The following is a 55,288-nucleotide window of genomic DNA, read 5'->3' on the forward strand; positions in this document are numbered from 1 at the left end:
GCAAGAAGGACGCTGAAGAGCTTAGTTGCGGATTTGAGGAAAACGAGAAATCTTCTTGCGAAGAATCAGTTTTTTGAAAAATTAACACGCAAAATTTTCAGAACATATCCATTTCATTGTATTTGTCTTCCTTATAAACGAAATGTGACTGCAAAATCTGGTATTTGTCAAACGAGCGGAGGGCCGCCAGCCTGATGGTCATGACCACCGACAGCAGAGACGATGCCAGGGTGATGACTACAATCATGATCTGATATTTGATGGCCACATCCGGGTCGCTTCCTCCCAGAATCTGACCGATCATGGTTCCGGGCATCGACACGATGCCCAGCACGGTCATATTGGCAATGCAAGGCGAAAACGATTTCTCAATGGCTTCGCACAGAAAAGAACGTGTAGACTCAAAATGTGTGGCCCCGTTGCCCAGCAGGTAGTAATAAAGTTGCTGTTCACGCTGCAAACTGCGGTAATAAGTGCTCAGAGCCACCACATTGACGGTGAGCATATTGCCCAGCAGCAGTCCCATTATCGGAATGAAATAGCGGGCATCAAACGGATTGTCCATGCCCAGCACCAGCACCAGAAAATAGAAACCGATGGAGAATGCCGAAACGGCCAGCGCCACAAACATGGGCAAGAGCAGCACCTTGCGGCGCAATCCGGTGCGCTCGATAAAGGTATAGGCGGCAACAAGAATCATGACGAGTACCCACAGGGTGTTGACCCAGGGATTGTTCCACTGGAACAGATAGCGGAAATAGACTCCCATGAGGAAGAGTTGCACGCACATCCTCACCGTGGCCCATAAGGTGGGCTTGAAGAGGCGGCTCTTGATATACCACAAATAGCAAAAAGGAATCAACATGAGGAGCATGCCTATGGCCATCCCCTCCCATCCTATATTTAATGTCTGCATCTTTCAGAGAATAATAGTTCGATCACAATGCGAAAAGAAATTCGGGTCGTGCGACACCACAACCAGCGTGCTTCCGCGTTCCTGAAGCTGTTTCATGAGCTTTACCACTCTTTCCGAAGCTTCTGCATCCAGTCCGGATGCCGGCTCGTCGACCAGACAAACCGGCTTATGGAGCATGGCCATAACGGCCAGCATGATGCGCTGACGCTGTCCGCCCGAAATCTTATGCACCTTGCGGTGGTATAGCTGACGGTCCAGCCCCAGCAGATCCCACCAGGAAAAGAGTTCGTCTTCTGTAAACGGCAAATGACGGTTGGCGTGCAGTTCAAAGGGCAGACGAATCAGGTCGCGCACGCTCTCTACCGGGAAATTCAGATCCTGAGGCAGATAAGCCATCTTTTTACGGATGTCCATCACGGTGGCCGGCTCCAGTAGCACCCCGTCAATCCGGATGCTTCCCTGAGACAGGGGGACAAACCCCAGCAGTGCCTTCAGCAGAGAGCTTTTGCCACAACCGGACTTTCCGGAAATGCCAACCAGTTCCCGGGGATGGATGTGTTCTGTGATGTCATTCAGTATGAGCTGTTTCCTGAAACTTAAACTTACGTGATCCAATTGAATCATACCTTTGATTTTTATTCGGTCATTTGGATAAACTGCGGAAAACTATCCGTAGCAGAATACAAAGATACGACATATTCTTGAAATGCACCGGATTTCCGGCGTATGAATTGCACGATTTCTGTTTTAAATTCCTGCCGGAGCCGTCTCTCCTTCCCGGTCCCTTCCGTTCTTGTTTCGGTTCATCGCCGGAAAAGCCCCCTTCATCCATCTATCATGCGGTCTGGTCGGCTTTCCCCTTTTCTTTTATCCTGCACCGCTGTATTTTTGCCTCAGAATATTCCTAAGGAATGTTCTCTGTTACCCGTCTTTCATAGTTCCTCCGCCTGTCTGCAGTCAGGCGGAGGTTTTCAGCGGGACAGCATCTTTTTCGACCGAAAACATATAACAGTATTATAATGAACAGAGTAATTATTTTATCATTTGGACTTCTGGCACTGACGGCATGCCGTTCCGAACAAGAGAAACCGGCAGAACCTCTTGCCGTTCATGTGGTTCGACCGGAACAGTTTACCCAACACGGACTTCAAGGTTTTGATTTCATTTCTGAGCCTTACCGCACCACCGAACTCTCTTTCCGCGTGGGAGGGCCCGTCCGCAAGCTGGATCTCGAATGCGGACAGTTTCTGTCCAAGGGTAGCCTGATTGCGGAAATTGACCCGCGTGACTATCAGACTGCACTTCAGAAAGCCGAAGCGAACAGGAACCAGAAAAGTGCTGAATTCAAACGCATGACCAACCTTTATCACAAGAACAACGTATCAGCTTCGAGCTACGAACAGGCCAAAGCCGATCTGGAAACCGCAGAGGCCAACTACCGCGAAGCCCTGCATAATCTGCAGGACACCCGGATGACAGCACCGACAGACGGTTATGTGCAGGAAATCATGGTGGAGCGTTTTGCCGACGTGGCTCCCACACAGCCCGTGCTGACTTTCATCGACCTGTCACAGATAAAGATGAGCGTCAGCATTTCCGAAGAAATGGCTCTGGCACTCCGCAACCAGAAGGAACCACGCTGCCGCATCGTTTTTTCCGCGAACCCCACGGATACGCTACAAGCCGACCAGATTTATGTCACACACACCACTTCATCGGCCAATATCTCTTATACCTGCACAGCCTTACTGCGCAATGAAAACCGGCGTTTTCTGGGTGGTATGAGCGGAACGCTCTTTTTTGACATGCCCGCTCAAAAAAGCAGCAGTCTGAGTCTGCCTCTGAACGTGGTGTGTCATGACCCGATCAAAGGAAGTTATGTTTGGACCGTGGGACCCGACCAATGTGCCCGAAAAACATGGATCACCACAAGAGAGCTGACCACCGGTAACCGTATTGAAGTCATCAGCGGACTGCAACCGGGGCAACAGGTCATCACCGGCAATTTCAACAATCTTTCACCCAACCGTCGGATAACCATCAAATAAACCAAAGACATGAAGAATTTAACCAAATATTTTCTGAACAACAAGGCTTTCAGCTGGCTGATTCTTTGTCTGTTCCTGATTGGAGGAGTTCTGTCGTATGTGCAAATGGGCAAACTGGAAGACGCTCCTTTCACCATCAAGCAGGCAGTGGTGACCACGCCTTATCCCGGAGCCTCGGCCCAGGAAGTGCAGGAACAGGTCACGGACAAGCTGGAGGAATCCATACAGTCGCTCGGCGAACTGTATTATCTGAAAAGCGACAACCGGGCCGGAATGTCCAAAATTACGGTTTACGTAAAGAAAGAAATCCGCGCCAACGAGATGCAACAGCTGTGGGACAAGCTGCGTCGCAAGGTGAACGATGTGCAGAATCAGCTGCCCGAAGGAGCCGGTCCGTCGGTTGTGAATGATGATTTCGGAGACGTGCTGGGCGTGTTCTACGGACTGAGCAGTCCCACCCATTCTTACCGTGACATGGACAAAGAAGCCAAAAAGCTTAAAGACAAACTGCTCAGCGTGCAGGATGTGGCACGGGTCGAAATCTTCGGTCTGCCCACTCCGGTCATCGAACTTGAGGTGAATCCTTCTGTTCTGTCGCAGTCCGGCATCACACTGACTCAAATAGCTCAGGCCTTTGAACAGCAAAACAAGATAGTGGATGCCGGCGGCATAGAGACCTCGACCAACCGGATCCGTATCGACACGCGGGGCGTGTTCAGCAATCTGGAAGAAATCCGTCAGCTGACCATTACCGGAAAAGACGGTTCCACCTACCGGTTGGCAGACATTGCCCAGATTCATGAATCTTACAGCCGAACACCCCGAAACGCCATGTATCTCAACAACCAACCCGCCATCGGTCTGGCTATTTCCACAGTTTCCGACGGTAATGTCGTGGATATGGCCATACGCGTAAAGGAAGTGTTGGAGGAAGCCCAGAAACAACTGCCCGAAGGATATCTCATCAGTCCGATTTACGACCAGGGACACGAGTCAGACGTGGCCAACCAAGGGTTTATCATCAATCTGATTCTCTCGGTCATTACCGTGGTGGCCGTACTGCTGTTCTTTATCGGCATCAAAAACGGCTTCCTGATCGGCAGCGGACTAATCTTCTCCATCTTCGGTACTTTGATCTATATGAATGCCACCGGCATTGCCTTGCAACGTATGTCGCTGGCTGCCATCATCATTGCCATGGGAATGCTTGTAGACAACGCCATTGTGGTTTACGACTCGGCCCTGATCAACATGGAGCGCGGCATGCGCAAGCGCCCTGCCATTCTGAAAGCAGTGTCAACGGGAGCCATGCCTTTGCTCGGAGCAACGCTGATTGCGATTCTTACCTTCCTGCCGGTATATCTGTCGCCTCACATTACGGGCGAGATCCTCTCCTCTCTGTTTCTGGTCATCGCCGTATCGCTTTTCCTGAGCTGGGTTCTGGCCATCACACAGAATGTGTTCTTCATTCAGGAGTTTGTGCGCCGCCCCAAACAGGGAAGACAGAATGCCGAACTGTTCTCCGGAAAGTATTATGACGGTTTCCGAAAGCTGCTGCGTGGATGCATCCGTCACCGCTATCCGCTCATCGCCGTTCTGGTCGGACTGCTGTACCTCTCTTATATCGGCTTTCAGACCGTGCCCAAACAGTTCATGCCTCTGCTCAACAAACAGTATTTCACCATGGAAATCTGGCTGCCCGAAGGAACTTCCTTCGACCGTACCCGGGCATTCACCTATGAGCTGACCGATTCGTTAAGCCGGTACCCCCATGTGCGCCAGCTGTCTTCCTTCATCGGACAGACCCCTCCCCGCTTCTACCTGGCCAATACGGCTTATGGTCCGCAAAGCAATTACGCACAGATATTGGTGGAGACAGACACTCCGGAAGAAGCCACTGCCCTGCGCCAACATCTGGAACAGAAAATGCCTGCGGCCTATCCCGAAGCTCTGATCAAGGTGAACAGCTTTGAAATCAACTCCATCCCGCAGGCTCTGATCGAAGCACGCTTCTGCGGTCCGGACCCGGCAGTGCTGGATTCGCTGACACAGGTGGCTCTGGAAGTGATGCGAAAAAATCCGCATGTAGTGCGCGCCCGCAATGAATGGGGCAATATGGCTCCCAAACTTTGTGCAGACTATAACCCGGTCAAGGGCGGAAAGATTCAGGTGCAACGGCAGCACATGATGCAGTCGGTCAAGAGCATACACGACGGAGTAACTGTCGGCGTATTCCGCGACGAAAACGATCAGGTGCCGGTCATGCTGTATTGCAGTTCCGATACGGAACCTACGCTCGCAGAATTGCGCAACTGGCCCGTTTGGAACGGAAAGCAGTCTGCTCCACTGGCACAGGTAACCGACAGCATCCACATTCAGTGGGAATACCCGCTGATGCGTACCTACAACCGACAGTTGAGCATGGCAGCCCAATGTGATGTTGCTCCGGGACACACCATGAGCGAGGTTCATTCGGAAATCCGTGACGAAATCGAAAAGATCCGTCTGCCCGAAGGATATTCCTTCTTCTGGGATTCACAGTTCAAGGATCAGGGCGAAGCCATGGAAGCGCTCTTCAAATACTTCCCGCTGGCTCTTGTAGCCCTCATTGTGATTCTCGTGGCTCTGTTCCGCAATTTCCGACAGCCGTTGATCATCTTCCTGGTACTTCCGTTATCAGTCATCGGTGTCGTATTCGGCCTTTGCGTGACCGGTTTCCAGTTCGGATTCTTCTGCATTGCAGGATGGTTGGGTCTGCTGGGTATGATCATCAAGAATGTGATCGTACTACTCGACGAAACCAACAGTCTGAAAGGCAGCGGACTGAGCGACTATCAGGCCATTATCGAAGCTACGGTGTCGCGTGCCCGTCCTGTACTCATGGCAGCACTGACCACAGTCTTCGGCAGCATTCCCCTACTGTTTGACGTAGCCTTCGGCGGCATGGCAGCCACCATCGTGTTCGGACTGACCTTTGCCACCCTGCTTACACTTGTTGTCACTCCGGTGCTTTACTGCATCTTTTACCGGGTATCTCCCGCTGGTGGAAAATAGTCCCGGTCCTATATAATATATAATAAGGTGTGATATGATGAAAACAAAATATTTCTGCACTCTGCTGTCTTTAACAGCGTGCATCCCTCTTTTTGCACAAGATTTCTTATCTTTGCAACAATGCCGCCAGATGGCGTTGGACTACAATCAGGACCTGAAGGCTGCCTCTCATGAGATTGCTGCCACAAAGGCACTGCACCAGTCGGCCAAGGCAGATCTGTATCCGAAACTTTCTGCCAGCGGCAATGCGTCCTATACGGGAAATCCCCGGGAATTTACCTGGACGAAAAGTGAAACGCCCTGGACCATCCGCGGGAAACACGGTCAGTATGGAGTGGGCGTCACGGTAGAGCAACCTCTTTATCAGGGAGGAAAGCTGAAGGCACAAGTCCGCAAGTCTGCCGTAGAACAGGAAAAGGCCCAGCTTTATGCAGAACTGACCAGCAGTGAAGTCCTGCTGGAAACAGACCGGGTTTATTGGAATTTTATAGCCAGCCAGGAACTTCTTCAGGTGGCCGAACAATATTTCCACACCGCGGATTCTCTGACACAGACCATAGAGGAACGTGTTCAGGAACGGCTGATAGACCGCAGCGACTTGCTGATGGCTGAGGTAAAACGAAACGATGCCGCCTATCAGTTGAGAGAGGCCCGGCGCAACTGGGAAGTGGCCCGCATGACGCTGGCGTCCTTTATCGGACGAACAGACCGCGAGTCGGTACGTACGGATTCAGTAGTGACTCCTCTGTATCGCTTTATGCCGGAACCCATGCACACCGACAGTATGGTGCTCGCCCGTCCGGAATACAATCTGGCGACACGGCAGATAGATCTGCAAACCCACCAGACAAAAATCAACCGGTCACAGTTCCTCCCCCAGTTCTCTGTAGGTGCTACCGGACAATACAGTTCGCCGGGCTATAATTTCCGGCCGGACATGGATCCCAACTATCAGGTTTATGCCAAACTGAGCGTACCGGTTTTTGAATGGGGCAAGCGCAAGCATCAGCATACCGCCGACCAATGGCGCACGGAAACGGCACGCGAACAGGCGAGCAAGGTGCGCGATCAGGTATTACTAGAGATGCAGGTCACGGCACACAATCAGGAGGAAGCCGTCAAGCAGGTGGCTCTCACGGAAAATTCTCTGGACAAGGCTCGTGAAAACAGTCTGCTGGCTCTGGATCAGTATCAGGAAGGTCTGGTTTCCATCACTGAGGTGCTCGATGCGCAGATTTACTATCTGGAAGCGCGTAAAAACTTTGTCAAATCCAAATACAATGCCCAAATAGCCCGAAGCGAATATCTGAAGGCTTGCGGCAATTTCAGTATGTAATCATTCTATGGAACTCTTTTCAGCACAAAAGCACAAGTATCTGGGCGATCTTCTGCTTTACTCATTCTTAGGATGCATATCCTACTTTATTCTGGTCAAATTCAGTAATATCTCCTTGCGACTGCAGGAAGGAATCATACAGGTGCAGGTCTTTGCAGCGTTCCTCTTCCTGTTCAACGGGGTCGGTATGAGTATCCGTTACACGACGGAACGGCTGAAAGCGCGGAGTTCCTATCGTCAGAAAAACCGCCGCTGGTTTGCATGGTCGGTTGTTGTGGCTGCCCTCTGCATGTTGCTCATCAACTACGGGCTGATGGTTACCGCCAAACTGATGATCGGACTGCCGCATCCCTTCCGCACCCAGCGCGGCGGATTGAACATGCTGTTGCTGGTGTGGCTCATCGAGATGGTCATCATTGCTCTTTCCATGAGTAACCATTTCTACAAGGATCTGGCGGGCCTTTACAAAAAGGCCAAGGATCTGGAGCAGGCCAATCTGCAGGCACGCTACACGGCGTTGCAAAAGCAGCTCAATCCCCATTTCCTGTTCAACAGTCTGAATGTGCTGATTTCCGAGATTGAATATAATCCGGCAAATGCTGTGGTCTTTACGCGTAATCTGTCCGACACCTACCGCTACATCCTGCTCTCGCAGGACAAGAAACTGGTACCGCTGGAGGAAGAGCTTCGCTTTCTGGACACCTACATCAATCTGCACCGGACCCGCTTGGGAGAATGCATCAACGTACAGTCGTCCTTACCCGAAGACGTGTTGGACGAGCGGGTACCGCCGCTCACCTTGCAGCTGCTGGTGGAGAATGTCATCAAGCACAACATCATCAGCATGGGGCGTCCGATGACCATCACCCTCGGCACCGAACGGCAGGAGGAGCAGGACTGGCTCATCATTTCAAATCCGATACGGCCCAAGCAAGGAGTAACCGGAACCGGTAAAGGTCTGGAAAATCTGTCCGTCCGCTATCATCTGCTGTGCCACAAGGATGTGGAAATCCATAAAACCGGTGATTCCTTCACCGTTAAAGTACCTCTAATTCCCTAATCTCTATCATCATGACAACAAATATCACCGCAGCTATTATCGAAGACGAGTTTCCGGCAGCCCGCCTGCTCAAGAATATGATCCAAGAGTTGCGTCCCAACTGGGAAGTGCTGCTTTTGCCGGGGACCATCGAGGAGTCCTGTGTCTGGTTCCAGAATAATCCCCAGCCCGACATTCTGTTTCTCGACATACAGCTCACCGACGGCAACTCCTTTCTTTTCATAGAAAAGGCACGTCCTCAGTGCGCCATCGTCTTTACGACGGCATTCGACGAATATGCCGTACAGGCCTTTTCGGTAAACAGTATCGACTATCTGCTCAAGCCCATTCACAAAGAACGGCTGGAAGAGAGCATCACCCGATTTGAGAAATATCATGCGCGCCGCCTGTTCTCTCCCGAGGACAATCAGGCCTATCTGGAAAATATTCTGTCGGCTATCGGTCAGACCGGAGCGTTCCGCAAATACCGCCAGCGTTTTCTGATAACCTCGCCCCGCCGCATGTATACCATCTCCATTCCGGAGATTGCCTATTTCTATTCGGAAGACAAGATTTCGTTTGCCGTAACTTTCGACGGGAAAACCCATATCCTTGATCTCACCTTAAATAAACTGGAAGAACAACTCGACCCGGAACTCTTTTTCCGGGCCAACCGGCAGGTTTTGTTATCGGCCAACTGCATTGAACTGATTGAGCCGCACTTTAACGGCAAGATGCTCTTGCAGCTCCGTCCCAAAGCCAAAGAACAGATTCTGGTAAGCCGGGAAAAAGTCGGCGCATTGAAGATGTGGTTAAATAAATAAAAGTCCTATTGTTCGTGAATTTCTGTTTCAATGCGTCCGCGCCATGTATGTATATATCTTTCGGATATGTCGTACATGGCGTTTTTCATTTTTACAGAATAATAAATTGGGTATGACATAGAAGCTTCTGAACCTGAATAACGGCCTTTTGCGGACTCATGTATGAAAAGAGAGGCTTTTCAGGTGCTTTTTTCAATTTTGCAATACTCAAAAACGAGTATTTGTCCGTCCTGAATATTACCTTTTTTTGGCGATTGCGCCCTATATCTTATCTGTGTAATTTTGCAGTGTTTTTAGGAGACACACCACAAGGGTGTATAAATACATTACTAACTTTTTAGATAAGATTTTGAGAACAAAGGTTATTACACTGCTCTGCCTCTTATTAACAATCGGGGCAACTGACACAATGCAGGCACAAAAAAAGGGAATCATCAGCGGTAAGATTCTTTCAGTAACAAAAGAGATTATGGACTTTGCCACCGTACAGCTGGAGGGAACGTCCTACGGCGGAACGACCAACGACAAAGGAATCTATCATCTGGAAGCGCCGGCCGGAGAATACACACTCACGGTCAAGGCGATGGGTTACCAGACCGTAAACAAAAAAGTAACCGTTCGTTCCGGTGAGCATCAGAAAATTAATCTGAAGATTGCTCCCGCCGAAATGGCACTGGACGAGGTGCAGGTACAAGCCCGTCATACGGACCGCATCAAGAAATCGGCCTTCAATGCCATTGCGGTTGATCTGAAAGATATTGCCGGACTGAACAAGAATCTGGGCGATGCCATTGCTTCGGTTCCGGGCATCAAACTGCGCGAATCGGGTGGTGTCGGCTCGGACATGCAAGTCACACTCGACGGTTTCAGCGGCAAGCACGTCAAGGTCTTTATCGACGGAGTGCCTCAGGAAGGTGTGGGCAGTTCGTTCGGACTGAACAACATCCCCGTGAACTTTGCCGACCGCATTGAGGTGTATCGTGGTGTGGTACCGGTAGGATTCGGAGCAGACGCCATCGGTGGCATCATCAACATTGTGACCAAGCAACAACGCCAAAGCTGGTTTGCCGATGCAGCCTATACTTTCGGTTCGTTCAACACACACAAATCCTATATAAACTTCGGACAGACCTTTCGCAACGGTCTTACTTACGAAATCAATGCCTTTCAAAACTATTCTGACAACAATTACTGGGTAGATGCTCCGGTGCTGGATTTCGAAACCGGTGCCATGAACGTAAAAAAGCTGGTGCGTGTAAAACGCTTTCACGACACCTATCACAACGAAGCCATTTCCGGTAAGGTAGGTGTGAAAGGAAAGAGCTGGGCCGACCGGATGCTCTTCGGTTTCACCTTCTCAAATATGTATCAGGATGTGCAGAATGGAGTGAAACAGAAAATCGTCTATGGCGAGAAGCACCGCAAGGGGCATTCCTTCATGCCGTCGTTTGAATATGCCAAGCGCAACCTGTTTACCAAAGGGCTGGATGTGGTGTTCACGGCAAACTACAACCGCAATGCCACTACACAGGTAGACACCTCGCAGTATGAATACAACTGGCTGGGCGAAAAGCATCTGATGAACTCGCGCGGAGAACAATCCTACCAGCACATGCGTTCCGACAACGACAACTGGAACAGCACCCTCACCGCAAATTACCGGTTGCACGATATGCATACCTTCACCTTGAGCCATGTCTTCAATGCTTTCCACCGCAGCAACACTTCGCTGCTGGCCAAAGAAGAACAAAGCGATCCCATCGCCAAGGAAACCCGCAAGAACATCACCGGATTGTCTTACCGACTCATGCCTTCCGATAAATGGAACCTGACAGCCTTCGGAAAGTATTACCGTCAGTATGTGACCGGACCCGTTGCCGAAGACGCAACGCAAAGCAATTATGTACGCACGGAAGGAACGAATGACTTCTACGGCTTCGGTGCTGCGGGAACTTATTTCATTCTTCCGGAACTGCAGGCAAAACTATCTTACGAACGTGCCTGCCGTCTGCCAACCATTGAGGAGACTTTCGGCGACGAAGATCTGGAAACCGGAGACATCGGCATCAAACCGGAACGGAGCGACAACATCAACCTGAATCTGCTTTTCAGCAAACAGATACGCAAACACGGGCTGTTCCTAGAAGGAGGCTTCGTGTACCGCAACACAAAAGACTATATCCAGCGCCAGCTGGTTTCCCTGAGTGGAGGCAAGGAAGCGGCGGCCTATATGAACTACGGCAAGGTGCTGACTCTGGGATATAACCTGTCGGCCAAATACAATTTCAGCAAATGGCTGAGTGTAGGTGTGAACTTCACGGAGATGAATGTACGTGATAACGAAAAGATGTCCGGCACCAGTTCGGTAGCCAATCCGGGTTATAAAAGCCGGATGCCGAATCTGCCCTATCGCTTTGCCGACTCCTTTGTCACTTTCTACTGGCGTGATCTGTTCCAGAAGGGAAACACCCTTACGGTAAACTACGACAACCAGTATCTGCACCAGTTCTGCTATGTGTCGGAACTCTATGGCACAAACAACAGCGACTACATGGTACCCAACCAGTTTTCACACAATCTGAGTCTGTCCTACAGCCTGCGCAACGGACGTTACACTCTGACCTTCGAGTGCAAGAATCTGACCGACGAGAAGCTTTACGACAACTTCAGTCTTCAGAAAGCCGGACGCGCCTTCTATGGAAAAGTACGTGTATTTTTTGGAAACTAAGCACAAACAGATATTATAGAATAAACAACAGAAACAATTAAAAGCATGAAAAAGAACATCCTTTTTGCCAGCATGCTGGCTTTGACTTTGGGCGGCGCGCTGACAGCCTGCTCCAGTGAAGACATAAACAATGGAACAAACGATGGTAACGGAGATGGCTCCGGCAATGGAAGCACCGGAAAATATGTCCTGGCCACTTCAATCGTAGCCTCAAACAGCACAACCAACATCCTGCTGACCACAGACTCTCTGAATCAGGGAACAGTGACGGCAAACGGTCTGGTGAACGACGGGGCCACTTACTGGATTTTCCAGAACAACAAATATCTCTATGCACTGAACTACAATCAGGGGGAAGCAGGAACCACACAGTCATTCATCCTGAATGCCAACGGCCAGTTGCAGAAACGCGACAACGAATATAAGGTAAAAAGATTCACTTCGTACGGCCAGTACGACCAGTATATCATCACCTCGTCTACCGGCGACGGTCCGTCGGAGTGGCAGGATGCCAACGGCTATATTCCCAAGAGTTTCCTGCTCTCTTATCTGGATACCGAACAGGAAACCCACGTAACCAACAACACCAAGGATAGTGTTTATCTCTCGGAAAACTTTCTGGGTAATGGAGAATACGTCACTCTGGCCGGATTGTTGCAGCATGGAGAAAAGATTTACAGTGCCGCCATTCCGATGGGACTCAGCCAGTACGGAACCATGCAGAAAAATGCCGACGGAAGTTATAAGTGGGTATTGCCGGGCAATGAAGATCTGATCAAGACCGAAGCCGGAGGAAGCGGAAGCAGTTCCTATAAGGAAAACGAGTTGCAATGGACCCAATATCCTAATGAATGCTGGGTGGCCATTTTCTCGGATAAGAGCCTGACCGACAAGAAGCTGATTCGCACAGACAAGATCAGTTATGCCTGCGGTCGCTACAAATCGCAGTATTACCAGACCATCTGGAGTGCCGACAACGGAGATGTATATGTATTCTCCCCCAGTTATGCCAAGACGATGAGCGATACACGTCAGAAAACCACGCTTCCAGCCGGAGTGGTACGTATTCCGAACGGCTCTGAAGCTTTCGATGATTACTATTGCAACATCGAAGCGCTCTCGGGCGGCAAGTCTTTCCTGAGCTGCTGGCACATGAGCGGCAACTACTTCCTGCTGCGCATGTACGACCGTCCGTTGACAGAAACAGGCTACGTAGCCAACCAACTCGCCGTGTTCGATGCTGATGCCAAGACACTGACCTATGTAACCGGCCTTCCGTCTACCGATGTCATCACCGACTTCAGCCGCAATCCCTATAAAGAAAACGGAGCATTTTATATGACCATCTCCACCTCCGACGGCCATCCGGGTGTGTACCGCATTGACGCAGCTACCGCTAAAGCCACACGAGTGCTGACCGTTGAAAACGCGGCAACCGTAAACGGTTTGGGACGCCTGACCCCTGTAAAATAATCATTCTCTCTCATCTTTAACTACCAAAAGCCTGGAGCGCTTCATGCTCCGGGCTTTTTACAAAAATGCAAAAAAACAGGACACAGCATTCCAGACTGTGATAAATTATCGTATCTTTGTTATGAATCTAAATCCTTTACAACAATGAGAAAAATATTTCACGACATTCACTTATGGCTTTCCGTTCCATTCGGAATCATCATTGCCTTGATTTGCTTTTCCGGCGCCATGCTGGTATTTGAGCAGGAAATCACACAGAAAGTACAAAAAGAAATCTATTTCGTGGAGGCACAAGACCGGCAGCCGCTTCCGGCCGACAGTCTGATGCTGTGCGCCACCCGGCAGTTGCCCGATAGTGTTTCCATTACGGGCCTGACCATTTACCCAGAACCGGACCGTGCCTGGCAGCTTTCCCTTTCGAAACCCAAGAAAGCGGCGGCTTATATCAATCCCTACACCGGTGAGCTGACGGGCAAGACCAAACGTCTGCCTTTCTTCTCCACCATGTTCCGCCTGCACCGCTGGTTGCTCGACAGCGCCAATCCGCAGGGCGGCATCTTCTGGGGAAAGGTTATTGTCGGCATCAGTACCTTAGCTTTTGTCTTCGTGCTGATTTCGGGAATCTTCATCTGGTGGCCACGCACCCGCAAGGCACTCAAAACCCGCCTGCAGATCTGTTGCACCCGGGGCATGAAGCGCTTCTGGTATGATCTGCATGTAGCCGGCGGCATGTATGCCCTGATCCTGTTATTGGCTATGGCACTGACCGGACTCACCTGGTCGTTCAAATGGTATAACAATGCTTTCTATGCCGTTTTCGGAGTGAAAACCTCACAGCAGAGCCGGGCCAAACAACCGGAAACAGAAAAAGGTAAACCGAACTCTTCTCAGAACGGCAAAGGACAAGGCCCGCAGGAAAATGCCCGTCTGGCCAAAGTGCGGCAGAGTACTTGCAGCTGGCAGCGTGTATATGAACAGCTGGCCGCCGAGAATCCGGAATACCGCCAGATCCAACTGTCCCAAAATACCGCTTCGGTATATTTCCACCGCTGGGGCAATCAGCGTGCTGCCGACCGCTATACCTTTGATGTGAAAAGCGGACGGATTACCGAAGAAGCACCTTACGCTTCGCTGGATAAGTCCGGAAAGATCCGCGGATGGATTTACAGCATGCATGTAGGCGAATGGGGCGGTATGCTGACCCGCGTCCTCACCGTGCTGGTGGCATTGCTGGGCACTTCTCTCCCACTCACAGGATATTATCTGTGGATTGCGCGTCTGCTGCGCAAGAAACAGCGCCGGAGTTAAACAAATCCAAACAAAAAGGCTGCAAAAGGCGGAAATCCACCATCTTTTGCAGCCTTTTTCTTTTAAAAAACACAATTCTTCAAAGGAGCATATCTCTACCGTATTATCCTATTTCAGTTTAAAAGAAATTTCCATTTCCTTTTGTGAACGGAAGACGGTTAAAGAAACAGTTTCGCCCTGTTTGCAGTCTTTCAAAGCCTGAAAGAACTCCTCCAAATTATCAACAGCCACCTGATTCGCCTTTAAAAGCACATCATTAGTCCGCAAATGGGTATGCAGTCCTTCAAGAGGGCTGACAGAAAGCACATATACTCCACGTTCCGAATCCATACCCGTAGCCGAACGTTCTCCCAGTGTTGTCAGGTCTTTCAGAACAACTCCCTGCCATTGTTTGGTCACCGCCGTATGCCCGGTATCCACGTTCCTGATCTGTGGCATTTCCGGCTGACGCGCGATCTTTTTCAGTCTGGGAGAAACAACGCCAAACTCATCCATCGGGAAATTATGGAAACCGGCCTCGACAATAACCTCCGCATCGTCCGGGAAAGAGAAGTCCCCTGCTTGCGGATTCCGGAACGGTAACGCACAGGCTCTGGAATGCAAGTCCGTCCGGTTCTTCCGGGCATTGCCCAAAGCTGTCTCTGTGGCAAAGATATTATAATCGACCATCAATCCCCAGCTGCGGATCTGAATGGGCTGATAGTCCGTCATGACAATATTCCGGGTAAACACATCCCCGCTATTCAGGAACCATACATGCGGATGGAAGGAATTATTTACCATGATATTGTTCTCGACAACACGGTAGAATCCTTCGCGCAACTTGATTCCACCATTCAGACACAGGTTGTTATAGATATGATAATTCGAAGAACCGTCGTCCAGATCAATGTCCCATCCCCGGTCACAACGGAAACGGTTATTGCGTATTGTCGTGGTCTTTACGGCATCCAGCAGAATCATTTCGGGGTGTCCGGTTGTCAGTTCCTCCATCTCTTTATAGTTCGGATGCCAGAAGCGGTCGCGTCCCCAGGAATTGAAAGAACCGTGGTCGCCGGTTTCCTTTACCGTTTCGAATACATCGTTATACTCAATGCAGTGCCCACCCCACGTGCCTTCACTCACATTGATTCCCGCACGGGGGGTGTCGTAAATACTGTTATGAGATACGACGATGGACTGACACATGGACAGTTCCACACCGGTAGTCTGCTTCTCAAAAAGACCGATGCGATGAATCAGATTGTCCCGAACAGTACATTGCGCCGGAAAATTCACTCCCTTAGGCCCCTTCTGCAAATCCATCTTTTCATACGGTACAAACTGACTGTATTCAAAGCTCGGAGAGCGGACGCAGGCCGTATCCCCTACAAAACAGATGGCACTGGCACCTATGTTTGTGAAATGAGAAGAAGACACTTCTCCCTGCCGGTTATATTTGGAAAAGAACACGGCATTGCCTCCTAAATTGTATAAATCACATTGCGTCAGCGTACAGTTTTCCGTACCTTCAAAGAACACAGCCGCCCCACGATAAACCGTCCAGTCAGAACGCAGCAACGGCTCATATTTTTCCATAAAGGTACGCTGTGTCTGCGTCAGATTCAGATTCCTAATGACAATATTTTCAGCCGGAGCAGCCTGAGTTCCCCGCACCTCAATCAGATGTTTGAGTTGGGGTGTCTCAAAGACCGCGGTTGCGGGTTGCTCTCCCTCCAGAGGATAGTAATATAGTATTTTCTCATCCCGGTCGAAGAACCATTCTCCCGGCGCATCCAGTTCCTCAAAGATGTTCTCCACCATCCGGTTTTCCGGATGCAGTCCCGACTGCCGGTTGTTCTGCCAACCACCTTCCAGTATCAGTTCGCCATTCTCTTTTCTTCCTTTGATGCGATAATGAAAATCCCCCCAATCACTGTTGTGCATGGCATGCAGAAATCCGGTTTCCGGATGCTTCCAGCCCTTCACCCGCTCGGGTGCTGTGGCCTGAGAGGACGTTCCGTGGAATCGGACCGCCTGTTCGTCATAATTCGGATAGCGGGCCATGTGGCGAATCTCTCCATTAACCAGCAACATATCTATCTCAACGTCCTGATTTACCTTCGCCTGCCAAATACCTCTTTCATAAGGTTGCCAGTCCAGATTCAGAAGAACACCGCCACTGATTGTTGCCTTCTCATTTGGGAAAGACGTCAGTGTAAGCTTCTTTTCCGAATTTCCGTCGGATGCGGTCAGAGTCAAAGGCGCAGACAAACGGTAAACGCCTTCACGCAAGTACAGCGTAATCTCTCCTTTTTCCTTTCGAGCCGCCTCCAGTGCCTTTTCTATGGTCCGGAAGGGGCGCTTTATCGTACCCTTATTCGAATCCTTTCCGTCTGCGGATACGAAAAAAGCCGTCTGTGCCTGTAACAAGGCCGCGCTGAAGCAAAAGCATGCCAGCATTAAGTTCTCATCGGATTCATGGTATATTTACTGATTTATATTTAGTATTAGACTTCATTAAAAATCATAGGAAAGCAAATGAGTTCCGTCTTCCCTATTCCATCCGACCGTATTTCATTTCCTCGCCGTTCCGGTCATACTGCTTGCGTTTGCCTGTCGGCAGGTCATCCAACGTGATGCGCACAACAGCCGTGCGATGCAGACTGCGCGCAATGGCATCGTCGAAAGCATCCATGTGCAGTGGCAAGAAACGCTCACTGATAGCCCGGAGCGCCCGGATTTTCTCTTCATCATCAGTCACCAGTTCCGCCTTTCCGAAAGCGATAGCCGAACGGTACTGCAAAGTAAACGAACCGTCTTTCGGACCGACTGTCGGAGCACATTTTGTCACTGCCGACAGACAAACCTGCGGATGTGCGGCAAGGGCATCCAACTTATCTCCTTCGGGGGCACAATGAAAATACCAGATACGATCATCGGTACAAGCCAAGGACAGCGGAACCCCGTATGCCGTTCCGTCGGCACGTATAAAACTGACTGTAATATAAGGAGCCTTGCGCATCACCTTCAAAGCCCACTGTGAATCCATTTCTCTACTTACTTTTCTCATTTTTTTCGATCATTAGGCTACGCTTCCATATAGAACCGAAGCGTATGTTCCCTCAAAGATACACTTTTTGGTTCTTTTTCTCAAAGAGATTTTTCTCAAAACACATGATTTTCTTTTTCTCTTTTCTTTGTATTTCTCTGATTTTTTGCGAATATTGTGATTCTCATTGAAAAACCAAAAGAAATCCATCATGAAAAGAATGATCCTCCTTTTAAGTCTAGGCTGCTTACTGACTTTAAGTTGTGCCAAAAGAAATACCACCATCATCGGCGGATCAGATCAGCCGACCGCCATATTCGTTGCCGATCATCTTACTCTGCAAGAAAAAGGACTGGAATTAACCCGCCAGATACACCGCTTGGCAAACAACGAGGCCTACATCAAATATTGCAGCCATTCGGATGAAATCAATAAACTGGCAGCGCATATCGCCCGAACGGACTATTCCGTGCCGAGAAAAATATTCGCCATCAGCCATTTGAAGTCCATTCAGGACTTTGAGACCGACAGCACTATCCGGACATTACTGGCTGACAAGATGGTGCGTACCATCCCTTCCTTAATCAATGCGCAAAGCGGAAGCAATACGCTGGCCGTAACTTCCCTGTTCGTAACCGAAGATGTATTTCTTCATAACAGTCTGAAGGAAAGCACCATTTATCTGTATATCTATGAAAGCGATTGCAGCAGTATGGTTCTTTTCCAACCGCACAAGGATCATATTGTGCAAGCCTATGCCTGCTTTGTGATTCATCCACTTTTAAAGACAATCCACTCCACCGACGATGTAAAGCGCTTTTTCAAAGAAACAATTCAACTGGAAGGAATCATGGTTCAAGAACTTACAACAACAAGCAAATCTTGAATCCTCTACAAAATCATAATGTCCGCTTGCACTCTCCAAAAATGCAAGCGGACATTATGATTACAAACTTTGCCCTTACCCTTAATTCCTTTATTCTAGTACCCAAGGCTGGAGCTGCTTACCGTAGCTTCCAGATGGAAGCAATACTATTCCATTAATATTTAAACTCGGAGATAATTCGCGGTCGTTATTCTCCGGAATAGCGTAGACACTTTTAATATCTGTACTGGTCAGATAATAAGCGGCGTTTACTTATTTTACAGCATCAAATCTTTTATTCTCTTCTTTCGCATAATCAATAAAGAAGGAAATCACACGTGGATAGTAATCCTCAAAAGTCTTATATCTGTTCTGTTTCTTTTCATAAACTCTCAGTAATCTTACCAGCTCCGGCATCCATCTGAAATTTCGTTGCATCTGTTCCGCCAGTTCGTTTTTAATTTCCTCCGGCTTATATTCTTTATCCAACATATAGCAGATGACAGCCGCGCGCACAAGTGACTCATTGATCATGGTCTTCCAATTACCATAGGCCTGTTTCGACATACTCCACTGTGAAGACCGATACAAATCTGTTGCGGCAGGTTCAAGTAGTCTTACATGATCCGGGTATCTGTTTTCATCCAGAAAATGATTTATAAACGAATGATTGAATTCATGGATCAGAGTTGGCAGATACTCCTTATTATACATAGGTGTATCCTCTTTATCCACATAGTAGCCCACAATTGCAAAAACCTCCTTTTTGTTTCCTTTTACCTGTCGGTTTACTCCATAATTACCGCCTCCGTTACAGAATCCGATGATCACAGAAAAAGTTTCCTGAGGCTCATTGCCGTAGAAATCGGAATACCAATCTATATCCAGATAATTGATTACATGATCCTGATAGGCCTTTATCCCCTTCTCATAAAGATCTTCATGAGCCTTGAAAAACTCATGGAATCTGGTATCCTTATAAAAGCTGTTGAGATGTGACAGAAATTCCGCCTTATCAACTTTCTTCCATCTTTTTTCCAAAGTAGAACTGTCTTCTTCAATCAGTGAAAGAGAACCGTTTTGATTATCCAGATGTACGGCCATTGACATGACTGCGTCGAAAGAAATGCCATACTTATTTCTAAGTTCTTTCATATACTTCACAGCCGGATGATCCGTATTGTCCTTAAAGTAGCTATCCATATCCTTTATATATTGCCCTGCCATATCCATGTGATATTCAGGGAAACCGGCCATTCGGGACAAAATACTCATAAGTTCCACGTTCTCATTTACCTGTGGTACAATAGACTGCGCTTTTGCATAAAGACAGCTAATGAACAGAACTAAAATGACCATATATTTTTTCATAACGCAAACTGTTTTTATTCATAATACTTCAACAATTCTTTTCTCGTTTTGCAAATATATAAAACATTCTATCATGTTATAATAATCAGTTAAAACAATGCATCAGACTCACAAAATAAAAGTCTTCGGCTTGTATTTTAACTGATTCAAATTATCAAGCAGCGCCGCATTGGAGAAAACAATCCCCTGTAGTTTCTCTGTGCCATAAGCTTCATGGGCATGACCCAAAAAGTGAAAGCGAGGCTTCACTTCAAAAACTCTGTTTCTCAACGGAGCATTTCCCCAATGAATATGATTACTTTCATCCAAAATCATGAGTGGAGGCTCGTGACTAACCAACACATCCACCTCTGAAGGAATAAGTTGTTCGGAATGGTTGTATGCCAGTCCAAAAAATTTTATCCCTTCAATTTCACATTCACGATCCTGAAGAAAGTGAACATTTTCCGGCAGATCCTCTATACCCGTAGCATCCCAAAGGCATAAGTCATGATTGCCCGTAACGAATATCTTATGCTTATAAGGCAACGTGATAAACCAGTTCAGGAAATCAAGAACTTCCTCTTCTGTGCCGTTCTCGGTAATATCCCCACAATGCACGACAACATCGGCAGGAGGAAGATCTGTCAGCAAATGATGCTTGCTATGCGTATCTGATATTTGTATGATTCTCATGATTCAACTAATTTTTCAAACACTATAATTGGGCATCTGCTTCCTTATGAATGCAGATAACCTCCTTGGGATTAACCGTTTTGATAACCTTCTCTATTGTGCTACGGTCAGCATGACCGGATGTGTGCAGATCCACCACATTATGAAACATTTCACGAATTTCCTTATAGAAAGGATTTGCCTTTACCTGTTCCGGATTTCTATAATATCCGTCCCATGACGAGTAAATAAGAAGCGTTTCTTCCTGAGGCAATTCCTGGATAACTTCCTGAAGTCGGTCTTTTTGCGATACTCCGGCAATCATAACCATGCCATTCCGTTTTATGCCGTTCAAAAAGCGCTTATTATAGAATTTAGGCCGAAATGCAAACAGTCCGTGAGAGATTTCTCCCTCCTGCTCCGTGAAGAAACTCATAGCCTGTTTCATAAACTTTGAGCACACATACATACGCTTGCCTGCTGCATTTGCTGCTTCCTTGATTGCGGCAAGTCGTTCTATGTCTGTTGCAGAAGCAAGCACAAATACATATTTGAAAGCCTGCATCACATGAGCCATCTTGTCGGAAACATCACGTTCGTGAATACATTTGTCTTCACGTTTCAGCATGGTTCCTTCTGTAATCAGCGTATCAATATGGGTGGCATACCTTTTTAAGGTCGGAATAAGTCCTTTGCCCATATATCCATGCTCCCGATAGTCACCAGTATGCCAGCTCCGTTTGCCGTCTGCCTCTATCAGAAACATGTGCGAATCATAAATGGAATGACAATTGAAAAAAGGAGTTACCTTTATATCGCCGACTGTAATACTTTTCGGAACCTTACGTGGAGCAGTCCTTTTCCAGATACACATACGTTTGAGAAGCTTACATTTGTTTTCAGCCTTTTTCAGGCTACTGACCGCATCATCATATTCCTCTGAAGTACAATTCTGTTTCCGTAATTCGTTCACTTTAAGTGACGCACCTTCAGATAAGAGTCCATATTTAATGGAAAGCAACTTCATCGTTCCTTCGCTCATATATTGAGGAACTTTGTCTGGAATATACTCAAACAGCCCCACATGATCCTCGTGACCATGTGTATAGAATACAGCCTCATGTTGCTTCTTGTTCTGAGAAAAGATAGCCAGAACCATTTGCTCGTCATCCTCTGGTGTCGTCGGTTCTCCACATCCAGGAAGATTCTGACCAAAGTCAATGAATACCCTGGAAGTATCTGTAGAAATCTCTGTAATACAGCCACCAATCTGATCAAGGCCTCTGTGTATCTTGATATTCATATTTCAATCATTCTGGTTAGAAAGTCAATTCTTTTTTTGTCTTGATCAGATCCTTATATAATCCATATCCACAGAAAGAGGCATTGATAAACTTGCAATCTTCTAGTTGTTTCTCACATTCAATCTGAAGATTTGAGCTGTAATGATGATAGTTAGCAAGCAGGAACAGAAAATCCGGTTCAGCTTCTATCTTAGGTTCAACTTCTACTTGTCGCTGCACCTTGTTACCCCAAGCATCTTTTTCTGTAATCTTTTTCTCAAATAGATTATCCAATCCTTTCACAAGACCTAATTCTTTCTTCTGCTTTAGAACAAGAAGCATGTCCTTAGCCACACGGTTCACAGATTCCGGCTTTTCTTTAAATTTAAGATAGTCGTTATAATGTTTCTTTAATCCAGGCGAATTTTCACCGTTTGTCCTAATAGCATCCTCACCTTGCTTTACTTCTATCAGAGTCAGCTGTACAATACGATTACAGTGTTCCATATGATTCCAACGGAAAGCCACGATATCTGCCCGACCACACAAAACATCGTTGTCAGCCCATTCTACATCGGCAATGAAATAATCCGTATTGTCAGCATTCACAGACAGATTGTTTTCGTATACCACCCTTTGTTGAATTTCCTTCTCTCCTAATTTACTGTTTTTGGTAGATTCATGAATATCTACAATATGTTTTGCATGAGCCAAGTAGTCATGCAAACCGTCAATAGAAGGTAGGATTCTCTCCGTACCAGGCGACAGATAGTATTCATCAACCAGCCCTGTAAGAACTCCCTTTTCATCGACTGTAAGAACTTTCCCACCTCTATAATATATCATAACGCTATCACCTCTCAGTTCCAAATCCAAATAAGGATCAACTCTTACATAATCTGTGATGGATTTCAAGCTACCGGTCTTTAACTGTTCCAAAAAACTGTTTGAGATACTTCTCTTTTTCATATCTATTATGTCTTTAGATCCCATTTTTTCTTTCATTTATTGTAGGAAGTAAATTTTATTAGCGTCCCATGAACAGTTATTCTCAAAATTCAGAAATATCATTTTTTCATCATGGAGCACGTTGCAGAATATAACTACCATCTTTTGCAGAATAATCTATCTGCTTAATAATATGTTTTTAACATACAAAAATCCGTGATAACGAAAAGGTAAAATTCTTCATCTAAATATCCCTACATATCGTACAACTTCAGTAATTCATAACAGTGACAATCAACAAACTGACCATTCTTGAAACAAGCTTTTCTAAAGATACCGCATTTATGGAAACCGGCTTTTTCGAGAACTCTCATTGATGCCAGATTGTTTTCGTATACATTGGCATGAATTCGCACCGTGTCTGTATGACTTAGATAATCTTCTATGGCTTGTTTGATAGCTTCGGTCATGATACCTTGGTTCCAATACGGCTCGGCAAGCCAGTAACCCAGTTCTGCGCTATACCGCTCCACATCCGTACCTTTAATGAAACTGATATTTCCTGCCGCTTCATGATTAATCTCGATGCAGTAATTATTCTGTTCGCTTTGCTTTTCAACGAAACTGATGAATTGCTCAGCATCTTTTTCCGTATATGGATATGGAAGGGAATCACGACAGTTGTCCCAAATCTTTTTATTATTCAAATATTTTGCCAATACCGGTATGTCCGCTTTGGCCCAGAGGCGCAGTTTGAATGATTCCATAAATTAACTTAGATTACTTATAATTCAACAGCTTACGCATTACAAAATTAGTCAGTTTCAGTCTATTCGCCTGACACTTTTGTATTTTAACTACTTCGTATCCCTTCTTTTCAAAGAAGGGTCTGGCTGTCAAACTTACTTCAGATGTAATATGTATAACTCCATACTGTCTGGCTATTCGTTCAACCTCCAAAAGAAGCTGCGTTGCAATACCCTTATGTTGAAAATCCTTATGCACAAACATGGAATGCAGATACCCGTCTTTGTTCATTGACGCAAAACCGACCAAGCAATCGTGTTCATCAAATGCTCCGACATACTGATTATAGGCCAAAAGTTCTTTCCATCGCTCCGTTCTTTCTCCACAAGAAGCCCAGTCCTTCGCTTCCTCTTCGGTATAATCTTGTGTATTTACATTCAGTACGGTTGAGCAAAACAAGTCCCTCATTTGCAATATGTCCTTTTCATCAAGTGTCCTTATCTTATAATCAAATTTCAGATAGCGGATCACTCTACATGGATTTCCCACAGCTACACAGTTTGCCGGAATTGATTTTGTCACAACACTCCCGGCACCGATCACACTTCCTGTTCCTATAGTTACACCGGCAAGGATGATACTTCCACCGCCAATCCAGACATTGTCCTCGATAGTAATCGGAAGAGCCCTTGTACGAAAAAAGAGTTCACCCGAACTTTCATCCCAGTCTTCAACAAACCTTTCGTTATATTCTATCGGATGTGTAGCCGTATAGAACTGTACATTGGGAGCAATCAGAACCTGATTCCCAATATGGATATGGTTTTCATCCATCAATGTGCAATTATCATTAATGATGGTCTTTTCACCAATGAAAATATGTTTTCCGCATTGGCAGGCAAAGTTGTTGCCGATGGTAGAATATTTCCCGATTTTACCAAGCATCTGAAATAGAATCTCATTCCTTTTTTCAGCAGGAGTCTTTACGTCATTGATTATTGACAGAACCCCCTTTGTTTTCATAATCATGTCCAAGACTTCTTTATCCAACCGGTTACAATATTCTCCTGACAGGAAACGTTGGAAATTGCTCTTTTCCTCATTAAGTTCCTTTACCATAATAAATTCCTCGTCTGTCTCTTTTATTGTTTTAAACCCAAGTTTAAGGTACATATTGACTGCATAATTTGCCTTCTGTACGGAGAGCGAAACATGTTTATAGCCTTTACTGACAAGCAATTTAATTATCTCCTGCATTAAACGGCTACCAATACCTTTGTTCCTGTATTCCTTGTACAAGGATATGGAAAGAGAAGGAGTTTCATCATCTACATGGCCGTAATCATTCATGATGCGTACCCATGCAGCTCCTACAATCTTACCATCAGTTTCGGCAACCAGACAATAATCATCTTTTTTCTTACCGAAATTTTCAATATAAACTTTCAATTCCGGCAATTCAACAACATCTTTCGATGGTGGCTCTATACCTTCAGGAATATAGATAGCTTCGTAAAGAAAATCTCTTAGCAAATGGGGTTCATCAGCTTGCAAGGGGCGTATTATATAATTTGTTGATTCGTTCATGCTTGTTCACATTTTCTTTTCAGGTCTGCTATATACCGTTTCTGCTGTATTCTCAAATAAAAACATGCAAAAGGATATAACCACCATTTTTTCAGTTTTATTGACTCTGTAAAAATTATTTCTGTCCCATTCCCTGCTTGCCTGAAATGTCCTGTCCACTCCCCGGAAAAGTTCTCATTATCCATAAGAAATGAATATTTCAAGAAAGGCTTTAAAACGGTAATAGTAAAACAGGTTACATAGCCTTCGTGACTTATCTCCTTGAAATGACGCTCATCTGAAACTTCTATATCTTTTATATCACTTCGCCATGAATAGTCATAAAGAGAAGTGACTGAATGCCAGACTGATGCTAAATCAGCCTGTATAAATGATTTTATCGTTGTGCTTATCATGGGACACCTTTATATTTGTCTTACCTTTTTTCCCAATCCTCTTTAGTCAGCAAAGTAAAATGCTCCGTACGGATATCTCCTAAAGGAGAGGTCTTTCCTTCTTCCGTATGATGAAAACGGAAACCACATTTGTCCATTACTCTGCGGGACTTAATATTTCCGTCATAATATCCGCACCACACTCTTTTGATGTCCAATTCATTAAAACAACGTAAGAGCAGACACTCAACTGCTTCCGGTATCAGCCCCTGTCCCCAATAAGGGACACCAATCCAATAGCCAATTTCGGCATCACCCTCCTGCATGTCTGCACTGTGTACTCCGTCACCGAACATGATGCCTACACTACCAATAGGTTCATTGGTCTCTTTTAAAACTACAGCATAAGTTTCCGGAGCAGAAAGTATATCCCTTATTACCTCCCTGCTGTTTTCAACAGACGTATGTGGTGGCCATCCTGCTATAGGTCCTATTTTCGGATCTTGTGCATATTTGTAGAGAGACGCAGCATCTTCTTCTGTCCACGGACGAAGTATAAGTCTTTCGGTTTTCATAAATTATTCTTTTAGTTTCCTTGGGACAAAGTAAAATCAAATGTTGGTTTCTAATTCAATGTTATACAATGAAATAAACAACTATCAAGAAAAAATCTTTGCTTTCATATTCATTTTTTATATATACGGATATACTATTGGTAAATAAACTGTCATCATTATTTCTCATAAAAATACATCAATTAAAAATGAATAATAGCAACAATCACTAAAAGCAAAATTATCAAATTATTTTGTATGGTAAATAAATCATGCAAGTTTTTTTAATACAATGATAAAATATGCTTAAACATCTCCAATCAATTCGTCTTCTTATAGCTAAGCATGGCCCACGTATTGAAAAATGCCATGAAGGCAAGCAGGATATAAAGTTGGGGCAACAGATCCGTCAGTGTGCTGCCCTTAAGATAGAGCATGCGCATCACCTGATTGAAGTGCGTCAGCGGATTGATGCGGGCAATCCATTGCGCCCACACCGGCATACTGGTGATCGGAGTAAAGAGACCGCTGAGCAGAACAAAAATAAGCAGGAAGAAAAACGTAACGAACATGGCCTGCTGCATCGTGGCGGAATAGTTGGAAATGACCAGTCCCACACCGGACATAATCAGGATGTAGATGCATGCAAAAAAGTATAGCAGCGGCCAGGAACCGGCCGGAGTGAGATCGTAGACCCAGTGGGCCAGCAGGAAACAAAGGGTGAGCACCACCAGTCCCACCACCCAGTAGGGCAACAGCTTGCCTAAGATAAAGTCGAACTTACGCAACGGGGTGACATTAAGCTGCTCAATCGTGCCCACTTCCTTTTCACTCACAATGTTCAGCGCCGGCAGAAAGGCACAAAGTATGGAAAGAAGCATCACCATCAGCGCCGGCACCATAAACACTTTATAGTCCAACCGCGGATTGAACAGACTCTTTTCCACAATGCGCACGGGCATAGCCACGGATTGCGATCCTCCTTCCTGCGCAAAGAATTCCTGAATCACAGTGGTCAGATACGATGCGCTGAGGGCTCCCTTGGTGCCGTTGATGGCATTGGCAGACACCTGAATGTCCACCGGTTCGCCACGCATCATGTGGTACTCCATCTTTGGGGGCAGCTCCAGAATCACGTCGGCCTCGCCACGCTTTACGTCCAGCAAGGCATCGTCGTAATGCACGGCGGTGGAGGCCGGCACAAAGGAAGTGGTGGCACAGACCTTTTCCGTCAGCCGGCGCGACAGAGACGATCCGTCCAGATCGATGATGCACAGACGGCTGTTTTTCACTTCCAGAGTGGCCGCCCACGGCATGAGCAGCATCATCAGACAGGGAAAAATCACAATGAGCCGGGGGATAATCGGGTTGCGCACCATCTGCCGGAACTCCTTTTCAATGAGATATTTCAATACCATAAGCTTCTATTCTTTTTTCCATTTCCCGGAAAGATTCTTTTGAGATTCGTAAAGAGCCGTTCCGGTGTTCTTGTTCGGGAATGTCCTGCTACTGGAGCCGTTCCCGGAAATGCTTCAGGCTCACCATCATCAGCAGGGCGGCCATGCCCGAGAGAATCAGTATCTCCTGCCACACGAAACGAAGCCCTACCCCTTCGATCATGATTTTCTTTACGGCCAGAATATACCATTTGGCAGGAATGATGTTGGACAGCCACTGGAGCGGCACGGGCATGCTCTCCACCGGAAATATCAGTCCCGAAAGCAGCATCACAGGCATCATCAGCGTCATGCCCGAGATCAGCATGGCGGCCACCTGGGTGTCGACCAGCGTGGAAACGAGCAGCCCCAACGAGAGGGCCACCAGAATGAGCAGCATGCTGACGAAGGAAAGCAACAGCAGACTGCCGGCAATGGGCACTTCAAGCACGTAGACCGAAAGCAGCAGAATGGTGGCCAGATTGACGCAGGAAAGCAGAAAATAAGGCACGGCCTTGGCCAGAATGATGAAAATCGGGCGTATGGGCGATGCAAGCAGCACTTCCATCGTGCCGGTTTCCTTTTCGCGCACAATGCTTACCGAGGTCATCATGGTGCAGATCAGCATCAGGATGAGCCCCATCACCCCGGGCACAAAGTTGTAGGCACTCTTCATCTGAGGATTGAAAAGCATGTGGGTGTGTATCGAAACGGGCGGTGCTGCCAGAGAGGCGGCCGAGGTCTGCGCCGACGGCAACTGTCCGCTCAGGGCAGAGTTGATGACGGCCTGCGCATAGTTCTTCATCAGATGGGCCGTATTGGGGTCGGTACCATCCACAAGCAGCTGCACGGCAGGTACCTCGGCTCCTGTTGCCTCGGCGGCAAAGCCTGGAGGAAAGGCTACCACCAAGTCGGCCTCGTTCTTGCGGAAAGCCTCGTGCGCCTCACGGTCGGTATGCAGAAAGCCCACCACACTGAAGTAGGCATTCTGTTCCAGACGCTCCACGAGCCGCTGTTCCACAGGGTCGCCGGTATAGCCCAGCACCAGGACACGGGCATCCTTCACCTCGGTCGTGATGGCAAAACCGAAGAGCAGAATCTGCGCGATGGGCATGCCCAGCAGAATCAGCATGGTGCGCTTGTCGCGGAAGATGTGGAAAAACTCTATTTTGACAAAAGCCAGAAATTCTTTCATTTGCTTGTTTTTTTCGTAAAGTCTACACTGCCGTACATGCCGAGCTTGATCTGTCCGTCGGAATTGTCTACGGCAATTTTCACGGCATATACTAAGTTGGAACGCTCGTCACGCGTCTGGATGGTCTTGGGAGTGAATTCGGCTTCGCCGGAGATCCACACCACACGTCCCGGATAAGGGGTGCGGTCGGCCTCGCCACGGTCGGCATACACCGTGACTTCCTGCCCCAGACGGAGCGTCGTAAGCTGTGGTGCCTCGACATAGGCCCGCAGATAGATATGTTCTAAGTCGGCCACCTTGAAGAGCGGACGACCGGCAGCAGTCACTTCGCCGGCCTCGGCATATTTGGTCAGCACCGTGCCCCGGATGGGACTGGCGATGCGGCATTTCTGCAACTGGTCGTCCAATTGCAGCACTTGCAGTTCCAGAGAGCGCTGTTCGTCGCGCACTCCTAAATTGGCGCTGGTCATGGTCGAGAGCTGGGCTTCCAGCTGACGGCGCAAAACGGCCACCTGCGCTTCGGCATCGTCCACCTGCTTCTGGGTTCCGGCACGGTCGTGCAGCAGATCCCGGCTACGGGCATACTCCCGTTCGGCCTGCTCGATCTGACGGCGTGTAGCGGCCACCTGTTTGGCCACATCCATTTTCTTATGCCCCACGGCGTCCATGCTGGCCAGCAGCTGTTCGCGTTTCAGGGCCAGCTGCACGGTGTCGATATATCCCACCACTCGGTCGGATTCCACCCGGTCGCCCTCCTGCAAATCCAGATGAAGGATGCGGCCTCCGGATTCGGCCGAGACCAGTACTTCCGTTGCTTCGAACACTCCGGTGGCATCTGCCTCATCGGCCGAGGAGTTACAGGCGGTCAGTCCACCGCACAACAGGGTGGCGGCCAGACAATGATATAAGATTCGTAGACTTTTCATATGGCGTTTTCTTTTGGTTTTCAGTTATTCTGTATGCGCTTCAAGGCATAGCGGGCCTGAAGCAGTTCCATTTCGTGAATGGCCTTGTTCTGACAGGCCTGTTCCTTTTCGAGTACCATGCGCAGCATCTCCAGCACGGAAAGGGTTCCGTTGGCCACACGGGCCTGTGCCGATTCCAGTATCTGTCCGCGCATACGGATGATATCTTCATCGGCCTGGATCTCGTCGCGGATGCGCTCTATATTGCGGCGTGCCTGAATGGCTTCGGCACGGGTGTTCAGCAGGAAGGTGGACTGCTGGATGTCTACCTGACTCATCTGCTCGTCAATCAGGCGGCGTTCGTTCTTCAGAGTGTAGAGCTTGCCGATATTCCAACTGAGCTGCACGCCGGCAATATAATAGGGACTGAATCCACCCTTGAGCATATTCAGACCGGGATCGCCGTAACCGCCCTGCATGAACAGGCCCAATGTGGGACGGATGCCCGCACGGGTGGTTTCCTTTTGTGCCAGCAACATATTTTTCTGACGGGCAAAGAGTTGTAGTTCCGGACGAAGGATTTCATTGCCGGACTCGGTCACGGCCGGAGTGACCAGCGCTCCGGCACGCAGGGAGTCCATGCCCGTAAGCAGCGACAGCACCTCGCAATAGGCCTTGCGGGAGGTTTCCAACGAACGGACAGACTGCTCCACCGTGCGCAGTTCCACCTGTACGGCATCGACATCAGCCGGACAGACCACACCGCGTTTCAGGAAGGCCTGTACCTGTTCCAGGCTTTTCTGAAGCTGTTCCTGCAAAAGCTGCATCTGCTTGTGTTGCGCGTTCTGAAGCAGGATTCCGAAATAGACCTGATCGATGCGCTGATGCAGAGCATAGAGTTCCACCTCGGCCTGTTGGCGATCGGCCGCCGTACGGGCTTTCTGCCACTCACGACGGGCACGCACCATACCGCCATCGTAAACCAACTGCTTCAGTTCCAGAACGAACTGATACTGATCCTGCTCCATCCACTCGATGTTCATGCCGGGCATTTCAAACGGCAGTTTGGTGACATCCGACTGCCACGAAGCACGGGCCGACAGGTTGAGCTGGGGCAAGAAAGAGCGTTTGATGTTCTCGAGCGTGAATTGTTCGGTACGCTCCAACAAATCGAACTGACGGATTACGGGGTAATTGGCTCGAGCAGAGTCGTAACACTGTTCCAAAGTGACCTGCGCCGAAGCGGAAGCCGAAAACAACAGCAGGAACAGAAACCCGATTACGTATTTTTTCTTTTTCATGGTTTTTCCTCTTTAGAAAACGGACTTTTTCATGCTTCAATATAAAGAACTTGTCAAAAGATCCGCACTTCAGTATTTTTAATAGGTCGTCTGCTTTCCACAAAAATAGAAGATTTATCCGCTCTCTATCCTCTTGAATTTCAGAAATATTTTTATATTCAACAAGTTTAACACTTATGCATTTAGCCCCTTCCACAGCAGAATGCCCCAAAGAATATCCCTGATTTAGGGTATTGCAACCAAAGCGTGCGTTACCTATCTTTGCAAAAATCATTCATTTAGCAAAATTATTATGGAACAAGAATCTGTATGGATCGCCCTGTCGCTCACATTAGTGGCAGGTATGGCCACCGGTATAGGAAGCCTGATTGCATTTCTGGCCAAGAAAACAAATACGAAGTTTTTGTCCGCCTCGCTGGGTCTCTCGGCAGGTGTGATGATTTATGTTTCCTTTATGGAACTGATGCCGGAATCGGCCCGTGAGTTTGCCCGCATCTATTCGGAATCGACCGCACAGGCGCTGATGCTGGGCGCCTTTCTCTTAGGTATTCTTCTGATTGCGCTGATCGACCGTCTGGTGCCCGAAGACGAGAACCCGCATGAGGTGCATTCCATGGAAGAACACGGCGGGAAAAGCCGGCTCAAACGTACGGGCATCCTGATGGCGCTGGCCATCGGTATTCATAACTTTCCCGAGGGACTGGCCACTTTTACCACGGCACTGACCAGCATGGATATTGCCCTGCCGATTGTCTTTGCCATTGCCATTCACAACATTCCCGAAGGCATTGCCGTGTCGGTACCGATTTATCATGCCACCGGCAGCCGGCGCAAGGCATTCTGGTATTCGTTCCTCTCGGGATTGTCTGAACCGGTCGGCGCGTTGTTCGGCTTTCTGTTCCTGCTGCCGTTCTGGTCGGTTGAACTGAACGCGTTCCTGCTGGCCTTCGTTTCGGGCATTATGGTGTATATCTCGTTTGACGAGTTGCTGCCGGGAACAGAAAAGTACGGTCACCACCATCTGGGAGTGGGCGGTGTGGTGCTGGGTATGCTCATTATGGGCATCAGCCTGATTCTGCTTTAAGACATTACGATTTTTTGAGAAAAAGGAGTGGCCGGGCCGCTCCTTTTTTTATGCCACTTGTTGCTTTTATAAAGAAGAAAACCTAACTTTGTCACAATCACTGAAACTCAAAAGGAATATGTATCGTAATTTTATTTTTGCCTCCTGCCTCGCTTTGGCAGGAATGTTGGCCGGTTGCCAGAAGGCTGCTACACCGGCCGAGACTTCAAATACCGATTCTGTCAGTCAGAAGAACGCAGTAGTGGAAACCATCATGGAGCGCCGGAGCATCCGCAAGTACAAGCCTCAGGCTATTGAAAAGGAAAAGCTGGACGAAATCATCCGTTGCGGTATTTACGCACCCAACGGCATGGGACGCGAATCCTGGGAAGTACGCTTCGTAACCCGCCCGGAACTGTTGGCACGCATTGATACGCTTTATGCGGACTATATGGAAAAGACGCAGGGGAAACGCCCGGCAGCAGCGGCATACGGCGCACCGGCCGTGGCATTCATTGCCTATGACACCACTTATGATCTGTCGCAGGTGGATTGCGGCTTGCTGGGAGGAAACATGTTGCTTGCCGCCAAATCCATGGGCATTGGCTCTTGCTGTCTGGGAGGCATCTGCCGCTTCCTGAACGCTCCCGAGGGTGCCGAAATCATGAAGGAACTGGATTTCCCGGAAACATACAAGTTGCTTTATGCCATCGCTTTCGGTTATCCCGATGAGTCTCCGAAAGCCAAGGAAAGAACACCGGAGAAAGTGCGTCTCATTCAGTAAACGACTGAGAACCCAAATCCCCAATCCAAAAATCATTTAACCCGAACAGACACCATGATAAAAAGAAAAACACGCGCCGCAATACTCGGTCTGCTGCTGGGATGCAGCCTGCCGGTGTGGAGTGCCGTGCAACCCGCAGATTCTCTCTATCTGCTTCCACAACCCAAATCGGTGGAAATGCGCACCGGAGTGTTTCGCCTGAATGAGGTGAAGAAAGTGAGCATTCAGGCTCCCGACAGTATTGCCGCTCTGATTGCGGACTATCTGCCGGAAGGCATGAAGGCAACAACTAAAAGCAGTAAAGCGCCCCGCATGGAAATTCGTCTGAAACCCGAACAGAATGGTAACCAGACGGACGAGAGTTATGAACTGGACATCACCGACCGGAAAATCAGCATCGAGGCCGCTTCCGTGGCCGGAGTATTCTATGCCTTACAGACATTGGGACAGCTAACCGACGAAGAGCAGAAGACCGTTCCGGCTGTGCGCATCACGGATAAGCCTCGCTTTGCCTACCGCGGCATCATGCTGGATGTATCGCGCCACTTCTTTGACGCGGACTTCCTGAAAAGACAGATTGATGTGCTGGCGGCGTTCAAAATCAACCGTCTGCACCTGCATCTGACGGATGCGGCAGGATGGCGTCTGCAAATTGACCGTTATCCCCGACTGACCGAACTGGCTGCCTGGCGACCGCAGCATCTGTGGAAAGAATGGTGGAAAGGAGCACGCCGCTATGTGATGGAGGGTGCACCGAATGCCTATGGTGGTTACTATACGAAAGAGGAAATCCGCGATCTGGTGGATTATGCCCGCAAACGACAGATTACCATCATACCGGAAATCGAAATGCCTTCGCACTCGGAGGAGGTGCTGACAGCTTATCCGGAACTGTCGTGTACGCATGAACTGTACAAACCGTCGGATTTCTGCGTGGGTAATGAAAAGACGTTTGAATTCCTGGAACAGGTGCTCACTGAGGTGATGGAACTGTTCCCGTCAGAATATATCCATATCGGAGGAGATGAAGCTCCGAAAACCGATTGGCGTACTTGCCCGCGATGCCAGAAAAGAATCAAGGACGAGGGACTGAAAGACGAAAAGGGACTGCAAAGCTATCTGGTGCATCGCATCGAGAAGTTCCTGAACGCGCACGGACGGAAACTGTTGGGCTGGGATGAAATTCTGGAAGGCGGACTGGCACCAAATGCCACCGTGATGTCGTGGCGCGGTACGGAAGGAGGTATTGAGGCCGTGAAAAGCGGTCATCAGGCCATCATGACTCCGGGACAATATTGTTATCTGGACGGTTATCAGGACGCTCCGCACACACAACCGGAGGCCATCGGCGGTTATCTTCCTCTGAGCAAGGTGTATGGTTATGACCCGGTGCCTCAGGAACTGACCCCGCAAGAGCAACAATTGATTATAGGTGTGCAAGGAAATCTGTGGGCGGAATATGTACCCACAGAGGAACACGCGGAATATATGCTCTATCCGCGTGCGTTGGCCATTGCCGAAACGGGGTGGACACAACCGGAAAACAAATCCTGGAAGCGCTTTCACCACAAGGCAGTGCAGGTAACCAAGGATTTGCGTGAGGCCGGTTATCAGGCCTTCCCGTTGGAGCGTGAGTTTGGAAACCGTCCGGGAGCCGGAGAGGTTCTGAAGCACAAGGCATGGAACAAGCCGGTGACTTACAACGCGCGCTACTGGGGCACCTATCCGGCTGGAGGCGACAAGGCACTGACCGATGGCCTGCGGGGCGGATGGAACTACAACGACGGTTTCTGGCAGGGCTTCGTATCGCAGAAACGTCTGGACGTAACCATCGACTTAGGAAGCCTTACCGACATACAGCGCATTCAGGCCGATTTCATGCAGATTTGCGGTCCGGAGGTCTATCTGCCGGCACACGTCATCATCTCGGTTTCTGAGGACGGAAAAGAGTTTACCCAACTGAAAGAAATCAAGCACAAGCCGGTGCGTAATGATGAGGTGACCTTCAAGACCTATGGTTGGGAAGGTACCGCCAAAGCACGCTTCATCCGCTATCAGGCACTCGCCGGCGACGAGTTCGGCGGTGTGGTATTCACGGATGAAATCGTGGTGGAATAATCCGAAACAGAATAAAGCAACGAGTGAATTCAGGACTTGGCTTTTGTGCGAATCACCATGCGTTCCCACAACGCGTTGGGAATCAAGCGCCAGAAGAAAGTAATAATCGCATAGCGCCAGTCGATGATAATCACTCGGCGCTTTTGAGCAATAGCCCGGGCAATCGTCCGGGCTACTTTGTCTGCCGGCATCATCAGCGGATATTTCTGCGCTCCCGAAAGCAACGGCGTATCTACGAAACCGGGACGTATATCCGTGAAACAGATCGGATGCCCCTCCATACGCGCCTGCTGCGCCAAAGCCTGTAAATAAGTGTTCTGGAAGCGCTTGGTGGCCGAATAAGCAGGGGCCGCACCCAGTCCCTTCGTTCCGGCAATGGAACTGATAGCTGCCAGATGACCGCCGCCCTGAGCGGCAAAATAACGGTAGGCCCACCCTACCATCTGTCCGAAGCCCAGCACATTGGTGCGGAAAGTGTCCCGTTCGATGCCGGCCTGCAAGGTGCGGTTCTGCTTTCCGATTCCGGCCACATGCAGATAGAGGTCCATGCCTCCCATCTCCTGCACCAGTTCGGCCAGAGCCTCCGTTGCCCCATCAGAAGTTACATCGAGTTCTTTCACAAAGACCCGCTGCGGCGCCAACTGTTTCAGAGTCAGCAACGGTGCGGTACGGCGTGCGGCCAATCCGACCACACAGCCGGCTGCAATATAAATACGGGCCAGCTCCAGACCTATTCCGGATGAGGCTCCTATAAGAACAACTTTTTGAGAAGAAGATATCTGGTTCATTTTATCGTTTTTTTAGGGTTCTACACATGCAAAAATAACGATTTTTGCCCTTTCTCCCATTTTTCTGTAACCAAAAAGCCAACAACTCTTGCATTTCTTCCACTTTTTATCGTAATTTTGTGTTCTGTCGTCCGGACCCCGGTTTCCCGTCTCTCTTTCTTCTCCAAACAGGAAACCGGACAAAAACACGTCCGCACGAAAAATCATTCACAAAAATCTTAAACACAAATTGCAATGAAAGAAAAAAACAACAGAGGTAAATTTGCCAGTAAAATAGGAGTCATCCTGGCTTCAGCCGGCTCAGCCGTCGGTTTGGGAAACATCTGGCGCTTCCCTACGGAAACGGGAGAAAACGGCGGTGCCGCCTTCATTCTGCTTTATATCTGCTGCATTCTGCTGCTCGGACTGCCGGTGATGATTTCGGAATTCCTCATCGGACGACGCACACATGCCGACGCATCTACCGCCTTCGAACTGCTGGCTCCCAAACACAAGCAATGGCATTGGGTGGGCCGTTTGGGTGTGCTCTCGGGCATCATGATCTTCAGTTTCTATTCTGTGGTGGCGGGCTGGACCGTAAACTATACCGTTCAGGCTGCCCTGAACCGCTTTAACCAAATGGTGCCGACCGGCGAGGGAAATGTCTACGGAGCCTATTTCAACTCGTTTGTATCCGATCCCATCATGCCTACGCTCTACCTGGTTCTGTTCATCCTGCTCACTCATTTTGTCGTGGCACGAGGCATTGAGAAGGGTATCGAGCGCTTCTCCAAACTGATGATGCCTACCCTCTTCCTGTTGCTTCTGGTTCTGGCTGGTTTTGCGCTGACTATGGAAGGGGCGGCCGAAGGTCTGAACTTCCTGTTCCGCCCGGATTTCAGCAAGATTGATTCCTCAGTAGTGCTTTCGGCTATGGGGCAGGCTTTCTTCTCGCTGAGCATCGGTCTGGGTTGTCTCTGTACCTATGCTTCCTATTTCCGCAAGGAAGTAAACCTGGTACGCACGGCAGGAAGCGTGGCGATGATTGACACGCTTGTAGCCATCATTTCTGGTCTGATTATCTTCCCGGCCGTTTATTCTGTGGCCGGCATGGAGCCGTCCGAGGGACCGAGTCTGGTGTTTGTGGCTTTGCCCAACATCTTCCACATCGCTTTCTCCAAACTGCCTATTCTGGCCTATGCGTTGCCTTTCCTGTTCTACTTCCTGCTCATTCTGGCATCGCTGACTTCCACTATTTCCATGCATGAGCTGATCACGGCCTACTTCCATGAGGCGCACCACCTGTCGCGCAAGAAAGCTACCTATCTGGTTACGGGCATCTGTCTGTTCCTGGGTGTTCTCTGTTCGCTGTCCTTGGGTGTCGGCTCGTCTTATACCATCGGCGGCATGACGCTGTTCGACCTATTTGACTATCTCACCGCCAAATGGATGCTGCCGCTGGGCGGTCTGTTCACCGTGCTGTTCACCGGATGGTATCTCGACCGCAAGATTGTGTGGGAGGAAATCACCAACTACGGAACGCTCCGTTTTTACGGATTCCGGATTTTCATGTTCATCCTGAAATTCATCGCTCCACTGGGAATCTTCCTGATTTTCCTGGATCAGGTGGGTGTGTTCCGCTGGTTCTAAGGAAATATGGATGCATGATCATGCGATAAAAATTGTCACGCAAGAAACGTATTACAGCTGATAAACCAAAAGCCATAGCGCACTCTATTTCTGAGATACGCTATGGCTTTTGGTTTATTGTTTTTGTAACGAGTTTTTATTCCCCGGAAACGAAGAATAAAAAGATCAGCACCACATGAAAAAAACATCGGGATGATTTTAAAAGAACATCCTGATGGCTTTTCAATTTTATCGGGATCATTATCTCAAAGCATAATCCAGAAGTTCTTTTCTTGATAACCTTAATAGAATCAATCACTTAAATAAAACAAGAACAAGATATAGGGAATCCCGATATTTGTCTGCTTTTTTCTTATTGAAGTCTGGTGGCTCAAAGACAAAAGCAATTCAAGACGAGAAACATGTTTTCTCCCCGGATTTCCAAACGTTTAAGGCAAATCCAAACGGAAGACGATGCGGAACTGTCCGTCAGCATACGATGTGCTGGTAATACGGAAAGCTCCCAGTTGGGCGGTATGCGCCACGTGTGCGCCAATACAGGCGCAAACATCATAATTGCCTACGTAAACAAGCCGCACTTCACGCACCTGCTGATCGGGCAAACGCGAAAGCGAAACGCTCTCGGGCAACTGATCCACAGGTGTCATGCGGGCCGTAACCGGCATATCGGCACGAATCACGTCATTGACCATCTGCCCGATCCGCTCAATCTGCTCCGGCGTGGGAGCTTCGGCCAGTTCGTAATTCACCTTACTCTTTTTGCGCTCGATATGGGCATTTGTGGAGCGCGGACAACCGAAAAGCCGCACCATCGTCTGGTTCAGAATATGCTCGGCCGTGTGCATCGGAGCAATGGCTTCATCCTGAAATTTTGAATTTGTTTCCATAAAAAAGATATTAATCATCAAATTCTATATTTAGATTTTCATCAAGGATACAACCTATAAACATTGAATTATTATTCAATCGTTTCATAATATTTCTTCCATAAGAAAAATATTTTCTACACTCATTTGAATTCATCGATTTTGTCCCAGGATAACACAGTGCAACATATAATACGGGGATATCCATGTAATTAGCAATTCTAGATAATATTTTTTTGGCAACTTGGTCTGCTCTAGGTTTATCCAGTTCCATAATTACAACATAAGAAGTTGATACACCAAAAATATCTATTGAATCTTTTAATCTCTCATTCATACGATGTTCATACTCCCAAACTATTTCAGGAATACATGTAGACAGAGCATCCACTAACCTCATCTGGAAATCAAAAATGATAGTTTTTTGCCTTTTTTGATTCTGAGTTATTAATGTTCTTAAAACAGAAGGAATATTATTGGTTATGCATTCTTTAATTTGCTCGGCTACTTCAATTAAATCTAATGAATCCATAATTATTTCATCCATATCTTTTATAAAAACAATAAGAGCAGAAACATATTTTGTTTACTGCTCTTATTTTCTTAATTCTTATTCGAATATCTCATCAATGCCGATAACCTCCTCGGCAACGCTGTCAGTAGGCACAACCATATTCTGGCAAGGATCGAAGCCCTCCGGAATGTCGAACTTCTCATCCTGAGAATAATGCAGGCTCTTGTCGGCATAGACTTTCTTCAGGAACTTGGCACAGATAGGCAAGGCTGAAGAAGCTCCCTGGGCATAGGTCATGCTGCGGAAGTGAATGTCGCGGTCCTCACCGCCTACCCAGCTACCGAACACCAGCGACGGGGTGAATCCGATAAACCAACCGTCGGAGTTGCGGTTGGTGGTTCCGGTCTTACCACCCATCGGGCTCTTGATGTTGTATCTGAAACGCATGCGTCCACCCGTACCGCCGTCCATGACGCCTTGCAGCAGAATCAGCATCTTATAGGCACTCTCTTCACTGATCACCTCGTTCATGCGGGGCTGGAACTGAGCCAGCACATTGCCCTCGTTGTCCTCGATGCGGGTTACCAGCAACGGAGCGGTGCGGATACCCTTATTCGGGAATGCGGTGTAGGCACTGACCATTTCCGAAAGGGAGATATCGCAAGGACCCAGACACAAAGACATGGAAGGATGGATATCGCGGTTCAGAACACCGAATTCATGTATCAGGCGTACCAGAGCCTCCGGACTGAGTTTGCTCATCAGATAAGCGGAAATCCAGTTGTTGGACTGGGCAAGTCCCCACTTCAAGGTCACCATCTCACCATAGCGCGAGCGGCTTCCGTTACGCGGTGTCCACGGTTTGCCGGCAACCATATAAGTCTGCTGCACATTCATCACCTGATCGCAGGGCGACATGCCGTTCTCCATCGCCAATGTATAGAGGAAAGGCTTGATGGTAGAACCCACCTGACGGCGGCCCACACCGGCCATATCATACTGGAAGAAGCGATAATCCAAACCGCCGACATAGGCCTTCACTTCGCCTGTCTTGGGATCCATAGCCATGAATCCGCTGCGCAGGAAGCACTTGTAATAGCGGATAGAGTCCATCGGAGTCATCACGGTGTCCACCTCGCCATGATAGGTAAAGACAGTCATCTCGGTCGGTGTCTCGAAAGACTGGTCGATCTCATCCTGCGAATAGCCGGCCTTCTTCATCATGATGTAGCGCTCGCTCTGCATCTTCGAGCGGTTCATGATCTGTTCCACTTCCGCATTGGTCAGCGCGTCGGTATAAGGACGGCGTGAGCGGCCCTTCTGCTCCTTGTCGAACAACGGTTGCAGATAAAGTCCCACATGCTCGTAGAGCGCTTCCTCGGCATAACGCTGCATGCGCGCATCAATGGTTGTATAAATTTTCAGACCGTCGGTATAAATGTTGTAGTGCGAACCGTCCGGCTTTTTATTCTTGTTGCACCAGCCGTAAAGCGGGTCAGTCTCCCAGGCCAGCGAATCTTCATAATAGAGCTGATCCTGCCAGCCGGCATAATCGTCGCGATTCGGCTTCTCGGCCATCAGCATGCCACGCAGGCGCTCACGCAGATAAGTAGCCACACCCTCCTTATGATCCACACGTTTGAAGTTCAGATCCAGCGGTTTCTCCTTCTCGGCTGCAGCCTCGCTTTCTGTAAGATACTGCGCTTTGAGCATCTGGTCGATCACGACGTTGCGGCGCTCACGGCAGCGTTCCGGATAGCGCACCGGATTGAAGTAAGAAGGATTCTTGCACATACCGATAAGCGTAGCGGCCTCGGTTATGGTCAGATCTTTCGGATCTTTGCCGAAGTAGGTCTTGGTGGCTGTCTTGATACCCACGGCGTTATGCAGGAAATCGAAGTAATTGAGATACATGGTGATGATCTCTTCCTTCGTGTAATAACGCTCCAGCTCTACGGCAATCACCCACTCGATCGGTTTCTGCAAGGCACGTTCCATAGTGCTTTGTGCCGTTTCGGAATAGAGCTGCTTGGCCAACTGCTGCGTGATGGTACTACCTCCACCGGCATTGGTCTGCCCCAGGATACCGCGCTTCACGATGGCGCGCGCCAAAGCCCGGTAGTCAATGCCCGAATGATCATAAAATCGCGCATCCTCCGTGGCGACCAGTGCCTTGATCAACCAGGGAGACAAATCGTCATATCCCACAAAAATTCGGTTCGCCCGGCTGTACGACCACGTACCGATCAGTTTGCCGTCGGACGAGAAAACCTGCGAAGCATACTTGTTTACCGGATTCTCCAGTTCCTGAAAGTTGGGCATGTAACCGATCCAACCCTTAGAAATGGCCCAGAAAGCGCCGGCTACCGATCCGATACCCAGTATCAGAACAATCCACAAGGTAATAATTATCTTTTTTCTCATATATCTTAGATATGTCTGTTAATTCACAAATTAAAAATGGAAAAGGAAATGCAAAGTTACTCAAAATCTTGAAATAAATGGCGCAATATAAAAAAAGTTGAAGAAATGTATGTTGTTACGATATCTTTTCAATCCTTTTTGCTAACTTTGAAACAGATTCATCAATCAAATAAAACTTAATACTTTATTTAAAAATGGAAAATAGAAGTCTTGTAACCATTGCAGAGCACTCTCGGGAGAAAATCATGTATCTGATCGAGATGGCCAAGGAATTTGAGAAGCACACTAACCGTAAGCTGTTGAACGGAAAGGTGATAGCTACTTTGTTTTTCGAGCCTTCAACCCGCACTCGTTTAAGTTTTGAAACCGCAGCAAACCGCCTGGGCGCACGTGTCATCGGCTTTACGGATCCGAAGGCCACAAGCTCTTCAAAAGGTGAAACATTGAAAGATACCATCATGATGGTGAGCAACTATGCCGATGCCATTGTCATGAGACACTATCTGGAAGGTGCAGCACGCTATGCCAGCGAAGTTTCTCCTGTGCCTATCCTGAATGCCGGCGACGGCGCCAACCAGCATCCGTCGCAAACCATGCTTGACCTCTATTCCATTTACAAGACACAAGGCACGCTCGACAACCTGAACATCTATCTGGTGGGCGACCTGAAATACGGCCGTACCGTGCACTCACTGCTGATGGCCATGCGCCACTTTAACCCGACCTTCCACTTCATCGCTCCTGACGAGCTGAAGATGCCGGAAGTGTATAAACTGTATTGCGAGAAGCATGGTATCAAATATGTGGAACATACCGACTTCAACGAAGACACCATCGCCGGAGCAGATATTCTGTATATGACCCGCGTGCAACGCGAGCGCTTCACCGACCTCATGGAGTATGAGCGTGTGAAGGATATGTATCTGCTCAAGCTGAACATGCTGGGCAAGGCCAAGGACAACATGAAGATCCTGCACCCGCTGCCTCGCGTGAACGAAATTGAATACAGCATCGACAACGATCCGCATGCCTACTACTTCGAGCAGGCGCACAACGGACTTTTCGCCCGTCAGGCCCTGATCTGCGATGCGCTGGGCATCACTCTGGACCAAGTAAGAGAAGACAAAACCATTATTGATTAATCCTTTAAAAAAGAATTCTACATGAAACGTCAGGAACTTTTAGTTGCCGCACTCCAGAACGGAACCGTTATCGACCATATCCCCTCTAACAAACTCTTTCAGGTGGTGAATCTGCTGCACCTGGAGAACATGAGCAGCGCCATCACCATCGGCTACAATCTCAAAAGCCAGAAGATGGGAGTAAAGAGCATCATCAAGATTGCCGACAAGTTCTTCACCGACGATGAACTGAACCAGCTTTCTGTAATCTCTCCAAACGTTACGCTGTGCACCATCAAGGATTATGAGGTTGTGGAGAAAAAAGAAGTCAAGACTCCGGATCACCTGACCGGAATCGTGAAGTGCAAAAACCCGAAATGCATCACCAATAACGAACCGATGCAGACGGTGTTCCATGTCATTGACAAGCAGAAGGGCATCATCCAGTGCCATTACTGCAACAATGAGCAGAACATCGACCAGGTAACTCTCATTTCGGATTAAGTCATGAAGCAGGACTGGAAAGCCGGAACGCTGATCTATCCCCTGCCGGCAGTGCTGGTAAGCTGCGGCGACACTCCGGAAAACTATAATCTCATCACCGTGGCATGGACGGGAACCATCTGTACGAACCCGCCCATGTGCTACATCTCCGTGCGTCCGGAAAGACACTCCTATGAACTGATCAAGAAGAACATGGAGTTTGTCATCAACCTGACCACCGAGGAACTGGCCCGCGCGACCGACTGGTGTGGCGTGCGCTCGGGAAGAGACTACCACAAGTTTGAAGAAATGAACCTCACTCCCGGCCCGGCGCGCATGGTGAAGGCCCCGATTGTGGAGGAGGCTCCGCTGAACATCGAATGCAAAGTCAAGGAGATCATGTCTCTGGGCTCGCACGACATGTTCATTGCCGAGGTGGTGAACATCAAGGCGGACGAGAAGTATCTGGACCCGGAAACGGGAAAATGGTCGCTCGAAGCCAGTCACCCTCTCATCTATCTGCACGGAGCCTACTATGGCTTGGGACCGAAAATCGGAAAATTCGGCTGGAGCGTGGAGAAAAACAAATAAATTTTAGCTTATGGAAAAGGATCATGTAATTTTCGACCTCATTGAGAAGGAACACGAAAGACAGTGCAAGGGCATCGAGCTGATTGCCTCTGAAAACTTTGTCAGCGACCAGGTAATGGAAGCGATGGGCAGCTGTCTGACGAACAAATATGCCGAAGGTTATCCCGGAAAGAGATATTACGGCGGTTGCGAAGTGGTGGACCAGGTGGAATCTCTGGCCATTGAACGTGTGTGCAAGCTCTTTGGAGCGGAATATGCCAACGTGCAGCCCCACTCCGGTGCCCAGGCCAATGCGGCCGTATTCCTGGCCTGCCTGAATGCCGGAGACACCTTTATGGGATTGAATCTGGACCACGGAGGCCACTTGTCACACGGTTCGGCCGTGAACACCTCGGGTATCCTGTATCACGCCATCGGTTATAACCTGAACAAGGAAACCGGACGCGTGGACTACGACGAGATGGAGAAATTCGCCCTGGAACACAAGCCGAAACTGATTATCGGCGGTGGTTCGGCTTACAGCCGCGAGTGGGATTATGCCCGCATGCGTGCCATTGCCGATCAGGTGGGCGCTATCTTCATGGTAGACATGGCGCACCCGGCCGGACTGATTGCTGCCGGCGAGCTGGACAATCCGGTGAAATATGCGCATATCGTGACTTCGACCACCCACAAGACCCTGCGCGGACCGCGTGGCGGTATCATCCTCATGGGCAAGGATTTTGAGAATCCGTGGGGACTGAAAACCCCGAAGGGTGAGGTGAAAATGATGAGCCAGCTGATCAACAGCGCCGTATTCCCGGGTATTCAGGGCGGACCGCTGGAGCATGTCATCGCTGCTAAGGCCGTGGCTTTCGGCGAGGCATTGCGACCGGAATTCAAGGCTTGGGCCGCTCAGGTGAAGAAGAATGCCGCCACACTGGCTGCCGAGCTGCAGAAGCGCGGATTCAGCATCGTAAGCGGCGGTACGGACAACCATCTGATGCTGGTAGACCTGCGCTCCAAATATCCGGATCTGACAGGTAAGGTGGCCGAAAAGGTACTGGTTTCTGCCGACATCACCGTAAACAAGAATATGGTGCCGTTTGACAGCCGCAGCGCCTTCCAGACTTCAGGTATCCGTCTGGGTACAGCCGCCATCACAACGCGCGGTGCCAAGGAGGATTTGATGGTGCTGATTGCCGAACTGATTGAGCGAGTGCTCAATGAGCCGGAAAATCAGGACGTGATCCAAGACGTAAAGAATATCGTAAACCGCACCATGAGCGAATATCCGCTCTTCGCCTGGTAATCGGTTACGGAAATAAAAAAGCTCCGGAAACAGCCTTTTAAGGCCCGTTTCCGGAGCTTTTTTTATCCTCAGGTGTCTATCCTACTCCGAGACATTTTCTGCCGTTTAAATTCATTGTGATGTTTTCTTCAAATCATCACAATGAATTTTTCTTTTCATCACAATCAAAAAATCAAAAGCCGCTCACCCAAAAGCGGAATCCTCTCCCAAACAAAAGCCACAAGGGGCGATGCACACCGGCACCGCCCCTTGTGGCTATCTATTTCTTACTGAAATCAGCTAAATCAAAGCACATAGGCATTCATCAGGAAGAACACGGCCAGACCAACAATCCAGCCCAGCAGCACCTTACCGGTCATCATGCGGAAGTACCACCAGATGCTTACGTGCTCGTTCTTCATCAGCGCATAACCGGCAATAGAACCGATTGGCAACAAGCAGCCGCCCACACCTCCACAGAAGGCGATAAGCTGCCAGTAGGCACCGTTCTGCTGGAAAAGCGAAGCATAGGCCGGATCGACACTGGCTGCCACCTGCTCCGGTGAAAGGATGTCATACATGGAAATGCTGCTCAGCACCAGCGCCACATTATCCAAGATACCGGATGCCGCTCCCAGAATACCGCTTACGATATAGATGTTGTGAATATGGCTGTCCAGCCAGAATGCCGCATAACGGAAGGCTCCCGTCTCATAAATGGCTCCTGCGGCCAGTGCCAGACCGATGAAATAAAGGATGGTCTGCAAATTGTCATACTGCAAACTGCGGGGCACCGTACGCCCTCCTATGATGGAAGCATTGACCAGACTGCTGTTGCAGAACTCGTTGACAACCCAGAAAACAGCCAGCACACACAGCGCTCCGACGAAAGGAGGCAACTTGGTGATGTTGTGAAACGTAGGAATGAACCACAATCCACCGATACCGATAAACAGCATCAGAATGCGCTGCCAACGGGAAAGGATAGAATCATCGCCGCGATATACCGTGCGCAGGGAGTCGATATTGATGTGCTCGGGCAGGGTACGCGAAATGAGATACGTAGGGATAATCATGGCGATCAGGGCCGGCAGCATCAGCGACAGCGAGAAATCAGTCGGCGTAACCGCCCCTTTGGTCCACAGCACCAGCGAATTAATGTCTCCAATCACGGTAAAGCAACCGCCGCAATTGGCCGCCAGAACGATTACCGAGCCGTAAATCATGCGGAAACGGGTCTCGATCACAATCTTTCGCATAATGGCCAGCATCATCACCGTGGTTGTCAGATTATCCAGATTGGCCGAAATGATAAAACTGGCTCCGGCCAGATACCAGATCAGCTTGCGGCTGTTCTTCGTGCGGCAACACTCATAGATAAAATCGAAACATCCGTTGGCGTTCAGCACATCCACAATGGCCATCGTAGCCAGCAGAAAGAGCACAATCTGACTGATTTCCGCAATGTGGCGCAGGAAAATGTTATTGGCAATGAAGGTTTTCACCGCAGCGGCGGTAGAGGGCGCTCCGTTCAGAAAGGACAGATATTCCGTGTGATAAAACAAATCCACATACGAGGATCCTTCTACCATATACAGAATCCATCCTACTACTCCGAGAAACATGGCTGTAGCCGCCTTGTTAATGCGTGTGATATGCTCGGTTGCTATGGCTATATAGCCCAACAACAAGATGGTAACAATAATAAAAGTCATAAATCCTTATCTTTAATATGCATTTTTGCTTTTTGTTTCCTACAAAAATACGGATAATAATTAAAATGAAAAAGCCTTCTTTATAATCTTTTGAGACTGGAGTCCTTATTTTTGGCATTCCGGCCGGCCCGGAGGCTTCGTATCTTAATAAATATGCAAAAAGGAGACAAGTCCTGAAGACTGTCTCCTTTCTCTCTTTTGTCGGGGTACCAGGATTCGAACCTGGGACCCCCTGCTCCCAAAGCAGGTGCGCTAACCGGACTGCGCTACACCCCGAATGAAATTTTTGCTTTATATTTGGCTTCAGTCTTTTTTGATGTCGGGGTACCAGGATTCGAACCTGGGACCCCCTGCTCCCAAAGCAGGGGCGCTAACCGGACTGCGCTACACCCCGAGAAAAGTCGTTGCTCATTATTCTGATTCCTGATTCTGTGTCGGGGTCCCAGGATTCGAACCTGGGACCCCCTGCGCCCAAAGCAGGTGCGCTAACCGGACTGCGCTACACCCCGAGAAAAGTCGTTGCTCATTATTCTGATTCCTGATTCTGTGTCGGGGTCCCAGGATTCGAACCTGGGACCCCCTGCGCCCAAAGCAGGTGCGCTAACCGGACTGCGCTACACCCCGAGAAAAGTCGTTGCTCATTATTCTGATTCCTGATTCTGTGTCGGGGTCCCAGGATTCGAACCTGGGACCCCCTGCTCCCAAAGCAGGTGCGCTAACCGGACTGCGCTACACCCCGTACTTTTTCAAAAGCGATGCAAAGGTATGGCTTTTATTTGAAACATCCAAATATTTCGGCAACTTTTTTCAATTTTCGTATTCTTTTTTTCGTTTCGGATTCATCGGAAACCATCCTTTCTGTACCCGTTTGAACTGCTCAAATACCTCTAATATAGACCAAAAGGAGGAAAAAGACACTACGCCCAGCAAGATGGACACATATTCATCTTCTGCATACAGAGAAAAGCCTAGTGTAATGATTCCCAAAAGCAGAAACAGCACCCAACTTTTTTTCCCGATATAATATTCCGCCTTGATGACCAGAGGATGAAAAAGGCCGATCACCAAAAAAGTCACCAAACCAAAGATAATTCCTGTATAATTCATTTCTGTTACTTTTTAATCTTTATTACCGGCGCAAAGATATAAAATTATCCTTTCCACACCGTAAGCCGGCGACGGATTTTCTTGCGATAGAGCAACGTCTGCACCATGCCGCGCGAAAAAAGATATACCAGAAAGGCCAGCCAGAGGGTGTTATTCCGGTCTGCCAACGGAGCGGCCAGGAGAATCAGAAAGAACAGACATCCGGCCACGAACATCGACAAAAGCATCTGCCGGGTGGCCGTCAGTCCGATAAAGATACCGTCCCACAGGAAAGCGGCCACCGACACAAACGGAATCAGAATCACCCACCACAAATAATGTGCGGCCGTGTCGATCACATCCGGATTGTCGGTAAGCCAGGTCAGCGCCAACCGTCCGCCTGCGGCATAAAGCAGCGTAAACACGAGCGCAATGCTCCCACCCCAACGGAACAGCCGTATGAATACCGCCCTCAGCTGGTCCATCTGCCGCGCGCCGTAGTATTTTCCGGTGAGCGACTCGCCGGCATAGGCAAAACCGTCCATAAAATAAGAATAAAAGGTAAAGAACTGCATCAGGAACACATTGGCCGAGAGTACCACCTCGCCCTGTTCCGTACCCACGGACGTAAAATACAGGGTGACGCACACCAGGCACAGCGTACGCAGAAAAATATCTTTGTTCACATCAAACAGGCGCAACAATGCACGCACATCGAGCAGACGGCGCCACTCGAAAAAGCGCGCATCACGATGGCGGCGCAACCAGTAGGCCAGAAAAACAGCCGAAAGGGCCACACTGCCCCACTGCGCTATCAGAGTGCCCAAAGCCACTCCCCGCACGCTCCAATGAAGCACAAACACAAAAACGGCACTGCATACAATGTTCACCACATTCTGAAAGATGGAAACATAAAGAGGAAAGCGCGCTTCCTGCACCGCTATGAACCACCCGAAGAAGCAGTACTGCATCAGCATGGCCGGCGCACCCCAGATGCAAATATGAAAGTATTGGTTCACATAAAGGGCCACATCCGGACCGGTCTCCATCACACGGAAAGCAAAATCCAGAACCTGCTCCTGCAACAGCAGTTGCAAAAGACTGATGGCTACCGCCAGGGCGAGCGAACGCAACAAGGTGGCCGTCACCTCATCCTGCTGCCCGGCCCCGTAATGCTGGGCCGTGATACCCGTGGTGCCCATGCGCAAAAAACCAAACACCCAATACAACATGTTGAACACTGTGCCGCCCACCGCTATGGCCGCAATATAGGTAGACGCTCCCAAGTGGCCGACAATCGTCAGATCGACCAAAGACAACAGAGGAACGGTTATATTCGACAGGATGGACGGCAGAGCGATATTCAAAATTTCATTTTTCTTAATCCAGTTCATCATATACCTCTTATATAAAGAATATTTCATGCATCATAAAAACGCTGCAAAGGTAGCCCTTTTCTGCCTTTGCAACAAATAGTCCGGCACAGAGTAGCGCATTCCTCTCATTCCGTTAAAGAATATAGTCAGAAAAAAAGGTGTCTGTTTGGCTAAATGCGCAAAATGAACTAACTTTGCATGCATTGAAGAAATACAAAACTTATAGAAATATGTTTAGAACGAATACATGTGGCGAATTGCGCCTTTCAGATGCCGGCAAACAGGTGACTCTGGCCGGATGGGTGCAGCGCACACGAAAGATGGGCGGCATGACCTTTGTCGATTTGAGAGACCGTTACGGAATCACTCAGCTGGTGTTCAACGAAGAGATTAACGCCGACCTGTGCGAAAAGGCCAACAAACTGGGCCGCGAGTTTGTCATTCAGGTAATCGGTACCGTTAGCGAGCGCGAAAGCAAGAACAAGAACTTGCCTACCGGCGAGATCGAAATCATTGCCTCTGAACTGAATGTACTCAACACTTCGCTCACTCCTCCTTTCACTATTGAAGACAACACCGACGGTGGCGACGATATCCGCATGAAGTATCGTTATCTGGATCTGCGTCGTGCCACCGTACGACAGAATATCGAGTTGCGTCACCGCATGACTATGGAAGTACGCCGTTATCTGGACAGCAAGGGATTCCTCGAAATCGAGACTCCTATGCTCATCGGTTCTACTCCGGAAGGTGCGCGCGACTTCGTAGTGCCTTCTCGCATGAACCCGGGACAGTTCTACGCGCTGCCTCAGAGCCCTCAGACTCTGAAACAGTTGCTGATGGTAGCCGGTATGGACCGCTATTTCCAGATCGTGAAGTGTTTCCGCGACGAGGACCTGCGTGCTGACCGTCAGCCTGAGTTTACCCAGATTGACTGCGAAATGAGTTTCGTGGATCAGGAGGATGTCATCAGCACCTTCGAAGGTATGGCCAAGCATCTGTTCAAGGAACTGAGAGGTGTAGAGCTTACCGAAGCGTTCCCACGCATGCCGTGGAGCGAAGCCATGCGTCTGTACGGAAGCGACAAGCCGGATACCCGTTTCGGCATGCAGTTCGTAGAGCTGATGGACGTTCTTAAGGATACCGGAGAGTTCAGCGTATTCAACGACGCAGCTTACATCGGCGGTATCTGTGCCGAAGGTTGCGCTTCATACACCCGCAAGCAGCTGGATCAGCTGACAGACTTCGTAAAACGCAGCCAGATCGGTGCTAAAGGTTTGGTATATGCCCGCGTGCAGGAAGACGGCAGCGTAAAGAGCAGCGTAGACAAGTTCTACTCCCAGGAAGTACTTCAGAACCTGAAAGAGGCCATGCAGGCTAAGCCGGGTGACCTGATTCTGATTATGAGTGGCGACGATGCCATGAAGACCCGCAAGCAGTTGTGCGAATTGCGTCTGGAGATGGGTAACCGTCTGGGCCTGCGCGACAAGAACAAGTTCTCTTTGCTGTGGGTGGTAGACTTCCCGATGTTCGAATGGAGCGAGGAAGAAGGCCGTCTCATGGCAATGCACCATCCGTTTACTCATCCGAAGGACGAGGATATTCCTTTGCTCGATACTCATCCGGAGCAGGTTCGTGCCGATGCCTACGACATGGTATGTAATGGTGTGGAAGTCGGTGGCGGTTCTATCCGTATCTTCGACCCGGAATTGCAGGACAAGATGTTCCAGATTCTTGGCTTTACCAAAGAAAAGGCTCAGGAGCAGTTTGGCTTCCTGATGAATGCCTTCAAGTACGGTGCACCTCCTCACGGAGGATTGGCTTACGGTTTGGACCGCTGGGTAAGTCTGTTCGCCGGATTGGATACCATCCGTGACTGTATCGCTTTCCCAAAGAACAACAGTGGCCGCGACGTCATGCTCGACGCTCCTTCATGCATCGACCAGAAGCAGCTCGACGAACTGAATCTTCAGATTGCAAAGATCGAAGAGTAAAGTCAGCTAAAATCAGGTGGGGGCAAAAAGAGCAAAACAGCCTTTCATGCTACTCTGAGACTTTAATTTTTCCGTCCCATCGGGCAAGAAGAATTTATTTTTGCAAGTCTCAGAAGGCATTTTCAAAGCCAACTACCTGAATTAGAGGAGTATTCGATATATTTTTCTATTTTCTTTTCCTGAGCAAATAGAAAGAGTATCTTAAAATAAACCAAAAAGTGCAGTTTATCTCTAATGATAAGACTGCACTTTTTTTATACTCAAATTTGGCAGGGATTTCAGCAGAACAAAACAAATCATAAGAAAATTTCTATAAAACACACTTATTTTAAAGTAAAATACATTTAATATAAATATATTTTGTATATTTGAGGTGCTATTACAACAACCTGAATTATTAACCCAAAAACACAGATATATGAAAAAATCAATTACTTCATTATTTTTAATGTTCGCCTGCGTATTCGGCGCACAAGCACAAGCAAACAGTTATCCATTCGATGAGGCCGACCTTGACGCAAACGGTTGGCTATGGTTTGACACACCAGAAAAGATAGAAAAATATGTAGGCGTTTCAGAAGACGGCAAAATGGACCCTAACGGAAAAATCTTTCAAATGGTCAGCACAGAATCGGCTTCTGATGTAAAACCTCCATTCAACAAGACTTTTGCCAGCGATACCATTTCCGGTTTTGGAGATCCGCACAATCAGGGAAGCGACATCAGAAAAGGAGCCATCGTGCTGCACAAGGCCACCCAAAGCGGAAAATACAACGACGGTGGTGCTGTACTCATCAACCTTCCATCCTGCAAGACCATGAGCATGGTTCTCTCCTGCCAGAGTTCTGCCCACCTATATCTGTCCGGAACAAACGATGCAGCTGCCGACACAAGCGCGTATTCCATTGTTTACCAACCGTCTGCCGCCATCTTCCCTCCGGGATTTTTCAATGCCTTGTTTGTTTGCAACATTCATTTGTGGGAGGGTTTGCAGACCTTTAATAATGAAGGCGCAACAGATTTTACCTTGGCTTCTGCAGGTCCGGTTTATGCCATGTTACAGGTTGCCGGCCTGACACCAGTATACCTTCACGGTGTAAGAATCACTACCGAGGAAACAACCAGTATCGAGAATGTAACTGCTGAAGATATCTGCTTCGACGGCCAAAAGATTTCTTTGGACCAGACAACAAACATCAAGGTTTACAATTCCAATGGAATGCTGGTAGCTTCTGCTGTAAGCAACAGCATGGACATATCAAACTTGGCCAAAGGTATTTATCTGGTAAAAGCAGGAAACAAAACTCAAAAGATTGCCATCCGATAAGCCGGACACACTTGAAAAGTGATTGAGACACCCTTTTCTATTGGATTTCCAAAAAGAAATTACAGTAATAAGCTAATCATCACGCTGCAAAGTTGCGCAACACAACTGCAGCAGATTACGAAAATAGTCGTATCCAACTCCGTCCAGAGTCATGATACGACTATTTTTTATTTTTAAGGAAGCATACGCCCTCTGATACACAATTAATTACCTCCAGCAAGCCAAACGGTAAAGCCCGAAATCCCTTTGACGCAAAGTACGCACCAAAGGATGCGAAGCGCAACAGTCCGGCGCAAAGAATTGCTCCCAAAGAGCTATAGTCAGCAGGAAAACATCCTGCTCCAGCTTCCGACGGTTCAGCTCCATCAGACGCAGGGCATTGATACGGATTTCTGTAAGCATCACCCGGGCAAAATCTTCATCAAAAGGCAAGCCCAACTGCTTATGGTCATCCAGCAAACGCGCGGTCACCCAAAAACAGTCCACAATCTTTGCACTACAGCGACTCTTTGCCGTGATACCGTTCGGATTTAACCGGTAGCGATAAACCAAAGTATCGGTTGTTGCCCCGACTTTACACATCGGAAAGAGCAGCAACGACATAATGCTGTCTTCAAACCAATAGCCTTCCGGAAAGCTGATCCGCTCAAAAAGTTCTGCCCGGAAAAGCTTACCCCAGGGATAACCATAGAATTGACGTACAGCATCCTTTCCGACACACTTCTCATGCCTGAAAGTCTGTTGATTTGCCGATGCGCCGAAAGTAACATATCCTCCTTCTGTAATATCTGCATGAGTCTCGTCCGCCCGACGCACAAGACTATCCAGATCCAGCAATTCATCATCAGCATCCAGAAACAGGACGTAGCGGGCACGGATAGATTGCAGTCCCCGATTGCGTGCACCGGAGAAGCCCCGGTTTTCCTGATTCATGATCTGTATGCGGGAATCCCCTGCATACTGTTGCAGAATCTCCCCGGTGCGGTCTGTGGAGCCGTCGTTCACCACGACAATCCATATACGAAAAGCTGTATCCAGTCTTAAAACCGAATCCAGACATCCGGCGATAAAAGTTTCTGCATTATAGGCAGGAATAATAATCTGCACATCATAAGGAGGAGCCATCTCCACCTGATTCTGTCGCAAAGCCGAGTATCCCGGATCAGGTGAGCAGGCCGACAAATCACTATATGCCTGTGCCACCACCTGCGGATTGTAGGGCAAAACAGAACGGAAAAAGCCGGATACACAACGAAAGACCGTATCCTGCGCCAGCAGTTTGCGTACCACTCGGGTGCACAGCATCTTGATCATACACAAATATTATTTAGAAAAACCAATAAAACGATATTCTAAGAAATTATCCGCAACAGAAAGAAACAAAAAATCCTGCAAAGCATACACTTTGCAGGATTCTGTTTCCGTTTCTGCGGAAAGGGAGGGTTTTGAACCTATAACTCTAACCGCTTATATTTCAGCTACTTTGCTTTCAAAATTTCAAATAGGTAACGAAACAGTAACGATTTTCAACCGTTAAGCCTGTCCAACTTTGACCGCTGTTTGTCTGCCTAACTTTCGGGTTCAAAGATACGGCTTTCTTTTGAAACTCGCAAATATCTGATAATAAATATTTTTGGGTTAGTGCAAGGTGCAAGCTATATATATAAATATATACTTGCACCTTGCACTAAAAAAAAGCACTGGGGTACAAATGGTTAAAACAAAATCCGTATCTTCGTAACCGATTAAAAACAAACGTGTATGATAATAACTAACCGTGAAGAAGTAATAGATAAAGCGTTCGGAGTATTTGTCAGGATGAACTACGAGAAAGCAAGCATCATCACGCTTGCCAAAGCCTGCGGAGTGACAAAAACGGGCATCGTTTATTATTTTCCGCACAAGCTGGATTTATTCATGGCTGTGGCAGACAAATACGTGCTAAAAATGCACGAACCGGGAAACAAGTTTGCCGCTCCTGCCGATACGTTGGAGAAGTTCATCGGGCAATACGTGGCGGGGGTAGCCGCTTCCATGAAAAGGATTGTTGAACTGATTGACGATAATAGCAGCCCGCATGATTGTAGCCCTAACTTCTACTACTTTCATTTCCTGTCACAAGTGCGTATGTACTATCCGGGCATCAGGCAGAAAATTGAGAAAATCTACCGACAAGACTATGACCTATGGGAGAAAGTCATACAAAAAGCAAAAAACAGCGGGGAAATCAGAAACGACACGGACGTGAAGAAAACGGCTACCATGTTCCGGCAAATGTTTTTAGGACTGTCATACGAACAAGCATTTCTGAACGGTCTGAACGTGGACGAACTGGCAGAAAACTTTCGCTATATCTATTCGCTGCTTAAAGCCTGATACAGTTTTGTTTTTTTAACCTCTATTATTTTTGAACGTATGTTCAAAATATGGCGTTTTTGTTTTATCTTTGGAGCATGAAGCAAAATTCAGCGACATGGATAAGGTTCAGAAACAAAGAGGAAGCATCGTGCTGCACAAAGAAACAAGGGACGGTGCAGACTACATACGGATAGAATATGCGAGCAGTCAGGCTGTCGCCCAACTGCTCGCCCAAGACACAGGCATGGAAATGACTGGCAACGGCTCTGCATACATAGCGTCAGCCGCTTTCAGCCTGCCGGATTTCTACGACCGCTATTCACCCCATGCCTATATTGATTACAGCCGGGTTTACGTGCGGCATCCCAAACCTAAAAGGGAATACACACTGCCGAAAGGCTACCTCGAACTGCTGGAACAGAAGCGTTACAGCCCCTCGACCGTCAAAACATACCGTGCCTATTTCAGCGACTTCATGGAATATCACAAGGGACGGAACATCGACCGCCTGAAAGTGCCGGACATCAACAAGTACATACTCTATCTTGTGAACGAGAAGAAAATCTCGGTGTCGCAACAGAATATGCGCATCAATGCTATCAAGTTCTATTATGAGCAGGTGAAAGGCGGCAAGCGACAATACTACGGCGGTATCACCCGTGCCAAAGAGTACAAGAGCCTGCCCGAAGTGTTGAGCAAGAATGAAATTAAGCGCATCCTTGCACAAATTTCCAACATCAAGCATCACTGCATGATTTCGTTGGTTTACTCTGCCGGACTTAGAAGAAGCGAATTGCTTAACCT

At 48.3% G+C, this 55,288-nt stretch carries 45 protein-coding genes, 5 tRNA genes and 2 pseudogenes; 21 read left to right on the forward strand and 31 right to left on the reverse strand.

Features of this window, described 5'->3' with window-relative positions; translation table 11 throughout:
* Positions 1-97: 97 nt before the first annotated feature.
* Both DXA74_RS11490 and DXA74_RS11495 read right to left on the reverse strand, forming a co-directional pair.
* Positions 98-916 carry an ABC transporter permease gene (locus DXA74_RS11490; protein ID WP_118527734.1) on the reverse strand — a complete coding sequence of 273 codons (819 nt, stop codon included), beginning with the start codon at positions 914-916 and terminating at the stop codon, positions 98-100.
* A gap of 3 nt (positions 917-919) precedes the next feature.
* Positions 920-1,540, reverse strand: coding sequence for an ATP-binding cassette domain-containing protein (locus tag DXA74_RS11495; protein ID WP_118527736.1), 621 nt, complete (start codon positions 1,538-1,540; stop codon positions 920-922).
* A 395-nt stretch (positions 1,541-1,935) separates the two neighbouring features.
* Here DXA74_RS11495 and DXA74_RS11505 point away from each other — a divergent pair, with 395 nt between their 5' ends.
* The 8 genes from DXA74_RS11505 to DXA74_RS11540 all read left to right on the forward strand — a co-directional run bounded on the left by DXA74_RS11505 (position 1,936) and on the right by DXA74_RS11540 (position 14,726).
* Positions 1,936-2,964: an efflux RND transporter periplasmic adaptor subunit gene (locus tag DXA74_RS11505; protein WP_118527740.1), complete on the forward strand. Its 1,029-nt coding sequence runs from the start codon at positions 1,936-1,938 to the stop codon at positions 2,962-2,964.
* A 9-nt stretch (positions 2,965-2,973) separates the two neighbouring features.
* The gene (locus tag DXA74_RS11510) at positions 2,974-6,018 is read left to right on the forward strand and encodes an efflux RND transporter permease subunit (RefSeq protein ID WP_118527742.1); all 3,045 of its coding nucleotides are present in this window, start codon (positions 2,974-2,976) and stop codon (positions 6,016-6,018) included.
* Positions 6,019-6,052: 34 nt separating this feature from the next.
* Positions 6,053-7,354, forward strand: coding sequence for a TolC family protein (locus DXA74_RS11515; protein WP_118527744.1), 1,302 nt, complete (start codon positions 6,053-6,055; stop codon positions 7,352-7,354).
* Positions 7,355-7,361: 7 nt separating this feature from the next.
* Positions 7,362-8,414, forward strand: coding sequence for a sensor histidine kinase (locus DXA74_RS11520; RefSeq protein ID WP_118527746.1), 1,053 nt, complete (start codon positions 7,362-7,364; stop codon positions 8,412-8,414).
* Positions 8,415-8,425: 11 nt separating this feature from the next.
* Positions 8,426-9,217 (forward strand): LytTR family DNA-binding domain-containing protein, encoded by a 792-nt coding sequence (locus DXA74_RS11525; RefSeq protein ID WP_118527748.1) that lies wholly within the window; start codon positions 8,426-8,428, stop codon positions 9,215-9,217.
* 409 nt (positions 9,218-9,626) lie between these two features.
* Complete coding sequence (locus DXA74_RS11530) at positions 9,627-11,945, forward strand: TonB-dependent receptor (RefSeq protein WP_118527750.1); 2,319 nt, start codon at positions 9,627-9,629, stop codon at positions 11,943-11,945.
* Between the two features lie 45 nt (positions 11,946-11,990).
* Complete coding sequence (locus DXA74_RS11535; RefSeq protein WP_118527752.1) at positions 11,991-13,418, forward strand: DUF4374 domain-containing protein; 1,428 nt, start codon at positions 11,991-11,993, stop codon at positions 13,416-13,418.
* A gap of 144 nt (positions 13,419-13,562) precedes the next feature.
* Positions 13,563-14,726: a PepSY domain-containing protein gene (locus tag DXA74_RS11540; protein WP_118527754.1), complete on the forward strand. Its 1,164-nt coding sequence runs from the start codon at positions 13,563-13,565 to the stop codon at positions 14,724-14,726.
* A 108-nt stretch (positions 14,727-14,834) separates the two neighbouring features.
* Here DXA74_RS11540 and DXA74_RS11545 read toward each other — a convergent pair whose 3' ends face one another.
* Complete coding sequence (locus DXA74_RS11545; protein ID WP_118527756.1) at positions 14,835-17,168, reverse strand: PDZ domain-containing protein; 2,334 nt, start codon at positions 17,166-17,168, stop codon at positions 14,835-14,837.
* Positions 17,169-17,262: 94 nt separating this feature from the next.
* On the reverse strand, positions 17,263-17,778 hold the full coding sequence (locus DXA74_RS11550) for a pyridoxamine 5'-phosphate oxidase family protein (RefSeq protein ID WP_118527758.1): 516 nt from the start codon (positions 17,776-17,778) through the stop codon (positions 17,263-17,265).
* A 190-nt stretch (positions 17,779-17,968) separates the two neighbouring features.
* Between DXA74_RS11550 and DXA74_RS11560 the strand changes: the two genes are divergently transcribed.
* Complete coding sequence (locus DXA74_RS11560; RefSeq protein ID WP_118527762.1) at positions 17,969-18,643, forward strand: hypothetical protein; 675 nt, start codon at positions 17,969-17,971, stop codon at positions 18,641-18,643.
* A gap of 252 nt (positions 18,644-18,895) precedes the next feature.
* Here the strand turns inward: DXA74_RS11560 and DXA74_RS11565 are convergent, their stop codons facing one another.
* The 14 genes and pseudogenes from DXA74_RS11565 to DXA74_RS11625 all read right to left on the reverse strand — a co-directional run bounded on the left by DXA74_RS11565 (position 18,896) and on the right by DXA74_RS11625 (position 30,977).
* The gene (locus DXA74_RS11565; protein WP_118527764.1) at positions 18,896-19,993 is read right to left on the reverse strand and encodes a DUF4932 domain-containing protein; all 1,098 of its coding nucleotides are present in this window, start codon (positions 19,991-19,993) and stop codon (positions 18,896-18,898) included.
* Between the two features lie 108 nt (positions 19,994-20,101).
* A complete protein-coding gene (locus tag DXA74_RS11570) occupies positions 20,102-20,668 on the reverse strand; it encodes a metallophosphatase domain-containing protein (RefSeq protein WP_118527766.1) in 567 nt (188 codons plus the stop codon).
* Positions 20,669-20,690: 22 nt separating this feature from the next.
* Positions 20,691-21,950 carry an MBL fold metallo-hydrolase RNA specificity domain-containing protein gene (locus DXA74_RS11575; protein WP_118527768.1) on the reverse strand — a complete coding sequence of 420 codons (1,260 nt, stop codon included), beginning with the start codon at positions 21,948-21,950 and terminating at the stop codon, positions 20,691-20,693.
* 16 nt (positions 21,951-21,966) lie between these two features.
* Positions 21,967-22,899, reverse strand: a complete 933-nt coding sequence (locus DXA74_RS11580; protein ID WP_147401100.1) for a hypothetical protein — start codon at positions 22,897-22,899, stop codon at positions 21,967-21,969.
* 233 nt (positions 22,900-23,132) lie between these two features.
* Complete coding sequence (locus tag DXA74_RS11585; RefSeq protein WP_118527772.1) at positions 23,133-23,645, reverse strand: GNAT family N-acetyltransferase; 513 nt, start codon at positions 23,643-23,645, stop codon at positions 23,133-23,135.
* 13 nt (positions 23,646-23,658) lie between these two features.
* Positions 23,659-24,093: a GNAT family N-acetyltransferase gene (locus DXA74_RS16590; RefSeq protein WP_118527817.1), complete on the reverse strand. Its 435-nt coding sequence runs from the start codon at positions 24,091-24,093 to the stop codon at positions 23,659-23,661.
* Between the two features lie 48 nt (positions 24,094-24,141).
* Positions 24,142-24,744: pseudogene (locus DXA74_RS16595) on the reverse strand (sugar O-acetyltransferase); the annotation flags it as partial.
* Positions 24,730-25,212: pseudogene (locus DXA74_RS16600) on the reverse strand (N-acetyltransferase family protein); the annotation flags it as partial. The pseudogenes DXA74_RS16600 and DXA74_RS16595, both read right to left, overlap by 15 nt.
* Positions 25,209-25,607, reverse strand: a complete 399-nt coding sequence (locus DXA74_RS11600) for an SRPBCC family protein (RefSeq protein ID WP_118527774.1) — start codon at positions 25,605-25,607, stop codon at positions 25,209-25,211. The gene DXA74_RS11600 and the pseudogene DXA74_RS16600, both read right to left, overlap by 4 nt.
* Before the next feature lie 20 nt (positions 25,608-25,627).
* On the reverse strand, positions 25,628-26,161 hold the full coding sequence (locus DXA74_RS11605; protein ID WP_118527776.1) for a GNAT family N-acetyltransferase: 534 nt from the start codon (positions 26,159-26,161) through the stop codon (positions 25,628-25,630).
* A 299-nt stretch (positions 26,162-26,460) separates the two neighbouring features.
* Positions 26,461-27,558, reverse strand: a complete 1,098-nt coding sequence (locus tag DXA74_RS11610; RefSeq protein ID WP_118527778.1) for an ABC transporter permease — start codon at positions 27,556-27,558, stop codon at positions 26,461-26,463.
* Positions 27,559-27,646: 88 nt separating this feature from the next.
* Positions 27,647-28,771, reverse strand: a complete 1,125-nt coding sequence (locus DXA74_RS11615; protein WP_118527780.1) for an ABC transporter permease — start codon at positions 28,769-28,771, stop codon at positions 27,647-27,649.
* Positions 28,768-29,697: an HlyD family secretion protein gene (locus DXA74_RS11620; protein WP_118527782.1), complete on the reverse strand. Its 930-nt coding sequence runs from the start codon at positions 29,695-29,697 to the stop codon at positions 28,768-28,770. Before DXA74_RS11620 ends, DXA74_RS11615 begins: the two co-directional genes overlap by 4 nt.
* A 20-nt stretch (positions 29,698-29,717) precedes the next feature.
* Complete coding sequence (locus tag DXA74_RS11625) at positions 29,718-30,977, reverse strand: TolC family protein (RefSeq protein ID WP_118527784.1); 1,260 nt, start codon at positions 30,975-30,977, stop codon at positions 29,718-29,720.
* A 292-nt stretch (positions 30,978-31,269) separates the two neighbouring features.
* On the opposite strand from DXA74_RS11625, the gene zupT reads away from it, so the two are divergent.
* From zupT to DXA74_RS11640, 3 genes are all read left to right on the forward strand, one after another.
* Positions 31,270-32,061: a zinc transporter ZupT gene (gene zupT, locus DXA74_RS11630; protein ID WP_118527786.1), complete on the forward strand. Its 792-nt coding sequence runs from the start codon at positions 31,270-31,272 to the stop codon at positions 32,059-32,061.
* A 118-nt stretch (positions 32,062-32,179) separates the two neighbouring features.
* Entirely contained in the window at positions 32,180-32,824 is a 645-nt protein-coding gene (locus tag DXA74_RS11635) for a nitroreductase family protein (protein WP_118527788.1), read from the forward strand.
* A gap of 54 nt (positions 32,825-32,878) precedes the next feature.
* Positions 32,879-34,942: a family 20 glycosylhydrolase gene (locus tag DXA74_RS11640; protein ID WP_118527790.1), complete on the forward strand. Its 2,064-nt coding sequence runs from the start codon at positions 32,879-32,881 to the stop codon at positions 34,940-34,942.
* Between the two features lie 29 nt (positions 34,943-34,971).
* Here the strand turns inward: DXA74_RS11640 and DXA74_RS11645 are convergent, their stop codons facing one another.
* Positions 34,972-35,730, reverse strand: coding sequence for an SDR family oxidoreductase (locus tag DXA74_RS11645; protein ID WP_118527792.1), 759 nt, complete (start codon positions 35,728-35,730; stop codon positions 34,972-34,974).
* Positions 35,731-35,964: 234 nt separating this feature from the next.
* Between DXA74_RS11645 and DXA74_RS11650 the strand changes: the two genes are divergently transcribed.
* The gene (locus DXA74_RS11650; RefSeq protein WP_118527793.1) at positions 35,965-37,359 is read left to right on the forward strand and encodes a sodium-dependent transporter; all 1,395 of its coding nucleotides are present in this window, start codon (positions 35,965-35,967) and stop codon (positions 37,357-37,359) included.
* Positions 37,360-37,787: 428 nt separating this feature from the next.
* On the opposite strand, the gene DXA74_RS11655 is transcribed toward DXA74_RS11650, so the two are convergent.
* The 3 genes from DXA74_RS11655 to DXA74_RS11665 form a co-directional block, all read right to left on the reverse strand.
* Positions 37,788-38,246: a hypothetical protein gene (locus tag DXA74_RS11655; protein ID WP_118527819.1), complete on the reverse strand. Its 459-nt coding sequence runs from the start codon at positions 38,244-38,246 to the stop codon at positions 37,788-37,790.
* 10 nt (positions 38,247-38,256) lie between these two features.
* Positions 38,257-38,772: a hypothetical protein gene (locus DXA74_RS11660; protein WP_118527795.1), complete on the reverse strand. Its 516-nt coding sequence runs from the start codon at positions 38,770-38,772 to the stop codon at positions 38,257-38,259.
* Between the two features lie 63 nt (positions 38,773-38,835).
* Positions 38,836-41,163 (reverse strand): transglycosylase domain-containing protein, encoded by a 2,328-nt coding sequence (locus DXA74_RS11665; RefSeq protein ID WP_118527797.1) that lies wholly within the window; start codon positions 41,161-41,163, stop codon positions 38,836-38,838.
* 194 nt (positions 41,164-41,357) lie between these two features.
* Here DXA74_RS11665 and pyrB point away from each other — a divergent pair, with 194 nt between their 5' ends.
* Genes pyrB through glyA form a run of 4 tightly spaced genes read left to right on the forward strand, consistent with a single transcriptional unit; the run spans position 41,358 to position 44,649 of the window.
* Positions 41,358-42,305: an aspartate carbamoyltransferase gene (gene pyrB, locus DXA74_RS11670; protein WP_118527799.1), complete on the forward strand. Its 948-nt coding sequence runs from the start codon at positions 41,358-41,360 to the stop codon at positions 42,303-42,305.
* 21 nt (positions 42,306-42,326) lie between these two features.
* Entirely contained in the window at positions 42,327-42,788 is a 462-nt protein-coding gene (gene pyrI / locus DXA74_RS11675) for an aspartate carbamoyltransferase regulatory subunit (RefSeq protein WP_118527801.1), read from the forward strand.
* Between the two features lie 3 nt (positions 42,789-42,791).
* Positions 42,792-43,358, forward strand: coding sequence for a flavin reductase family protein (locus tag DXA74_RS11680; protein ID WP_118527803.1), 567 nt, complete (start codon positions 42,792-42,794; stop codon positions 43,356-43,358).
* Positions 43,359-43,368: 10 nt separating this feature from the next.
* Complete coding sequence (gene glyA / locus DXA74_RS11685) at positions 43,369-44,649, forward strand: serine hydroxymethyltransferase (protein WP_118527805.1); 1,281 nt, start codon at positions 43,369-43,371, stop codon at positions 44,647-44,649.
* 284 nt (positions 44,650-44,933) lie between these two features.
* On the opposite strand, the gene nhaD is transcribed toward glyA, so the two are convergent.
* The 8 genes from nhaD to DXA74_RS11725 all read right to left on the reverse strand — a co-directional run bounded on the left by nhaD (position 44,934) and on the right by DXA74_RS11725 (position 48,826).
* A complete protein-coding gene (nhaD, locus tag DXA74_RS11690) occupies positions 44,934-46,343 on the reverse strand; it encodes a sodium:proton antiporter NhaD (RefSeq protein ID WP_118527807.1) in 1,410 nt (469 codons plus the stop codon).
* A gap of 201 nt (positions 46,344-46,544) precedes the next feature.
* Positions 46,545-46,619: transfer RNA gene (locus tag DXA74_RS11695), tRNA-Pro, on the reverse strand.
* Between the two features lie 43 nt (positions 46,620-46,662).
* Positions 46,663-46,737, reverse strand: a tRNA-Pro gene (locus DXA74_RS11700).
* A 40-nt stretch (positions 46,738-46,777) separates the two neighbouring features.
* Positions 46,778-46,852: transfer RNA gene (locus DXA74_RS11705), tRNA-Pro, on the reverse strand.
* A gap of 40 nt (positions 46,853-46,892) precedes the next feature.
* Positions 46,893-46,967 (reverse strand) — tRNA-Pro (locus DXA74_RS11710).
* Between the two features lie 40 nt (positions 46,968-47,007).
* Positions 47,008-47,082 (reverse strand) — tRNA-Pro (locus DXA74_RS11715).
* Between the two features lie 68 nt (positions 47,083-47,150).
* Complete coding sequence (locus tag DXA74_RS11720) at positions 47,151-47,450, reverse strand: DUF4491 family protein (protein WP_118527809.1); 300 nt, start codon at positions 47,448-47,450, stop codon at positions 47,151-47,153.
* Positions 47,451-47,494: 44 nt separating this feature from the next.
* Entirely contained in the window at positions 47,495-48,826 is a 1,332-nt protein-coding gene (locus DXA74_RS11725; RefSeq protein ID WP_118527821.1) for an MATE family efflux transporter, read from the reverse strand.
* A gap of 209 nt (positions 48,827-49,035) precedes the next feature.
* Here DXA74_RS11725 and aspS point away from each other — a divergent pair, with 209 nt between their 5' ends.
* Both aspS and DXA74_RS11735 read left to right on the forward strand, forming a co-directional pair.
* Complete coding sequence (gene aspS, locus DXA74_RS11730) at positions 49,036-50,799, forward strand: aspartate--tRNA ligase (RefSeq protein WP_118527811.1); 1,764 nt, start codon at positions 49,036-49,038, stop codon at positions 50,797-50,799.
* 418 nt (positions 50,800-51,217) lie between these two features.
* The gene (locus tag DXA74_RS11735; protein WP_118527813.1) at positions 51,218-52,126 is read left to right on the forward strand and encodes a T9SS type A sorting domain-containing protein; all 909 of its coding nucleotides are present in this window, start codon (positions 51,218-51,220) and stop codon (positions 52,124-52,126) included.
* 207 nt (positions 52,127-52,333) lie between these two features.
* Here DXA74_RS11735 and DXA74_RS11740 read toward each other — a convergent pair whose 3' ends face one another.
* A complete protein-coding gene (locus DXA74_RS11740; protein ID WP_118527815.1) occupies positions 52,334-53,440 on the reverse strand; it encodes a glycosyltransferase family A protein in 1,107 nt (368 codons plus the stop codon).
* Positions 53,441-53,887: 447 nt separating this feature from the next.
* Here DXA74_RS11740 and DXA74_RS11750 point away from each other — a divergent pair, with 447 nt between their 5' ends.
* Both DXA74_RS11750 and DXA74_RS11755 read left to right on the forward strand, forming a co-directional pair.
* The gene (locus tag DXA74_RS11750) at positions 53,888-54,502 is read left to right on the forward strand and encodes a TetR/AcrR family transcriptional regulator (RefSeq protein ID WP_065537820.1); all 615 of its coding nucleotides are present in this window, start codon (positions 53,888-53,890) and stop codon (positions 54,500-54,502) included.
* Between the two features lie 97 nt (positions 54,503-54,599).
* A partial coding sequence (locus DXA74_RS11755; RefSeq protein WP_158576062.1) for a site-specific integrase occupies positions 54,600-55,288 on the forward strand: 689 nt, incomplete at its 3' end.

Source organism: Bacteroides sp. OF04-15BH, from assembly GCF_003477995.1.
Lineage (GTDB): Bacteria > Bacteroidota > Bacteroidia > Bacteroidales > Bacteroidaceae > Paraprevotella.

Excerpts from the sequence above, each read along its gene's own strand:
- DXA74_RS11605 (WP_118527776.1), bottom strand. The coding sequence starts at position 26,161 with ATGAAAACCGAAAGACTTATACTTCGTCCGTGGACAGAAGAAGATGCT.
- DXA74_RS11530 (WP_118527750.1), top strand. The coding sequence starts at position 9,627 with ATGCAGGCACAAAAAAAGGGAATCATCAGCGGTAAGATTCTTTCAGTA.
- DXA74_RS11545 (WP_118527756.1), bottom strand. The coding sequence starts at position 17,168 with ATGCTGGCATGCTTTTGCTTCAGCGCGGCCTTGTTACAGGCACAGACG.
- DXA74_RS11570 (WP_118527766.1), bottom strand. The coding sequence starts at position 20,668 with ATGAGAATCATACAAATATCAGATACGCATAGCAAGCATCATTTGCTG.
- DXA74_RS11615 (WP_118527780.1), bottom strand. The coding sequence starts at position 28,771 with ATGAAAGAATTTCTGGCTTTTGTCAAAATAGAGTTTTTCCACATCTTC.
- DXA74_RS11665 (WP_118527797.1), bottom strand. The coding sequence starts at position 41,163 with ATGAGAAAAAAGATAATTATTACCTTGTGGATTGTTCTGATACTGGGT.
- DXA74_RS11660 (WP_118527795.1), bottom strand. The coding sequence starts at position 38,772 with ATGGATGAAATAATTATGGATTCATTAGATTTAATTGAAGTAGCCGAG.
- DXA74_RS11495 (WP_118527736.1), bottom strand. The coding sequence starts at position 1,540 with ATGATTCAATTGGATCACGTAAGTTTAAGTTTCAGGAAACAGCTCATA.
- glyA (WP_118527805.1), top strand. The coding sequence starts at position 43,369 with ATGGAAAAGGATCATGTAATTTTCGACCTCATTGAGAAGGAACACGAA.
- DXA74_RS11565 (WP_118527764.1), bottom strand. The coding sequence starts at position 19,993 with ATGAAAAAATATATGGTCATTTTAGTTCTGTTCATTAGCTGTCTTTAT.
- DXA74_RS11515 (WP_118527744.1), top strand. The coding sequence starts at position 6,053 with ATGATGAAAACAAAATATTTCTGCACTCTGCTGTCTTTAACAGCGTGC.
- DXA74_RS11490 (WP_118527734.1), bottom strand. The coding sequence starts at position 916 with ATGCAGACATTAAATATAGGATGGGAGGGGATGGCCATAGGCATGCTC.
- DXA74_RS11680 (WP_118527803.1), top strand. The coding sequence starts at position 42,792 with ATGAAGCAGGACTGGAAAGCCGGAACGCTGATCTATCCCCTGCCGGCA.
- DXA74_RS11560 (WP_118527762.1), top strand. The coding sequence starts at position 17,969 with ATGAAAAGAATGATCCTCCTTTTAAGTCTAGGCTGCTTACTGACTTTA.
- nhaD (WP_118527807.1), bottom strand. The coding sequence starts at position 46,343 with ATGACTTTTATTATTGTTACCATCTTGTTGTTGGGCTATATAGCCATA.
- DXA74_RS11580 (WP_147401100.1), bottom strand. The coding sequence starts at position 22,899 with ATGAAAAAGAGAAGTATCTCAAACAGTTTTTTGGAACAGTTAAAGACC.
- DXA74_RS11525 (WP_118527748.1), top strand. The coding sequence starts at position 8,426 with ATGACAACAAATATCACCGCAGCTATTATCGAAGACGAGTTTCCGGCA.
- DXA74_RS11635 (WP_118527788.1), top strand. The coding sequence starts at position 32,180 with ATGTATCGTAATTTTATTTTTGCCTCCTGCCTCGCTTTGGCAGGAATG.
- DXA74_RS11625 (WP_118527784.1), bottom strand. The coding sequence starts at position 30,977 with ATGAAAAAGAAAAAATACGTAATCGGGTTTCTGTTCCTGCTGTTGTTT.
- DXA74_RS11740 (WP_118527815.1), bottom strand. The coding sequence starts at position 53,440 with ATGATCAAGATGCTGTGCACCCGAGTGGTACGCAAACTGCTGGCGCAG.
- DXA74_RS11620 (WP_118527782.1), bottom strand. The coding sequence starts at position 29,697 with ATGAAAAGTCTACGAATCTTATATCATTGTCTGGCCGCCACCCTGTTG.
- aspS (WP_118527811.1), top strand. The coding sequence starts at position 49,036 with ATGTTTAGAACGAATACATGTGGCGAATTGCGCCTTTCAGATGCCGGC.
- DXA74_RS11610 (WP_118527778.1), bottom strand. The coding sequence starts at position 27,558 with ATGGTATTGAAATATCTCATTGAAAAGGAGTTCCGGCAGATGGTGCGC.
- DXA74_RS11735 (WP_118527813.1), top strand. The coding sequence starts at position 51,218 with ATGAAAAAATCAATTACTTCATTATTTTTAATGTTCGCCTGCGTATTC.
- pyrB (WP_118527799.1), top strand. The coding sequence starts at position 41,358 with ATGGAAAATAGAAGTCTTGTAACCATTGCAGAGCACTCTCGGGAGAAA.
- DXA74_RS11655 (WP_118527819.1), bottom strand. The coding sequence starts at position 38,246 with ATGGAAACAAATTCAAAATTTCAGGATGAAGCCATTGCTCCGATGCAC.
- DXA74_RS11640 (WP_118527790.1), top strand. The coding sequence starts at position 32,879 with ATGATAAAAAGAAAAACACGCGCCGCAATACTCGGTCTGCTGCTGGGA.
- DXA74_RS11575 (WP_118527768.1), bottom strand. The coding sequence starts at position 21,950 with ATGAATATCAAGATACACAGAGGCCTTGATCAGATTGGTGGCTGTATT.
- DXA74_RS11725 (WP_118527821.1), bottom strand. The coding sequence starts at position 48,826 with ATGATGAACTGGATTAAGAAAAATGAAATTTTGAATATCGCTCTGCCG.
- DXA74_RS11550 (WP_118527758.1), bottom strand. The coding sequence starts at position 17,778 with ATGAGAAAAGTAAGTAGAGAAATGGATTCACAGTGGGCTTTGAAGGTG.
- DXA74_RS11510 (WP_118527742.1), top strand. The coding sequence starts at position 2,974 with ATGAAGAATTTAACCAAATATTTTCTGAACAACAAGGCTTTCAGCTGG.
- DXA74_RS11750 (WP_065537820.1), top strand. The coding sequence starts at position 53,888 with ATGATAATAACTAACCGTGAAGAAGTAATAGATAAAGCGTTCGGAGTA.
- zupT (WP_118527786.1), top strand. The coding sequence starts at position 31,270 with ATGGAACAAGAATCTGTATGGATCGCCCTGTCGCTCACATTAGTGGCA.
- DXA74_RS11540 (WP_118527754.1), top strand. The coding sequence starts at position 13,563 with ATGAGAAAAATATTTCACGACATTCACTTATGGCTTTCCGTTCCATTC.
- DXA74_RS16590 (WP_118527817.1), bottom strand. The coding sequence starts at position 24,093 with ATGAGGGACTTGTTTTGCTCAACCGTACTGAATGTAAATACACAAGAT.
- DXA74_RS11505 (WP_118527740.1), top strand. The coding sequence starts at position 1,936 with ATGAACAGAGTAATTATTTTATCATTTGGACTTCTGGCACTGACGGCA.
- DXA74_RS11600 (WP_118527774.1), bottom strand. The coding sequence starts at position 25,607 with ATGATAAGCACAACGATAAAATCATTTATACAGGCTGATTTAGCATCA.
- DXA74_RS11645 (WP_118527792.1), bottom strand. The coding sequence starts at position 35,730 with ATGAACCAGATATCTTCTTCTCAAAAAGTTGTTCTTATAGGAGCCTCA.
- DXA74_RS11535 (WP_118527752.1), top strand. The coding sequence starts at position 11,991 with ATGAAAAAGAACATCCTTTTTGCCAGCATGCTGGCTTTGACTTTGGGC.
- DXA74_RS11585 (WP_118527772.1), bottom strand. The coding sequence starts at position 23,645 with ATGGAATCATTCAAACTGCGCCTCTGGGCCAAAGCGGACATACCGGTA.
- pyrI (WP_118527801.1), top strand. The coding sequence starts at position 42,327 with ATGAAACGTCAGGAACTTTTAGTTGCCGCACTCCAGAACGGAACCGTT.
- DXA74_RS11650 (WP_118527793.1), top strand. The coding sequence starts at position 35,965 with ATGAAAGAAAAAAACAACAGAGGTAAATTTGCCAGTAAAATAGGAGTC.
- DXA74_RS11720 (WP_118527809.1), bottom strand. The coding sequence starts at position 47,450 with ATGAATTATACAGGAATTATCTTTGGTTTGGTGACTTTTTTGGTGATC.
- DXA74_RS11520 (WP_118527746.1), top strand. The coding sequence starts at position 7,362 with ATGGAACTCTTTTCAGCACAAAAGCACAAGTATCTGGGCGATCTTCTG.